The sequence below is a fragment of the Cyanobium sp. Cruz-8D1 genome (genome assembly GCF_024345975.1).
Classification (GTDB): Bacteria; Cyanobacteriota; Cyanobacteriia; order PCC-6307; family Cyanobiaceae; genus Cyanobium.
This window is the reverse complement of record NZ_JAGQCD010000016.1, coordinates 1-53829: the sequence shown is the minus strand read 5'-3', so window position 1 is coordinate 53829 and position 53829 is coordinate 1. Positions and strand designations below refer to the sequence as shown.

The 53829-nt window shown below is 68.9% G+C and carries 57 protein-coding genes, 1 tRNA gene and 1 pseudogene (1 of these 59 only partly in view); 31 read left to right on the top strand and 28 right to left on the bottom strand.

All coding sequences use genetic code 11. The features are described 5' to 3' along the window. The 3 genes in view from rfbC to ribH are tightly spaced (each overlapping or abutting the next) and all read right to left on the bottom strand, a layout consistent with a single transcriptional unit that may run on beyond the window. A protein-coding gene (gene rfbC / locus KBZ33_RS11280) for a dTDP-4-dehydrorhamnose 3,5-epimerase (protein ID WP_254953065.1) crosses the window boundary here: on the bottom strand, positions 1–472 show its 5' portion. Its footprint begins 128 nt before the window's first position; 472 of the gene's 600 nt are visible here — the first part of the coding sequence; the start codon lies at positions 470–472; its stop codon lies off the left edge, out of view. Further along, entirely contained in the window at positions 469–1377 is a 909-nt protein-coding gene (gene rfbA, locus KBZ33_RS11275) for a glucose-1-phosphate thymidylyltransferase RfbA (protein ID WP_254953066.1), read from the bottom strand. The genes rfbC and rfbA overlap by 4 nt, the downstream gene beginning before the upstream one ends. Further along, positions 1374–1862: a 6,7-dimethyl-8-ribityllumazine synthase gene (ribH, locus tag KBZ33_RS11270; RefSeq protein ID WP_254953067.1), complete on the bottom strand. Its 489-nt coding sequence runs from the start codon at positions 1860–1862 to the stop codon at positions 1374–1376. Before ribH ends, rfbA begins: the two co-directional genes overlap by 4 nt. A 120-nt stretch (positions 1863–1982) precedes the next feature. Between ribH and mutS the strand changes: the two genes are divergently transcribed. After that, positions 1983–4718 carry a DNA mismatch repair protein MutS gene (mutS, locus tag KBZ33_RS11265; RefSeq protein WP_254953068.1) on the top strand — a complete coding sequence of 912 codons (2736 nt, stop codon included), beginning with the start codon at positions 1983–1985 and terminating at the stop codon, positions 4716–4718. Here mutS and KBZ33_RS11260 read toward each other — a convergent pair. Then, entirely contained in the window at positions 4694–5386 is a 693-nt protein-coding gene (locus KBZ33_RS11260) for a precorrin-8X methylmutase (RefSeq protein ID WP_254953137.1), read from the bottom strand. The genes mutS and KBZ33_RS11260 overlap by 25 nt on opposite strands. A gap of 149 nt (positions 5387–5535) precedes the next feature. Here KBZ33_RS11260 and KBZ33_RS11255 point away from each other — a divergent pair, with 149 nt between their 5' ends. The 6 genes and pseudogenes from KBZ33_RS11255 (at position 5536) to mscL (ending at position 11880) form a co-directional block, all read left to right on the top strand. Then, complete coding sequence (locus KBZ33_RS11255) at positions 5536–6225, top strand: type II toxin-antitoxin system prevent-host-death family antitoxin (protein WP_254953139.1); 690 nt, start codon at positions 5536–5538, stop codon at positions 6223–6225. Then, entirely contained in the window at positions 6225–7223 is a 999-nt protein-coding gene (holA, locus tag KBZ33_RS11250) for a DNA polymerase III subunit delta (RefSeq protein ID WP_254953069.1), read from the top strand. The genes KBZ33_RS11255 and holA overlap by 1 nt, the downstream gene beginning before the upstream one ends. A 28-nt stretch (positions 7224–7251) precedes the next feature. Further along, positions 7252–9087, top strand: coding sequence for an aspartate kinase (locus KBZ33_RS11245; protein ID WP_254953070.1), 1836 nt, complete (start codon positions 7252–7254; stop codon positions 9085–9087). Between the two features lie 26 nt (positions 9088–9113). After that, the gene (locus KBZ33_RS11240; protein ID WP_255011774.1) at positions 9114–10925 is read left to right on the top strand and encodes an MBL fold metallo-hydrolase; all 1812 of its coding nucleotides are present in this window, start codon (positions 9114–9116) and stop codon (positions 10923–10925) included. A gap of 175 nt (positions 10926–11100) precedes the next feature. Then, a pseudogene (locus KBZ33_RS11235) lies at positions 11101–11424 on the top strand (PQQ-dependent sugar dehydrogenase); the annotation flags it as partial. Between the two features lie 54 nt (positions 11425–11478). Further along, complete coding sequence (mscL, locus tag KBZ33_RS11230; protein WP_396108394.1) at positions 11479–11880, top strand: large conductance mechanosensitive channel protein MscL; 402 nt, start codon at positions 11479–11481, stop codon at positions 11878–11880. Here mscL and uvrB read toward each other — a convergent pair. From uvrB to KBZ33_RS11215, 3 genes are read right to left on the bottom strand one after another with little or no spacing between them, the layout of a single operon-like run. Continuing rightward, the gene (gene uvrB / locus KBZ33_RS11225) at positions 11877–13886 is read right to left on the bottom strand and encodes an excinuclease ABC subunit UvrB (RefSeq protein ID WP_254953073.1); all 2010 of its coding nucleotides are present in this window, start codon (positions 13884–13886) and stop codon (positions 11877–11879) included. The two genes, mscL and uvrB, sit on opposite strands and share 4 nt — an antisense overlap. A gap of 51 nt (positions 13887–13937) precedes the next feature. Then, positions 13938–14360: a phage holin family protein gene (locus KBZ33_RS11220; RefSeq protein ID WP_254953075.1), complete on the bottom strand. Its 423-nt coding sequence runs from the start codon at positions 14358–14360 to the stop codon at positions 13938–13940. A gap of 30 nt (positions 14361–14390) precedes the next feature. Further along, a complete protein-coding gene (locus KBZ33_RS11215; RefSeq protein ID WP_254953076.1) occupies positions 14391–15158 on the bottom strand; it encodes a DUF561 domain-containing protein in 768 nt (255 codons plus the stop codon). Positions 15159–15181: 23 nt separating this feature from the next. Here KBZ33_RS11215 and tilS point away from each other — a divergent pair, with 23 nt between their 5' ends. Further along, on the top strand, positions 15182–16213 hold the full coding sequence (tilS, locus tag KBZ33_RS11210) for a tRNA lysidine(34) synthetase TilS (protein ID WP_254953078.1): 1032 nt from the start codon (positions 15182–15184) through the stop codon (positions 16211–16213). Next, positions 16206–16862 carry a hypothetical protein gene (locus KBZ33_RS11205; RefSeq protein ID WP_254953080.1) on the top strand — a complete coding sequence of 219 codons (657 nt, stop codon included), beginning with the start codon at positions 16206–16208 and terminating at the stop codon, positions 16860–16862. Before tilS ends, KBZ33_RS11205 begins: the two co-directional genes overlap by 8 nt. A 31-nt stretch (positions 16863–16893) precedes the next feature. Here KBZ33_RS11205 and KBZ33_RS11200 read toward each other — a convergent pair whose 3' ends face one another. The 3 genes from KBZ33_RS11200 to KBZ33_RS11190 all read right to left on the bottom strand — a co-directional run bounded on the left by KBZ33_RS11200 (position 16894) and on the right by KBZ33_RS11190 (position 20995). Then, positions 16894–18912: a ribonuclease J gene (locus KBZ33_RS11200; RefSeq protein WP_254953081.1), complete on the bottom strand. Its 2019-nt coding sequence runs from the start codon at positions 18910–18912 to the stop codon at positions 16894–16896. A gap of 74 nt (positions 18913–18986) precedes the next feature. Next, the gene (gene dapA / locus KBZ33_RS11195) at positions 18987–19916 is read right to left on the bottom strand and encodes a 4-hydroxy-tetrahydrodipicolinate synthase (RefSeq protein WP_254953083.1); all 930 of its coding nucleotides are present in this window, start codon (positions 19914–19916) and stop codon (positions 18987–18989) included. Then, a complete protein-coding gene (locus tag KBZ33_RS11190) occupies positions 19913–20995 on the bottom strand; it encodes an aspartate-semialdehyde dehydrogenase (protein WP_254953086.1) in 1083 nt (360 codons plus the stop codon). Before KBZ33_RS11190 ends, dapA begins: the two co-directional genes overlap by 4 nt. A 205-nt stretch (positions 20996–21200) precedes the next feature. Between KBZ33_RS11190 and tig the strand changes: the two genes are divergently transcribed. The 5 genes from tig (at position 21201) to KBZ33_RS11165 (ending at position 27561) form a co-directional block, all read left to right on the top strand. After that, entirely contained in the window at positions 21201–22691 is a 1491-nt protein-coding gene (gene tig, locus KBZ33_RS11185) for a trigger factor (RefSeq protein WP_254953087.1), read from the top strand. Positions 22692–22847: 156 nt separating this feature from the next. Next, positions 22848–23474, top strand: coding sequence for an ATP-dependent Clp endopeptidase proteolytic subunit ClpP (clpP, locus tag KBZ33_RS11180; RefSeq protein WP_254953143.1), 627 nt, complete (start codon positions 22848–22850; stop codon positions 23472–23474). Positions 23475–23536: 62 nt separating this feature from the next. Continuing rightward, the gene (gene clpX, locus KBZ33_RS11175; protein ID WP_254953089.1) at positions 23537–24910 is read left to right on the top strand and encodes an ATP-dependent protease ATP-binding subunit ClpX; all 1374 of its coding nucleotides are present in this window, start codon (positions 23537–23539) and stop codon (positions 24908–24910) included. A gap of 86 nt (positions 24911–24996) precedes the next feature. Further along, the gene (locus KBZ33_RS11170; RefSeq protein ID WP_254953090.1) at positions 24997–25731 is read left to right on the top strand and encodes a lecithin retinol acyltransferase family protein; all 735 of its coding nucleotides are present in this window, start codon (positions 24997–24999) and stop codon (positions 25729–25731) included. 27 nt (positions 25732–25758) lie between these two features. After that, complete coding sequence (locus KBZ33_RS11165) at positions 25759–27561, top strand: DNA polymerase III subunit gamma/tau (protein WP_254953091.1); 1803 nt, start codon at positions 25759–25761, stop codon at positions 27559–27561. Positions 27562–27602: 41 nt separating this feature from the next. Here KBZ33_RS11165 and KBZ33_RS11160 read toward each other — a convergent pair whose 3' ends face one another. From KBZ33_RS11160 to KBZ33_RS11150, 3 genes are read right to left on the bottom strand one after another with little or no spacing between them, the layout of a single operon-like run. Then, positions 27603–28637, bottom strand: coding sequence for a glycosyltransferase family A protein (locus KBZ33_RS11160; protein ID WP_254953092.1), 1035 nt, complete (start codon positions 28635–28637; stop codon positions 27603–27605). After that, positions 28603–30006 carry a glycosyltransferase family 2 protein gene (locus KBZ33_RS11155; protein WP_254953093.1) on the bottom strand — a complete coding sequence of 468 codons (1404 nt, stop codon included), beginning with the start codon at positions 30004–30006 and terminating at the stop codon, positions 28603–28605. Before KBZ33_RS11155 ends, KBZ33_RS11160 begins: the two co-directional genes overlap by 35 nt. Positions 30007–30031: 25 nt before the next feature. Beyond that, a complete protein-coding gene (locus KBZ33_RS11150) occupies positions 30032–31636 on the bottom strand; it encodes a SpoIID/LytB domain-containing protein (protein ID WP_254953144.1) in 1605 nt (534 codons plus the stop codon). 70 nt (positions 31637–31706) lie between these two features. On the opposite strand from KBZ33_RS11150, the gene rpmI reads away from it, so the two are divergent. The 3 genes from rpmI (at position 31707) to KBZ33_RS11135 (ending at position 32912) form a co-directional block, all read left to right on the top strand. Continuing rightward, on the top strand, positions 31707–31907 hold the full coding sequence (gene rpmI / locus KBZ33_RS11145; RefSeq protein ID WP_015109851.1) for a 50S ribosomal protein L35: 201 nt from the start codon (positions 31707–31709) through the stop codon (positions 31905–31907). Between the two features lie 62 nt (positions 31908–31969). After that, positions 31970–32317 carry a 50S ribosomal protein L20 gene (gene rplT / locus KBZ33_RS11140; RefSeq protein ID WP_254953094.1) on the top strand — a complete coding sequence of 116 codons (348 nt, stop codon included), beginning with the start codon at positions 31970–31972 and terminating at the stop codon, positions 32315–32317. Between the two features lie 37 nt (positions 32318–32354). Continuing rightward, a complete protein-coding gene (locus KBZ33_RS11135; protein WP_254953095.1) occupies positions 32355–32912 on the top strand; it encodes a tetratricopeptide repeat protein in 558 nt (185 codons plus the stop codon). Between the two features lie 33 nt (positions 32913–32945). Here KBZ33_RS11135 and KBZ33_RS11130 read toward each other — a convergent pair whose 3' ends face one another. After that, positions 32946–33518, bottom strand: a complete 573-nt coding sequence (locus tag KBZ33_RS11130) for a hypothetical protein (protein WP_254953096.1) — start codon at positions 33516–33518, stop codon at positions 32946–32948. Between the two features lie 75 nt (positions 33519–33593). On the opposite strand from KBZ33_RS11130, the gene KBZ33_RS11125 reads away from it, so the two are divergent. The 4 genes from KBZ33_RS11125 to KBZ33_RS11110 all read left to right on the top strand — a co-directional run bounded on the left by KBZ33_RS11125 (position 33594) and on the right by KBZ33_RS11110 (position 37023). Then, positions 33594–34406: a thiazole synthase gene (locus tag KBZ33_RS11125; protein ID WP_396108391.1), complete on the top strand. Its 813-nt coding sequence runs from the start codon at positions 33594–33596 to the stop codon at positions 34404–34406. 58 nt (positions 34407–34464) lie between these two features. Continuing rightward, positions 34465–34629: a photosystem II assembly protein Psb34 gene (gene psb34, locus KBZ33_RS11120; RefSeq protein WP_254953099.1), complete on the top strand. Its 165-nt coding sequence runs from the start codon at positions 34465–34467 to the stop codon at positions 34627–34629. A 68-nt stretch (positions 34630–34697) separates the two neighbouring features. Then, positions 34698–35894, top strand: coding sequence for an NAD-dependent epimerase/dehydratase family protein (locus tag KBZ33_RS11115; protein ID WP_254953101.1), 1197 nt, complete (start codon positions 34698–34700; stop codon positions 35892–35894). A gap of 10 nt (positions 35895–35904) precedes the next feature. Continuing rightward, positions 35905–37023 carry a glycosyltransferase family 1 protein gene (locus tag KBZ33_RS11110; protein WP_254953102.1) on the top strand — a complete coding sequence of 373 codons (1119 nt, stop codon included), beginning with the start codon at positions 35905–35907 and terminating at the stop codon, positions 37021–37023. On the opposite strand, the gene mrdA is transcribed toward KBZ33_RS11110, so the two are convergent. The 5 genes from mrdA to cbiD all read right to left on the bottom strand — a co-directional run bounded on the left by mrdA (position 37010) and on the right by cbiD (position 42759). Beyond that, positions 37010–38791, bottom strand: coding sequence for a penicillin-binding protein 2 (mrdA, locus tag KBZ33_RS11105; RefSeq protein WP_254953103.1), 1782 nt, complete (start codon positions 38789–38791; stop codon positions 37010–37012). The genes KBZ33_RS11110 and mrdA overlap by 14 nt on opposite strands. Beyond that, positions 38791–39201 carry a hypothetical protein gene (locus KBZ33_RS11100; protein WP_254953105.1) on the bottom strand — a complete coding sequence of 137 codons (411 nt, stop codon included), beginning with the start codon at positions 39199–39201 and terminating at the stop codon, positions 38791–38793. Before KBZ33_RS11100 ends, mrdA begins: the two co-directional genes overlap by 1 nt. A 52-nt stretch (positions 39202–39253) precedes the next feature. Continuing rightward, entirely contained in the window at positions 39254–39895 is a 642-nt protein-coding gene (locus KBZ33_RS11095) for a hypothetical protein (RefSeq protein WP_254953106.1), read from the bottom strand. Positions 39896–39958: 63 nt separating this feature from the next. Then, a complete protein-coding gene (gene guaA / locus KBZ33_RS11090; protein WP_254953107.1) occupies positions 39959–41578 on the bottom strand; it encodes a glutamine-hydrolyzing GMP synthase in 1620 nt (539 codons plus the stop codon). Positions 41579–41625: 47 nt separating this feature from the next. Further along, positions 41626–42759: a cobalt-precorrin-5B (C(1))-methyltransferase CbiD gene (cbiD, locus tag KBZ33_RS11085; protein WP_254953151.1), complete on the bottom strand. Its 1134-nt coding sequence runs from the start codon at positions 42757–42759 to the stop codon at positions 41626–41628. 80 nt (positions 42760–42839) lie between these two features. Here cbiD and KBZ33_RS11080 point away from each other — a divergent pair, with 80 nt between their 5' ends. The 6 genes from KBZ33_RS11080 to KBZ33_RS11055 all read left to right on the top strand — a co-directional run bounded on the left by KBZ33_RS11080 (position 42840) and on the right by KBZ33_RS11055 (position 46991). Continuing rightward, entirely contained in the window at positions 42840–43991 is a 1152-nt protein-coding gene (locus KBZ33_RS11080) for an alanine--glyoxylate aminotransferase family protein (RefSeq protein WP_254953108.1), read from the top strand. Positions 43992–44059: 68 nt separating this feature from the next. Next, positions 44060–44527 carry a hypothetical protein gene (locus KBZ33_RS11075; protein ID WP_254953109.1) on the top strand — a complete coding sequence of 156 codons (468 nt, stop codon included), beginning with the start codon at positions 44060–44062 and terminating at the stop codon, positions 44525–44527. 62 nt (positions 44528–44589) lie between these two features. Next, positions 44590–44661, top strand: a tRNA-Gly gene (locus KBZ33_RS11070). Between the two features lie 564 nt (positions 44662–45225). After that, a complete protein-coding gene (locus KBZ33_RS11065) occupies positions 45226–46032 on the top strand; it encodes a hypothetical protein (RefSeq protein WP_254953111.1) in 807 nt (268 codons plus the stop codon). A gap of 163 nt (positions 46033–46195) precedes the next feature. Continuing rightward, on the top strand, positions 46196–46417 hold the full coding sequence (locus KBZ33_RS11060) for a hypothetical protein (RefSeq protein WP_254953112.1): 222 nt from the start codon (positions 46196–46198) through the stop codon (positions 46415–46417). Next, a complete protein-coding gene (locus KBZ33_RS11055; RefSeq protein ID WP_254953113.1) occupies positions 46395–46991 on the top strand; it encodes a hypothetical protein in 597 nt (198 codons plus the stop codon). Before KBZ33_RS11060 ends, KBZ33_RS11055 begins: the two co-directional genes overlap by 23 nt. A gap of 27 nt (positions 46992–47018) precedes the next feature. Here KBZ33_RS11055 and KBZ33_RS11050 read toward each other — a convergent pair whose 3' ends face one another. From KBZ33_RS11050 to KBZ33_RS11030, 5 genes are read right to left on the bottom strand one after another with little or no spacing between them, the layout of a single operon-like run. Continuing rightward, the gene (locus tag KBZ33_RS11050; RefSeq protein ID WP_254953114.1) at positions 47019–47255 is read right to left on the bottom strand and encodes a helix-turn-helix domain-containing protein; all 237 of its coding nucleotides are present in this window, start codon (positions 47253–47255) and stop codon (positions 47019–47021) included. Next, positions 47255–48061, bottom strand: a complete 807-nt coding sequence (locus KBZ33_RS11045; RefSeq protein ID WP_255011773.1) for a KilA-N domain-containing protein — start codon at positions 48059–48061, stop codon at positions 47255–47257. Before KBZ33_RS11045 ends, KBZ33_RS11050 begins: the two co-directional genes overlap by 1 nt. After that, complete coding sequence (locus tag KBZ33_RS11040; protein ID WP_254953116.1) at positions 48058–48339, bottom strand: hypothetical protein; 282 nt, start codon at positions 48337–48339, stop codon at positions 48058–48060. The genes KBZ33_RS11045 and KBZ33_RS11040 overlap by 4 nt, the downstream gene beginning before the upstream one ends. Next, on the bottom strand, positions 48339–48932 hold the full coding sequence (locus KBZ33_RS11035) for a hypothetical protein (RefSeq protein WP_254953118.1): 594 nt from the start codon (positions 48930–48932) through the stop codon (positions 48339–48341). The genes KBZ33_RS11040 and KBZ33_RS11035 overlap by 1 nt, the downstream gene beginning before the upstream one ends. Next, positions 48925–49161, bottom strand: a complete 237-nt coding sequence (locus KBZ33_RS11030) for a hypothetical protein (protein WP_254953119.1) — start codon at positions 49159–49161, stop codon at positions 48925–48927. Before KBZ33_RS11030 ends, KBZ33_RS11035 begins: the two co-directional genes overlap by 8 nt. A 32-nt stretch (positions 49162–49193) precedes the next feature. On the opposite strand from KBZ33_RS11030, the gene KBZ33_RS11025 reads away from it, so the two are divergent. Further along, on the top strand, positions 49194–49892 hold the full coding sequence (locus KBZ33_RS11025) for a hypothetical protein (RefSeq protein WP_254953120.1): 699 nt from the start codon (positions 49194–49196) through the stop codon (positions 49890–49892). Between the two features lie 110 nt (positions 49893–50002). On the opposite strand, the gene KBZ33_RS11020 is transcribed toward KBZ33_RS11025, so the two are convergent. Genes KBZ33_RS11020 through KBZ33_RS11010 form a run of 3 tightly spaced genes read right to left on the bottom strand, consistent with a single transcriptional unit; the run spans position 50003 to position 51295 of the window. Beyond that, positions 50003–50698: an XRE family transcriptional regulator gene (locus KBZ33_RS11020; RefSeq protein WP_254953122.1), complete on the bottom strand. Its 696-nt coding sequence runs from the start codon at positions 50696–50698 to the stop codon at positions 50003–50005. 43 nt (positions 50699–50741) lie between these two features. Beyond that, positions 50742–50921: a hypothetical protein gene (locus KBZ33_RS11015; protein ID WP_254953123.1), complete on the bottom strand. Its 180-nt coding sequence runs from the start codon at positions 50919–50921 to the stop codon at positions 50742–50744. After that, positions 50918–51295, bottom strand: coding sequence for a VRR-NUC domain-containing protein (locus tag KBZ33_RS11010; RefSeq protein ID WP_254953125.1), 378 nt, complete (start codon positions 51293–51295; stop codon positions 50918–50920). The genes KBZ33_RS11015 and KBZ33_RS11010 overlap by 4 nt, the downstream gene beginning before the upstream one ends. Positions 51296–51355: 60 nt before the next feature. Here KBZ33_RS11010 and KBZ33_RS11005 point away from each other — a divergent pair, with 60 nt between their 5' ends. Next, a complete protein-coding gene (locus KBZ33_RS11005) occupies positions 51356–51592 on the top strand; it encodes a type II toxin-antitoxin system Phd/YefM family antitoxin (protein WP_254953127.1) in 237 nt (78 codons plus the stop codon). After that, complete coding sequence (locus KBZ33_RS11000) at positions 51592–52038, top strand: type II toxin-antitoxin system VapC family toxin (RefSeq protein ID WP_254953129.1); 447 nt, start codon at positions 51592–51594, stop codon at positions 52036–52038. The genes KBZ33_RS11005 and KBZ33_RS11000 overlap by 1 nt, the downstream gene beginning before the upstream one ends. Here the strand turns inward: KBZ33_RS11000 and KBZ33_RS10995 are convergent. Continuing rightward, a complete protein-coding gene (locus KBZ33_RS10995) occupies positions 52035–53465 on the bottom strand; it encodes a DEAD/DEAH box helicase (protein ID WP_254953131.1) in 1431 nt (476 codons plus the stop codon). The two genes, KBZ33_RS11000 and KBZ33_RS10995, sit on opposite strands and share 4 nt — an antisense overlap. 106 nt (positions 53466–53571) lie before the next feature. Here KBZ33_RS10995 and KBZ33_RS10990 point away from each other — a divergent pair, with 106 nt between their 5' ends. After that, positions 53572–53772 carry a hypothetical protein gene (locus tag KBZ33_RS10990; protein ID WP_254953133.1) on the top strand — a complete coding sequence of 67 codons (201 nt, stop codon included), beginning with the start codon at positions 53572–53574 and terminating at the stop codon, positions 53770–53772. Positions 53773–53829: the final 57 nt, after the last annotated feature.

The window sequence follows — 53829 nt, the reverse complement described above, 5'->3', positions numbered from 1 at the left end:
CGATCGCCGGGTCGTTCCAGGCCAGGGAGCGCTCGCACTCCCGGCTCCAGTAGCCGGCGGTCTTGTACTGCACCTCGGCCACCGGGCTCAGGGTCAGGAAGCCATGGGCGAAGCCCACCGGCACCCACAGCTGGTGCTGGTTCTCGGCGCTGAGCCGTTCGCCCACCCACTTCCCCAGGGTGGGGGAGTCCTGGCGCAGGTCGACGGCCACATCGAACACCTCCCCGAGCGTGCAGCGCACGAGCTTGCCCTGGGGGTGCGGCGCCCGCTGGAAATGCAGGCCCCGCAGCACCCCCTGCACGGAGCGGGAGTGGTTGTCCTGCACGAACTCGGGGGCGTCGGCGTCCTCCCCCCCGAGGGCATCGGCGAAGCGGCGCCGGTTCCAGCTCTCGCTGAACCAGCCCCTCTCATCGGCGTAGACGGCCGGGGTGAGCAGCAGGGGGCCTTCGATGGCCAGGAACTGCACGTTCATCGTTGGGGCTCCAGGGCCAGGTGGTCGCTGGCGGCCTCCTGCAGCAGACGCAGCAGGTAGTCGCCGTAGCCGGATTTCTTCAGGGGCAGGGCCAGCCGCTCCAGCTGGCCGTGGTCGATCCAGCCCAGACGCCAGGCCACCTCCTCGGGGCAGCCCACCTTGAGGCCCTGACGTTTCTCCAGGGTGCGGATGTAGCTGGCCGCCTCGTGCAGGGAGTCGGGGGTGCCCGTGTCCAGCCAGGCCATGCCGCGGCCCATCAGCTCCACCCGCAGCAGGCCCTCATCGAGGTAGAGCTGGTTGAGGTCGGTGATCTCGAGCTCCCCCCGTGGCGAAGGACGCACCTGGCGGGCCCGCTCCACCACCGTGTGGTCGTAGAAGTACAGGCCCGTCACGGCGTAGCGGCTACGCGGCTGGGCCGGCTTCTCTTCGATGCTCAGCACCCGGCCGTCGCCGCTGAACTCCACCACCCCGTAGCGCTCCGGGTCACTCACCGGATAGGCGAACACCGTCGCCCCCGGCCGCTCGCCGTTGGCTCCCTGCAGCTGGGGGATCAGGTCGTGGCCATGGAACAGGTTGTCGCCCAGCACCAGGGCCGCCGGGGCTCCGTCGAGGAAATCGGCGCCGATCAGGAACGCCTGGGCCAGGCCATCGGGGCTGGGCTGCACCGCATAGCGGATCTCCATGCCCCAGGCCGACCCGTCCCCCAGCAGCCGCTCGAAGGCGGCCCGGTCGGTGGGGGTGGTGATCACCAGCACCTCGCGGATCCCCGCCAACATCAGGGTGCTGAGCGGGTAGTAGATCATCGGCTTGTCGTACACCGGCACCAGCTGCTTGCTGACGGCGGTGGTGAGGGGGGCCAGGCGCGTGCCGCTACCCCCCGCCAGGATGAGTCCCTTGCGGTTCATGGCTGTTGCTTGGCTAGCGCCGCCATCAGGCTGCCCATCTCCAGGGCCTGGAGGCCGTAGCTCCAGCCCAGGTTGCTTTTGATGCCGGCCCGCTCCAGGGCCTGCTGCAGGGTGTCGGTGGTGAGCACCCCGAAGATCACCGGCACGCCGGTGTCGCGGGCCACGGCGGCCACCCCCTTGCTCACCTCGGCCACGACCACATCGAAGTGGGGGGTGTCGCCGCGGATCACCGCCCCCAGGGTGATCACCACCTGGTAGCGGCCGCTGGCGGCCAGCCGCTGGGCCACCAGGGGAATCTCGAAGCTGCCCGGCACCCAGGCCACGTCGAGCTGGCTGCTCTCGGGGCCCACATCAATGCCGTGGCGGGAAAGGGAATCAAGGCAGCCGCTCAGCAGCTTGCCGGTCACCAGATCGTTGAAGCGGGCGATCACCAGGCCGATCCGCAGACCGGCGACATCGGTGAAGCGACCTTCGAAAACCGTCAAGGGATCAGACCACGCAGAAGCTCACGACCCAGTTGAGCAGCATCCGGGCCTCCTCCGCCAGCCTCGTGAGGGTCTCCCCGGCAGGCCCCCTACGATCGGGGCGCTCCAGGCGGCGGGCCCATGGCCAGGGAAGTGCAGCAGCAGCTCCCGCTCAGCGACGACGCCAGCCTGCAGGGCGACTTGTTTGGGGGTGACGTGGCGCCGGCGCCGGAGCCCGAAGTCGGCTTTGATGAGCAGACGCTGCTTGCCGATGCCAGCGCCAGGCCGCGTGCGCGGCGGCGGCGGCCAGTGGCTCCAGAGCCGGAGCCGGCCAAGAGCGAGAGCCCGGAGCCCGACGACGACCTGCCCCGCTGGCACCACCATTCCCTGGTGGATCCGGCGGCGCTCACCCCGGTGCTGCGGCACTACGTGGAGCTGAAGGCGGCCCATCCGGACCGGGTACTGCTCTATCGCCTCGGCGACTTCTTCGAGTTCTTCTTCGAGGACGCGATCCTGCTCTCGCGTCTGCTGGAGCTCACCCTCACCGGCAAGGACGCCGGCAAGGCCCTGGGCCGGGTGCCGATGGCGGGCATCCCCCACCACGCCGCCGAGCGCTACTGCGCCGACCTGGTGCGCCGCGGCCTCAGCGTCGCCCTCTGCGACCAGCTGGAGGCCACCCCCGCCAAGGGGGCCCTGCTGCGCCGCGGCATCACCCGGGTGCTGACCCCCGGCACGGTGCTGGAGGAGGGGATGCTGGCGGCCCGCCGCAACAACTGGCTCTGCGCCGTGGTGCTCGACGGCGACGGCAGCCACGCCGGTCGCTGGGGCCTGGCCGTCGCCGATGTCAGCACCGGCGAATTCCGGCTGACCGAACGGGACGGCAGCGGCAGCCTGCACCAGGAGCTGCTGCAGCTGGAGCCCGCCGAGGTGGTCTGGCCCGGCCAGGGGGACACCCCCGCCTGGTGCCCCGAGGGCCTGCGGCTCACCCCCCTGGCCCGCACGCCCTTCGAAACCACCGAAGCCGCCGCCCTGCTGCGCCGCCGTTTCCGGCTGGCCAGCCTTGATGGCCTGGGGCTGGGGGAAGCCCCCCTGGCGCTGCGGGCCGCCGGGGGCCTGCTGGCCTACCTGGACACCACCCAGGCCGAACCCGCGGCCATCCCGCTGGAAAGGCCCCGGCTCTGGCACGCCGGCGACCAGCTGGTGCTCGACGCCCAGACCCGCCGCAACCTGGAACTCACCCGCACCCAGCTAGGCGGCTCCCTGCAGGGCTCCCTGCTCTGGGCCCTCGACCGCACCACCACCGCCATGGGCGGCCGCTGCCTGCGGCGCTGGATCGAGGCCCCCCTGGTGGACCGCGCCGCGATCCTGGAGCGCCAGGAGGCGGTGAGCGAGCTGGTGGAGCAGCGGCCCCTGCGGCTGGCTCTGCGCCGGCTGCTGCGGCCCATGGGGGATCTGGAGCGCCTGGCGGGTCGGGCCGGCGCCGGCAGTGCCTCCGCCCGCGACCTGGTGGCCCTCGCCGATGGCCTCGAGCGCCTGCCCCGCCTGGCGGCCCTGGTGGCCTCCTGCCGCAGCGCCCCCCTGGTGGTCCTCAAGGGTCCCTGGCCCGAGCTGGCCGCCCTGGCCGAACAGGTGCGTCACCACCTGGTGGAGACGCCGCCCCTGTCGCTGAGCGAGGGCGGGCTGCTCCACGACGGGGTCGATCCGGTGCTCGACGGCCTGCGCAACCAGCTCGACGACCAGGAGGCCTGGCTCTCCCGGCAGGAGGCGATCGAGCGCCGGGCCAGCGGCAACCCCAACCTGCGCCTCCAGTACCACCGCAGCTTCGGCTACTTCCTGGCGGTGAGCCGGGCCCGGGCCGCCGCTGTTCCGGACCATTGGATCCGCCGCCAGACCCTGGCCAACGAGGAACGCTTCGTCACCCCCGAGCTCAAGGGCCGCGAAGGCCGGATCCTGCAGCTGCGGGCCCGCACCTGCCAGCGGGAGTACGACCTGTTCTGCGAGCTGCGCCGCAGCGTGGGGGAAGCGGCAGGGCCCGTGCGGGCGGCCGCCCGGCGGGTGGCGGAACTCGATGCCCTGGCCTCCCTGGCGGAGGTGGCGGCCACCTCTGGCTACTGCCGGCCCGAGCTCAGCGAGGGGCGCGAGCTGGTGATCGAGGCGGGGCGCCATCCGGTGGTGGAGCAGCTGCTGGTCGACGCGTCCTTCACCCCCAACGACCTGCAGCTGGGGTCTCCGGAGGCTGACGGAGCACCGGCACCAGATCTGATCGTGCTCACCGGGCCGAATGCCAGTGGCAAGAGCTGCTATCTGCGCCAGAGCGGCCTGCTTCAGCTGATGGCCCAGATCGGCAGCTGGATCCCGGCGCGCTCCGCCCGCCTCGGCATCGCCGACCGCATCTTCACCCGGGTGGGGGCCGTCGACGACCTGGCCAGCGGCCAGTCCACCTTCATGGTGGAGATGGCCGAAACGGCCAACATCCTTCACCACGCCAGCCCCCGCTCCCTGGTGCTGCTCGACGAGATCGGCCGGGGCACGGCCACCTTCGATGGCCTCTCGATCGCCTGGGCCGTCGCCGAGCACCTGGCCGACGGCATCGGCGCCCGCACCATCTTCGCCACCCATTACCACGAGCTCAACGAGCTCGCCGAGCTGCTGCCCAACGTCGGCAATGCCCAGGTGCTGGTGGAGGAAACCGGCAACGACCTGGTCTTCCTGCACCGGGTCTGCCGGGGCGGCGCCAGCCGCAGCTACGGCATTGAGGCCGCACGCCTGGCGGGCGTTCCTGCCTCGGTGGTGCTGCGGGCCCGCCAGGTGCTGGGCCGGATCGAGGCCAACAGCCACGTGGCGGTGGGCCTTCATGGGGGATCCAGGGCCGCCTGATCCTCGACTGCCTGATCCTGAGCCGCCTGATCCAGCCAGGCCCGGCGCAACAAGGCATTGGCGGCGGCACCCACCAATCCGGCGCCGCCCTTGCTGCCCTCCAGCCTGATCTGCACCAGATCGCTGGCCGCCAGGTGGCGCTTGCTCTCGGCCACCCCCACGAACCCCACCGGCATGCCGATCACCAGGGCCGGGGCGGCGATGGTTCCGGCCTCGACCAGCTCCAACAGCCGCTCCAGGGCCGTGGGGGCGCTGCCCACCAGCACCACCGCCCCCGGGTGCTCCAGCAGCGCCCGCTCCATGCCCGCCGCCGCCCGGGTGCCACCGGCGGGAGCGGCGGCCGGCGCCCAGGCCAGCACCGAATGGACCGGGTTGGCGAAGGTGCGCCGGGCCATGGGCGCCACGGCCGCCGCGGCCATCGCCGTGTCGGTGAGGATCGGCGCGCCGGCCGCCAGGGCTTTGAGGCCGGAGGCGCAGGCCCCCGGGCCAAGGCGCAGATCCGGCGCCAGGGCCAGATCGCCGCTGCTGTGCACCAGGCGTTCCAGCAGCTCCCGCTCCACCCCCTCCAGGCCGGTGGGCCCCAGCCAGGCGCGGATGCGCCGCACGCTCTCCCGAAAGATCGGGTGATCGAGGCAAGCCTCAGATCTGTTGATCGCCTGGCTGTCCATCGCCTGCGGCGCTCCGAGCTGCCCCGCCGGCGCGGTGATGGCCACCGGGGCGGAAAGGGCGAGGCTACGGGATGCACCCTGGCCGTGCTCCGGGTGAGCGGGGGCCTCTGCCGAGCCAGATCAAAACCTGTACATTGTGTACAGAATAAATTTTCGCCTGCGCACCCCAGGACACCCTCGGCGTCCTGGAGGCCAGGAAGCGCTTTCCGGAGCTGCTCGATCGGGCCCATGGGGGCGAGGAGACGCTGATCTCGCGCCACGGTCACCCTGTGGCGGCCCTGGTGCCGCTCTGGCGGCGCCATCGTCCCCAGCGGCAGGCCTTGATCGCCCTCAGGGGCAGCGGCCGCGCCTGCTGGCCGGATCCGCTCCCGCCGAGCCAACCCTGGCCGGTCCAGCCCCTGGAGAGCAGCACCGGCCAGTCCCTCGGCTCGGCTGTGGCCGTCGACGCCACGGTGCTGATTCCCTACCTGCGCGGCGACGCCTCCAGCCGCCACTCGGAGCCCCTGATCGCCGCGATCGCGGCCGGGCGCTGGCGCGGCGTGCTCAGCATGGCCACCTTGATGACGCTGATGGAAGGGCCCCTGCGCCTGGGGGACGAAGCCCTGGCGGCCCGCTACGAAGCGGTGTTCAGCGACCCGACGGCCTGGACCCTGGTGAGTCTCACGCCCCAGGTCGCCCTGGCGGCGGCGCGCCTGCAACGGCCAGGCCTCCACGCCGCGGTGGCACCCGACGTGGCCCTGGAGCTGGCCTCGGCCCTGCAGGGGGGCGCCACGGCGATGATCAGCCGGGACCCCCGCCTGCTCGCCGCCCTGCCCCTGCCGGCGCCACCCCTGCCCTGATGCCGATTCACCTCTACTGGGGCGACGATGAAGCCGCCCGCCAGCGGGCCCTGGCGGCCCAGATCGAGGCCCTGGTGGATCCGGCCTGGGCCACGATCAACCTCAGCCGCCTCGATGGCGGCGATCCCGGCCAGGCGGCCCAAGCCCTGGAGGAGGCCCGAACGGCCCCCTTCGGCGCCGGGGCCCGGGTGGTGGTGCTGCAGCGCAGTCCCTTCTGCCAGGCCTGTCCGGCGGAGCTGGCCGCCCAGCTGGAGGCCGCCCTCGAGCTCATCCCCGCCGATGGCCACCTGTTCCTGGTGAGCGAGGGCAAGCCCGACGCCCGGCTGCGCACCACCAAGCGACTGCGGGCCGTGGCGGAGGAGCGGTCCTTCACCCTGCCGCCGATCTGGGACGGGGCCGGCCAGATCGAGCGGGTGGAGAGCGCCGCCCGGGAGCGGGGCCTGGCCCTGGCCCCGGCGGCGGCCGAAGCCCTGGCCGAAGCGATCGGCAGCGACGGTCTGCGGCTGGCCAGTGAGCTGGAGAAGCTGGCGCTGCACACCGGCAGCGCCGCGGGCCCCATCACAGCCGAGGCGGTGGCCGCCCTGATCGGCGGCCAGGTCACCAGCAGCCTGGCCGTGGGGGATGCCCTGCTGGCCCAGCGCCCCGCCGAGGCGATCGCCCTTGTGGAAGCGCTGCTGGAGGCCAACGAACCGGCCCTGCGCATCGTGGCGGCCCTGGCCAGTCAGATCCGGGGCTGGCTCTGGGTGTGCCTGCTGGAGCGCAGCGGCGAGCAGGACGTGGCCGTGATCGCCAAAGCCGCGGGGATCGGCAATCCCAAGCGGATCTACGTGATGCGCAAACAGATCCGCGGCCGCAGCCCCGAGCAGCTGCTGGCCCTGCTGCGCCGCCTGCTCGACGTGGAGGCCGCCCTCAAGCGCGGCGCCGACCCCGGCGATGCCTTCCGGGACGGCTTCCTGCTGGCCGCCCTGGCCCAGCCCGGCAACGCCCCGCGTCGATAATCGAGCCCGACGCGCCGGCGACGAGCCCATGGGCCTGCTGATACAGAAGTTCGGGGGGACGTCGGTGGCTGACACCGAGCGGATCCGGGCGGTGGCCCGCCGCATCGCCGCCAGCCGCGAGGAGGGCCACGAACTGGTGATCGTGGTCTCGGCCATGGGCCACACCACCGACCAGCTCACCGGCATGGCCGCCAGCCTCTGCAGCGACCCGCCGCGGCGGGAGATGGACATGCTGCTGGCCACGGGTGAGCAGGTGTCGATCGCCCTGCTGTCGATGGCCCTGCACACCGAAGGCGTCCCCGCCGTCTCGATGACTGGCACCCAGGCGGGGATCATCACCGAATCAGCCCATGGCCGGGCCCGCATCCTCGAGGTGCGCACCGAACGGCTGCGCCGCCTGTTGGAGGACGGCTACGTGGTGGTGGTGGCCGGCTTCCAGGGCACCAGCAGCGGCCACGCCGGCACCCCGGAGATCACCACCCTGGGCCGGGGCGGCTCCGACACCTCGGCGGTGGCACTGGCGGCCGCCCTCGGCGCCGACGGCTGCGAGATCTACACCGACGTGCCCGGGGTGCTGACCACCGATCCCCGCAAGGTGAGCGATGCCCAGCTGATGGCCAGTGTCAGCTGCGACGAGATGCTGGAACTGGCCAGCCTCGGGGCCGCGGTGCTCCACCCCCGGGCCGTGGAGATCGCCCGCAACTACGGGGTGCCCCTGACGGTGCGCTCCAGCTGGAGCCAGGCCCCCGGCACCCGCCTCACCAGTGGTCCGGCCCGCCCGATCGGTAGCGAAGGGCTGGAGCTGGGCCGGCCCGTGGATGGCGCCGAACTCGAGACAGACCAGGCGGTGCTGGCCCTCTCCCATGTGCCCGACAGGCCGGGAGTGGCCGCCACCCTGTTCGAGGCCCTCGGCGCCGCCGGGCTGAACGTGGACCTGATCGTGCAGGCCACCCACGAGGGCACCAGCAACGACATCGCCTTCACCCTGGCGGCGTCGGAAATGGAACCGGCCCGGCGGGTCTGCCAGGAGGTGCTGGCCGCCATGGGGGCCGATGGCGCCCGGCTCACGGCCGAAGCCGGCATGGCCAAGCTGAGCATCGCCGGCGCCGGGATCCTGGGCCGGCCGGGGGTGGCAGCCCGCCTGTTCGACACCATGGCCCGCCTCGGCATCAACCTGCGCCTGATCGCCACCAGCGAGGTGAAGGTGAGCTGCGTGGTGGAGGGCCCGCTGGGGGCCCGGGCCCTGCGGGCCGCCGGGGAGGCGTTCGAGCTGGCCGACCAGCAGCTGCGCCACGATCCACCCCCCTGCCACCTGGGCGATCCGGCGGTGCGGGGGGTGGCCCTCGACCGCGACCAGGTGCAGGTGTCGGTGCGCCGGGTGTCCGATCGGCCGGGGGCCGCCGCGGCCATCTGCCGGGCCCTGGCCGATGCGGGCATCAGTCTGGACGCCATCGTGCAGTCGGAGCGCACCCACGGCGGCCCCGAGGACCGGCGCCGGGACATGAGCTTCACCCTGCGCCGCGACGACCGGCCGGGGGCCGAGCGGGCCCTGGCCCCGGTCCTGCGGCAGTGGGACGGCGCCTGCTTCGAGGAGGGCCCGGCCATCGCCAGGGTCAGCGCCGTGGGTGCCGGGATGGCCTGCACCGCCGGCACAGCGGCACGGATGTTCCGTTCCCTGGCCGAGGCGGGCATCAACATCTCCCTGATCGCCACCAGCGAGATCCGCACCAGTTGCGTGGTGGCGGAGGCCGATGGGGTGCGGGCCCTGCAGGCGGTGCACCAGGCCTTCGGCCTCGGCGGCACCACCCGCCACGCCGCCGAGGGAACGGAAGCACCCGCAACTGAAAGCACCTGCCCTTCCTAGGGTTGAGCCGGCACCAGGGTGGCGGCATGTTGGTCCGGTTCTGGGGAACCCGCGGTTCGATCGCCAAACCCGGCCCCGACACCTTCCGTTTCGGCGGCAACACCTCCTGTGTGGAGGTCCGCTCCGACGCCGGCACCCTGCTGGTGATCGACTGCGGCACCGGCGCCCACGACCTCGGCCAGGCCCTGATGCAGGAGCGCCCCGACGGCATGGAGGGGTCGCTGCTGATCAGCCACACCCACTGGGACCACATCCAGGGCTTTCCCTTCTTCGCCCCCTTTTTCGCCCCCGGCCACTCCTGGGACGTCTACGGACCCAGCGGCCTCTCGGGCAGCCTGCGCAGCGTGCTCTCCGGCCAGATGCAGCACGCCTACTTCCCGGTCACCCTCGACCAGTTCGCGGCCACGATCCGCTACCACGACCTGAGCGAAGGCACCTTCCGCCTCGGGGACGTGACGGTGACGACCCATCACCTCAACCATCCCGCCCTCACCCTGGCCTACCGGCTCCAGGCCGATGGGGCCACGGTCGTCTACTGCTGCGACCACGAACCCCACACCGCCGAGCTGGCCAGCGGCCTCGGCCCGGTGTCCGGCCAGGACCTGCACTACGCGGAGTTCATCGAGGGGGCCGACCTGGTGATCCACGACGCCCAATACACGGCCCTGGAGTTCCCGGCCAAGCTCGGCTGGGGCCACAGCTCGGTGGAATATGCCGTGCGGATCTGCGAGCAGGCTGGGGTGGCCCGGCTGGCGCTCACCCACCACGATCCCCTGCGCAACGATGCGGCCATCGACCTGATCCTGGCCCGGGTGCGTGCCGATCTGGCCGATCGGGGTTCCCCCCTGGAGGTGATGGCGGCCTCGGAGGGACTGGTGCTGCGCACCTCCCCCACCCCGGGCGCCGGCGCCAACCCGGAGGCTGGCGGGGGCGCAAGCCAGGTGGAGACGCCCAGCGGCCCTCCGGCCCTGGTGTGGGTGGCGGACAGGGATCTGGAGGCCGCCCTCACCACGGCCCTGCGCCTGGAGGACCTGCCCTGCCGGGTGGCCCGCACGGAAGCGGAGCTGATGCAGGCCTTCGAGCGCCAGGGGGCCTCGCTGCTGCTGTTGGAGCCGGCACCAGCAGCAGAAGGCCCCGGTCTGCTCCGCCGCCTGCGGGAGTCCCTGGGCTCGGCGGTGGCCGACACCCCCATCCTGATGCTGGCCGCCGAGGAGGACCTGGGCCGGCGGGACGATCCCCTGGTCAACGAGTGGCTGGTGCGGCCCATCTCCGAGAGCTTCCTGCGCGCCAGGCTTCGGGCCTGGAGCCTGGGCAGCCCCTGCCGCTGGCAGCGGGCCCGGCCACCGGGCGACGAGCGGCGGCGCCTGCGACGCCTGGGGGAACTGGGCCTGCTGGACACGGAGCGGGAGGAACGCTTCGACCGTCTGACCCGGATCGCCGCCGCCGCCTTTGATGTGCCCATCGCCCTGATCAGCCTGATCGATGCGGAGCGGCAATGGTTCAAGTCGTGCCACGGTCTGGCCACCGGCCAGACCTCCCGTGATCTGGCCTTCTGCGCCCATGCGGTCGCCCAGAAGTCGGATCTGCTGGTGGCGGACACCTGGCTCGATGACCGCTTCGCGGACAATCCGCTGGTGCTGCGGGAGCCGCGCATCCGCTTCTACGCGGGCTCGCCCCTGATCCTCGACGATGGGACCTGCCTGGGCACCCTCTGCCTGATCGACACCCGGCCGCGCCAGCTCAGCAGCACCGAGCTGGCCCTGCTCCACGACCTGCGCGACCTGGTTCTGCTGGAGATCTCCCCCACACCATGGCCCGTCGCCGTTCCCCGATCCTGAACGGGCTGGCGGCCGGGCCGATTGCGTCTGGTGCGGGGCGGTGTGCTGCAGGCCGAACCGATCCGTGGTGTGCCCGAGGTGCTGGCCGCCGGCCAGGGGGGCCTGCTGGACGTGGCCTCAGCGAGCTGCAGGTGCTGTTCGCGGTGCCGCAGCGCAAAGCCGGCAGCCCCGCCAGGGGCACCGCAACATCCAGGGGCTGGCCATCGATCGCCAGGGCGGCCGGATCTGGGCCAGCGAACACGGCGCCAAAGGCGGCGACGCGCTCAACCGGATCGAAGCCGGGGAGAACAACGGCTGGCCGACGGTGACCCACAGTCGTGAGTCCTTCGGCCCCGCCATCGCCCCCTCCGGCCTGGCCGTCTACAACGGTGATCGCTACCCGGGCTGGCGGGGTGATCTCTTCGCCGGCGCCAGGGTGAGGGACGTGCGCCAGGGACCGGACGGTTCCCTGTCTGCGCTCACCGATGGCGCCGGCGATGGCCAACTGCTTCGTCTCGAACCGATTGAACAGACTGGCCCACGGCCATGGGGTAGGAAAGGTCAGTCTTCACGAATGATTCCCATGGCCCGGCGCGGCGCGTCATCCTTCCTGAGCGACTTCAAGGATTTCATCAACAAGGGCAATGTGGTCGATCTGGCGGTGGCCGTGGTGATCGGCTCCGCTTTCGCCAAGGTGGTCGATGCCATCGTCAGTCTGGTGATGACCAACGCACTGGAGCCGGCCCTGAAGGCCGCGCGGGTCGATTCGATCAGCGCCTGGCCCGCCGGCACGGTGGTCGTGGCCCTGATCAACTTCCTGGTGATCGCCTTTGTGGTGTTCCTGATCGTGCGGGCGATCGAAGGGATGCGTCGCCAGGAGGAGGCCAAGGCCCTCGATGCCGGGCCCGACCCCCAGGCCGAACTGGCCGCCGCCGCCAACCGCCTGGCCGAAGCGCTGGATCGGCGCGCGCTCTAGGCCGCTGGCCGACCCACCAGCTTGTGGCGCAGCTTCTTGATGCGATCGCGCAGGTTGGCGGCCTCCTCGAACTCCAGGCCCTTCGCCGCCGCCTTCATCTTCTCCTCCAGCTGGGTGATCAGCTCGGGCAGCGCATCGAGAGGCACCTGGTACGGCTCGGCCTGTTCGGTCGCCGCCTCAGGTTGGTCGTCGTTGAGTCGGCGTGACTGCTCAAGCGAGGTGAGGATCGCGTTGCCCGCCCGCTTGCCGGCCGGCGTGGGGGTGATGCCATGGCGTTCGTTGTAGGCATGCTGGATCACCCGACGCCGTTCGGTCTCGGAGATGGCCCTGGCCATCGAATCGGTGAGGTTGTCGGCATAGAGGAGCGCCACCCCATCGATGTGGCGCGCCGCCCGACCGATGGTCTGGATCAAGGAGCGTTCCGCCCGCAGGAAGCCCTCCTTGTCGGCGTCGAGGATCGCCACCAGGGACACCTCGGGCAAATCAAGGCCCTCCCGCAGCAGGTTCACCCCCACGAGCACGTCGTAGGCGCCATTGCGCAGGTCCTGGATGATCTCGATCCGTTCGATCGAATGGATCTCCGAGTGCAGATAACGCACCCGCACCCCGTTCTCAGCCAGGTAATCGGTGAGGTCCTCCGCCATCCGCTTGGTGAGGGTGGTGACCAGCACCCGCTCCTGGCGATCGGCCCGCACCCGGATCTCCCCGAGCAGGTCATCGATCTGGCCCTCGGAGGGGCGCACCTCCACGATCGGATCGAGCACGCCGGTGGGGCGGATCACCTGCTGTACCACCTGCTCCTTGCTCTGGGCCAGCTCCCAGGCGCCGGGGGTGGCCGACACGAAGATGGTCTGCCGCGCCTTGGTCCAGAACTCGTCCCCCTTGAGGGGCCGGTTGTCGGCGGCGCTGGGCAGGCGGAAGCCATGCTCGATCAGCACCTGCTTGCGGCTCTGATCGCCGTTGTACATGGCCTGTAGCTGGGAGCAGGTCACGTGGCTCTCATCCACCACCAGCAGCCAGTCGTCGGGGAAATAGTCGATCAGGCATTCGGGCGGGGTACCGGCCTCCCGGCCCGACAGGTGACGGGCGTAGTTCTCGACCCCGTTGCAGTAGCCCACCTGCTCCAGCATCTCCAGGTCGTAGGTGGTGCGCTGCTCCAGGCGCTGGGCCTCCAGCAGCCGCCCCTGGCCGTTGAGCAGATCCAGGCGTTCGCGCAGCTCAGAGCGGATCGCCTGGATCGCACCCTTCAGCCGCTCCTTCGGCGTCACGAAGTGCTTGGCCGGGTAGATGTTGATCGCCTCCAGGCTCTGGAGGATTTCGCCGGTGGTGGGATCCACATAGCGGATTGCCTCCACCTCATCGCCGAACAGCTCGATCCGCACCAGCCGGTCTTCATAGGCGGGTCCGATCTCCAGCACATCGCCCCGCACCCGGAAGCGGCCGCGGCTGATCTCAATGTCGTTGCGGGAGTACTGGTTGTTGACCAGGTCCCGGAGCGAATGGCGCAGATCGAGCTTGTCGCCCACCTCGAACTTGACGGCGGCCTTGAGGTACTCCGAGGGGATGCCGAGGCCGTAGATGCAGCTGATCGAGGCCACCACGATCACATCGCGCCGCTCGAACAGCGACCGGGTGGCCGAGTGCCGCAGCATGTCGATCTCCTCGTTGATCGAGGCGGTCTTGGCGATGTAGGTGTCCGAGGTGGGGACGTAGGCCTCGGGCTGGTAGTAGTCGTAATAGGAGATGAAATATTCAACGGCATTGTTGGGGAAGAATTCCCGCAACTCGTTGCAAAGCTGGGCCGCCAGGGTTTTGTTGTGGGCCAGCACCAGGGTGGGACGCCCCGTGCGGGCGATCACGTTGGCGATCGAGAAGGTCTTGCCGGTGCCGGTGGCCCCCAACAGGGTCTGGAAGCGCTCGCCTCCATCAACGCCCTTCACCATCGCTTCGATGGCGGTGGGTTGGTCACCCTTGGGGACGTAGGGGGCGTGAAGCTGGAAAAGCATCAGGCCATTCTGGCGTTCACCCCCGGGGAACGGCTCGGCGGGGATAACCGATCAACCCACCCCGGAGACCGCGGCCATCGCCCTGGTGAGCGGCACGTCCAGACCCATCCAGCCCAGCACCACGCTGCTCAGGACGCTGTAGGCCAACGCCCCGAGGATGGCGCTGATCAGACCGTTGTGCAGGCGGAACCCCTTGATCAGCCAGGCGGCCAGGCTGAACAGGATGATCGTGATCAGCCAGTTGAACAGGAACGACACCGGGCTGATCAGCCCCCCGAAGGAAGAGACGAACCAGATCGGCCCCAGCAGCAGCTTCAGGGGGACGACCAGCAGGGTGCCCAGCAGGGCGATGATGATGGCCGACAGCAGGGCGGCGCTGAAACTCGCCAGCTCCACCCCCACGGGCAGTCGCGCCACCAGCAGCAGAATCAGGGCCCGGATCGGCCATTGCAGGAGCCAGGTCAACGAGCCCATGGGAAGCGGTGCCGCAACCCTTTCAGCTTACTAAGGCCGTTCGCTTTGAACCACCGCCGCCATCGGCATCGCTTCCCGCAGGGCACGCACCACCGCCACCATGGCGAGTTGGTCGTCGAGGCGATTGACGGCGGAGCCCACACCGACGCCGGCGGCTCCGGCGGCCAGGGCCATCGGCACCGTGACGGCCGACAGACCGGAGGCACACAGCACCGGCACGGCCACCGCCCGGCTGATGGCATGGGCGGCCGCCAGGGTGGGGGCTGCCTTTTCGATCAGCCCCAGGGCGCCGGCACTCAGGGGACGGGCGCTGGTTCCCCCCTCGGTCTGGATCAGATCGGCGCCCGCAGCCACCAGTTCCACCGCCAGCCGTTCCTGCGCATCGAGGGGAAGGGTGTGGGGCACGGTGACCGAGAGCACGGTTTCGGGCAGCAGCTCGCGGCTGCGGCGGGTCAGCGCCAGCACCTCGTCAGCACCGAAGACGCGGCCCTGGGGATAGAAGCTGTCGTAGTTGCCGATTTCCACCATGGCCGCGCCGGCGTCCACGGCTGGCGGGAACAGGGCCGGATCCACCGCCGAAACACAGATCGGCAGCTGGGGTGCCAGCTCGCGGGCCAGGCGCACCAGGCCCGGCTCACAGGCCAGATCCACCAGGTCGGCGCCACCGGCGGCGGCGGCCCTGACCACCTGCTGCACCCGGGCCGCCTCAAAGTTGTCCAGCCCGGCGATCACCTTCAGCGCGCGCCCCTGGCGGATCGCCTGCTGCAGGGCGGTGGGCAGGCTGGAGAGACGGGACATTGGCGAGCGAACGGAAGCGTGACGTGATTCTCCCACCCGACCCAAGCCAGCCGCGGCGGCCCTGGGGACGCGACCAGGCGCGCCTGCACCGCCATCTGCTGCGGCGCCCCTCCCTGCTGCCGGCGGGGGAGCGCCTGCTGCTGGCCGTGTCGGGGGGGCAGGACTCCATGGCCCTGACCACCCTCCTGCTCGACCTGCAGCCTCTGCATGGCTGGCGGCTGCAGCTGTGGCACGGGGATCACGGCTGGCGCCCCGACGCCGCGCGCCAGGCCAATGAACTGCTACAGTGGGCCCGCAGCCAGGGCCTGGAGCTGGTTGTTGATCGGGCCGATCCAGTCCCGGGCAGCGAAGCGGCAGCCCGGGACTGGCGCTACGGCTGCCTGGCCAAGGCGGCGCAGCGCTGGCCCTGCAGCCATGTGGTCACAGGTCACACCGCCAGCGACCGGGCCGAAACGGTGCTGCTCAACCTGGCCCGCGGCAGCCACCTGCGCGGCCTCGCCAGCCTCGGGGCCAGTCGCCGCCTCGGGCCGGAGGCCGGCGCCTTGCAGCTGGCCCGCCCCCTGCTGGTGTTTGATCGCGCCGACACCGGCCGTCTCTGCCGGGAGCGCCGCCTGCCCGTCTGGGAGGACAGCAGCAACGCGGATCGGCGCTTCGCCCGCAACCGGCTGCGCGCCGAGGTGATGCCGGTGCTGGAAGCCCTCCACCCCGGAGCCAGCCGGCGGATCAGCGCCCAGGCGGAACGGCTGGAGCAGCAGGTCGAGGCGGAGGCAGAACTGCTGGAGCTGGCCCTGGGGGCCCTGGAGGCCGAAGCGACTCCCGGGCAGCTGCCACGCCGGCGGCTGGCCAGCCTGGCCCCAGCCAGCCAGCGCCGGCTGCTGCAGCACTGGCTGCACCGGCACCTGGGGAACGCCCCGGGCGCCACCAGCCTCGACAGGCTGGTCAGCCGGCTGGCCCGGGGAGGGGATCCGGGCTGTCTGGATCTGCCTGGAGGATGGCAACTGCACTGGGATCGCAGCACACTGTGGGTCCGCACCCATGACGTGCTCCATGGCTGAGACCACCGCCAACGAAGCCGCCCAGCGCTACGCGGTGATCGAGCAGGCCTACGCGAAGGAGAACTGGGCCGTGGTGCTGCAGGAGGGGGAGGGACTGCTGCTGCAGCTGCGGCAGTCGGACAACCCCCAGCTGGTGGGACTGCAGATGCGGCTGCAGCTGCTGCTGGGGCACACCCAGCTCTACGGCTGTACCGACAAGAGCGCAGCTGCCGGGTACTACAAAGCCGTGGCGGCCCAGAGCAGCGAAGCCGCCCTCACCAGGATCGCCGCGCAGGGACTGAACCAGTGCGGCATCGAAGAACCGCGCGCCGAGCCAGCCCCGACTGAGGCCCCCACCAGCGGTGTCCCAGGCCCGGCGGCCCCCTGGCTCACGGCCGCAACAACGCTATCCGTACCAGCCCCCATCGAGGCTGTCGAGACCCAGCCCCTCCTGGAACCTGCGGCTGCGACGCCAGCCGCCCCCTGGAGCGAGCCCTCGCTGATTCCAGAGTTGGTGGAAGAGCCCGAACTTATCGAGCTGCACCAAGCCGATCCATCCCTGGCCGAGGACGTGGAACTGGACTGGAAGGAACCGGTCCCAGCCGCCACGGCGGCGGACATCGCCGATGAGGACCTGCTCAGGGGCTTGATGCTGGTCCAGATCGGCTGAGGCCGAGGCCCCAGCCGAGGCGATCGGCGGATCAGCCGGCAGGGGCTGCGGAGCGGCGGCGGCGGACGCGACCGGTGGGTTCCGGCTCCTCAGGAGGGGCCTTGGTAACAACAACCGCGGCGGCGGCTGGCGCCGGGGCCGCCATGGTGGCCGCCGGCGCCGCAGCAGCGGCCGTCACCAGCTGGCGCTGGGGCACGGCGGCAGGAGCCTGGCGCGCGCCCCCCTCCCGACGGCCGCCGCGGGGCGCCGGACGGGTGTCGGGCTCGGCATCGGCCCGGCCCTTGTAGGCCGGCGTGCCGGCAGGGGCGGGCTGCACCAGGCAGATGATCAGCGGGTCCACCTGCAGTTCGCGGCGCAGGCGGCGCTGCAGGCCCACCTCCACCTCCCGTTGCACGCCCACCCAATCCACATCCGGAGCCTTGCCACCGGTGTTGCGGGCGAGCTGGTTCCAGCGGTTCTCCAGCACCCAGGTGATCTCCCTTTCGGCCCAGACCGAGAGCTTGCGGGCATCGGCGGCGGTGACCACACCGCGCAGATTGACCCGGGGCGGCGCCGCCATCACGCCGTCGGTGGTGATCACCGCCAGCAGGGTGATCACACCGTCCTCGGCCAGCTGCTGGCGTTCCTTGAGCACCCGGGCATCAACGATGCCGTTTCGGGAGGCGTCGAGCAGTTCGATGCCGGCCTTGACCGGTTCGCCCTTGTGGATGGTGTCGGGGGTGAGCTCCACCACGTCACCGTTGTCGATGATCAGGATGTGGTCAGCCGGCACCCCCATCGACTGGGCCGTCTTGGAATGGCAGACGAGCATGCGGTGCTCACCATGCACGGGCACGAAGAATTTCGGCTTGGCCAGCGCCAGCATCAGCTTGTGGTCTTCCTGGCAGCCGTGGCCGGAGACATGGATGCCCTCGCCTTTGCCGTAGACGACCTTGGCGCCCATCATCATGAGGCGGTCGATGGTGTTCACCACCGAGATGGTGTTACCGGGGATCGGGCTGGCCGAAAAGATGATCGTGTCAGTGGACTTCACCTGCACCTGGGGGTGCTCGCCGCGGGAGATGCGGCTGAGGGCCGCCAGCGGTTCGCCCTGGCTGCCGGTCATCAGCAACAGGGTTTCGCGGTCGGGCAGGTCACGGATCTGCTTGATGGGCACGAACAGTTCATCGGGGGCACGCATGTAGCCGAGCTCCCGGGCCTTGGCGATCACGTTGAGCATCGAGCGGCCCAGCAGACCCACCTTGCGCCCGTTCTTCATCGCAAGCTCCAGGATCATCGAAACGCGATGAATCGAGCTGGCGAAAGTGGTGATGATGACCCGGCCTTCCGCCTGGCTGATGTGGCGATCCAAGTTGGGGAACACGGACCGCTCCGGCGGTGTGAAGCCAGGGATCTCGGCGTTGGTGGAATCGCTGAACAGGCACAGCACACCCTGCTCGCCGTAATGGGCCAAGCGCTGGATATCGAAGGTCTCGCCGTCGACAGGGGTGTGGTCGAACTTGAAGTCACCGGTGAAGATGATCACACCGGCGGGCGTGGTGATGGCCAGCGTGAAGCTGTCGGCCATCGAGTGGGTGTTGCGGATGAACTCCACCTTGAAGTGCTGGCCGACGTGCACCACATCCCGCGGGCCCACCGTCTGGATCGTGGTGCGGTCGGTGACGCCCGCCTCCTCCATCTTCCCCTGCAGCATCGACATCGCCAGCCGGGGGCCGTAGATGATGGGGATGTTGAAGTTCTTGAGATGGTGGGGAATGCCGCCGATGTGATCTTCGTGGCCATGGGTGACCACCATGCCGCGGATGCGCTTCTGGTTCTCGCGCAGATAGCTGGTGTCGGGCATCACCACGTTGACACCATGCATGCCATCGCTGGGGAAAGCGAGGCCGGCATCGACGAGCATCAGCTCATCGCCGTATTCGAAGACGCAGGTGTTCTTGCCGATCTCATGCAGGCCGCCCAGGGGAATGACGCGCAGACCCTCGTGCTTGGGCTTGGTTCCGTTGCCGTTGCCGGAGCGGATAATGGGATTGACGTTTGGATTGGACATGTAAGGAAGGAACTGGGGTAGTGGAAAGGAACGGGAAGCGGGAGCGGATGTGACTCTGGAAATCAGCCTTGGCGTCAGGTAGGACGCAGGGCGGCCAGGATCGAGGAAAGGCGCTGTCGCACGTCGGTATCGGCGGAAAGAAGGGGAAGTCGGGGGGCACCCACCGGCCAGCCGCTGATCTCAAGGGCGGCTTTGACGGGGATGGGGTTGGTGGTGCAGAAGAGGGCCCGGCACAGGGGCAGCAACTGCTGGTGCGCGTCGAGGGCGGCGGCAACGTCGCCGCTCAGGTGGGCCAGGAGCATGGCCCGGATCCTGGGGCCGACCAGGTGGCTGGCCACGCTCACCACACCCACGGCGCCCACGGCCAGCATCGGCAGGGTGAGGGCGTCATCACCGCTGTAGATCGCCAGGCGATCGCCGCAGAGCTCCCGCAGCCGGCTGACCTCCTCGGTGCTGCCGCTGGCGGCCTTGAAAGCCACCACATTGGCCTGATCCAGCAGGCGGGCGGTGGTGTCCGGCGCCAGGCTGCAGCCGGTGCGGCCGGGGATGTTGTAGAGCATCAGCGGCAACTCCGGTGCGGCCTGGGCCACGGCCCGGAAATGGGCTTCCAGGCCCTCCTGGGGAGGCTTGTTGTAATAGGGCACCACCACCAGGGCGCCATCAGCACCGAGGGCGGCCGCCTCGCCGGTGGCTTCCACTGCCTCGGCGGTGCAGTTGCTGCCGCTGCCCGCCAGCAGGCTGGCGCGGCTCCCCACCGCCCCCTTCACGGCGGCGAACAGCTCATGCTGCTCCTGCCAGCTGAGGGTGGGAGATTCCCCTGTGGTGCCGCACAGCACCAGCCCATCGGATCCATGGCCGACCAGGTGATCCGCCAGCCGTGCCGCCAGGTCGAGATCGACGGCACCGTCCTGCCGGAACGGGGTCACCATGGCGGTGAGCACCCGGCCGAAGGGGGCCTCGGGCGACGGGGCTGTGCTCGGCGCCTGCAGGGTGGCCGTACTCAAGCGCCACCTCCCGAGCCCGCCGCTGCCACAGGGGGTTGACGCAGCAGTTCGGCGATCTGGATGGCATTGAGGGCCGCGCCCTTGCGGATCTGGTCGCCGCAGAGCCACAGCTCCAGGGCCCGGGGATCGCTGAGGTCCTGGCGGATGCGGCCCACGGCCACCGCGTCCCGGCCGGTGACGTCGGTGGGCATGGGGAAGCGGTTGGTCTCGAAGTTCTCGATCAGCTCCACGCCGGGGGCGGCCGCCAGCAGGGCGCGGGCCTCGTCCACGGGAAAGGGCTCCTCAAATTCAATGTTGACGGCTTCGGAATGGGCCCGCAGGACCGGCACCCGCACGCAGGTCGCCGTCAGACGCAGCTGCGGCAGTCCCATGATCTTGCGGGTTTCGTGGAGCATCTTGAGCTCCTCCTCGCAGTAGCCGCTGGGCTCCAGGGGCGAGTTGTGCAGGAAGAGGTTGAAGGCCAGCGAATGGGGCAGCACGGCGCTCACCGGCTCGCCGCCATCGAGCACGGTGCGGCTCAGCTGGCGCAGTTCCTCCATGGCCCGGGCGCCGGCCCCGCTGGCCGACTGGTAGGTGCTGAGCACCACCCGGCGAATCGGGCGCCGGGCCGCCAGCGGCGCCAGGGCCAGGGTCAGCAGGATCGTGGTGCAGTTGGGATTGGCGATGATCCCGCTGTGGGCGAAGGCGGCCTGGGGATTCACCTCCGGCACCACCAGGGGCACGGCCGGATCCATGCGGAAGGCGCTGGAGTTGTCGATCACCACGGCGCCGGCCGCCACCGCGACCGGGGCCCACTGCCTGGAGACCGAACCACCGGCCGAGGCCAACACCAGATCGACGCCCTCAAAGGCCCCGGGGCCGACCGGCTGCACCCGGATCCGCTCGCCCTGCCAGTCCAGTTCCTGACCGGCGGAGCGGGGGGACGCCAGCGGCACCAGTTCGGCCACCGGAAAGCCGCGTTCCTGCAGCAGGGCCAGGAGTTCCTGGCCCACGGCACCCGTGGCGCCGAGGATGGCGATGCGCAACGGCCTTGAAGGCAGCTGGCGCGGAGGGGAGGTCAGGGTCGCTGAGACGGTCAACGGGGAGAAAGGAACAGGTGGCTGGACAGGGGTCAGAAAAGAGACTGCGGAAACGGGACCCTGAAACAAAACCGCCGACCTGGGGCCGGAAAGAAGTGTTCAGTTGGGGATATGGGCGCGCCGTTGCGTCAATTGCACAATACGTGGCAGGGGCCCAAAACGGTCAGTTTCTAGGATGGGGTGCTGCCCCGAGCGAACCCGTTTCATGAGTCCTGCCGCCAGCACCGAAACCAACCTCCGGGTGACCACCTCCCCGCGTCCCGGAAGCCGCCTGGCCGTGGAGGTCGCCGTGCCCGCGGGGCGCAGCCAGAAGAGCTACGACGCTGCCCTGGAGAAACTGAGCCGCAGCGTGAAACTGCCTGGTTTCCGCAAGGGACGGGTACCGCGGCCAGTGCTGCTGCAGCAGATCGGACCGCTGCGGATCCGCGCCACCGCGCTGGAAGACCTGGTGGAGGCGGTTGTGCGGGAAGCGATGCAGCAGGAGGCCATTGAGGCCATCGGCCGGCCCGAACTCAACGAAGCCTTCGAACTGGTCCTGCAGCGCTTCACCCCGGGCGAGGAGCTCACCATCACCCTGGAGATGGACGTGGAGCCCATTCCCAGCTTGCGCAGCACGAAGGGCTTCACCGCGGAAGCCGAACCGGTGCCCTTCGACCCCGCCCGTGTCGACGAGCTGATCGAACAGTCGCGCCGCCAGCTGGCCACCCTGGTGCCGGTGGAGGACCGGGCCGCTGCCGGCGCTGACGTGGCCCAGATCGCCTTCAGCGGCACTTTCGTCGACAACGGCGAGGCCATCGAAGGTGGCAGCAGCGAGGGGATGGAAGTGGAGCTGGAGGAGGGACGCATGATCCCCGGTTTCGTGGCCGGCATCGTCGGCATGGCCGTCGGGGACAGCCGCGACGTGACCTGCCGCTTCCCCGACAGCTACCCCCAGGAGCAGGCGGCAGGCCGCGACGCCCTGTTCGCGATCACCCTGCTGGAACTCAAGACCCGGGAGCTCCCCGCCCTCGACGATGCCTTCGCCCAGCAGGCCAGCGACAAGCCGACCCTGGCCGAACTCCGCGCCGACCTGGAGCAGCGCCTGCGGGAGGACGCCGAACGCCGCCATCGGACCAACCGCCATGAAGCCCTGCTCACAGTGCTGGTGGAGCAGCTGGAGGTGGAGCTGCCCGAGACCCTCATCCAGCAGGAGGTGCGCAACCTGATCGAGCAGACGGCCGGTCAGATCTCCCAGCAGGGCATGGATGTCAAAAAGCTGTTCACCCCCGATCTGGTGCGCAGCCTGATGGACACCTCCCGGCCTGAGGCCGAGCAGCGGCTGCGGCGCACCCTGGCGCTCAAGGCGCTGGCCGCCGCCGAGAAGATCGAGGTGGCCGCCGCCGACCTGGAGGCCAAGCTGATCGAGATCCGCCAGGGCCTGAGCGACAGCGCCTCGATCGACCAGGAGCGGCTGCGGCTGGCCGTGGCCGAGGACCTGCTGAAGGAGAAGTTGCTGGAGTGGCTGGAGGCCAACAGCACGATCACCGACAAAGCCCCGGCGGCCGAAGAGGCGTCGGAAGCAGCCGGCGCGGAGGAGCCCGCCACCGAGGAGCCCCCCAAAGCGGCGAAGACGGCGACGAAGGGGGTGGCAAAACCGAAGCAGGGAGCCGCCGGTGCCGGGGGCAGCAAGGCTCAAGAGGAAGGCGCCCAGCCATAGATTGAGGCCACTCCCCCCGTCCGCCAGCGAATCCGCGTGATCGACGCCCCCTCGCCCCTGATCCCCGACTGGCTGCCTGCCGCCCTGGCCGGCCCGTCGGGGACACGGCCCCATCCCGTGAGCAACCTCTGGCAGGGACCCCTGCCATGGAACGGCATGGCGACGCCTGGCCCCACAGCCGCTCCGGGGATTCTGCCCACGGTGGTGGAGCAGTCCGGCCGCGGCGACCGGGCCTTCGACATCTATTCGCGGCTTCTCCGCGAGCGCATCATCTTTCTCGGCACCGGCATCGATGACCAGGTGGCCGATTCCCTGGTGGCCCAGCTGCTGTTCCTCGAAGCCGAGGATCCCGAGAAGGACATTCAGATCTACATCAACTCACCGGGCGGTTCGGTGACCTCCGGCCTGGCCATCTACGACACCATGCAGCAGGTGGCGCCGGATGTGGTGACCATCTGTTATGGCCTGGCCGCCAGCATGGGGGCCTTCCTGCTCACCGGCGGGGCCCCTGGCAAACGCATGGCCCTGCCCAATGCCCGGATCATGATCCACCAGCCCCTCGGGGGCGCCCAGGGCCAGGCCGTCGACATCGAGATCCAGGCCCGCGAGATCCTGTTCCTGAAGGACACGCTCAACGGGCTGATGGCCGAGCACACCGGTCAGCCGCTCGACAAGATCGCTGAAGATACCGACCGGGACTACTTCCTTTCCCCAGCGGAGGCGGTTGAATACGGACTCATCGACCGGGTGGTCGATGACGCCCCAGCCCCTGCCGTCCCCTAGGGCGTCGCCCCTCCACCGCCTCCTCCTGGGCGGCCAACGCCGCTCCCGCCGCCTCCTCGCCGATGGCCAAGTTCGACGCCCATCTGAAGTGCTCCTTCTGCGGCAAGTCCCAGGAACAGGTGCGCAAACTGATCGCCGGGCCTGGCGTCTACATCTGCGATGAGTGCATTGATCTCTGCAACGAGATCCTCGATGAGGAACTCGTCGAGCACCACGGCCATGGCCCCCCGGGCCGGCCCGTGGCCGATGGCAGCCGCAAGGCCCCGGCGAAGAAATCGGCCAAGCCCGCCCCCACTCTCGCCACCATCCCCAGGCCCCAGGAGATCAAGACCTTCCTCGACCAGCAGGTCGTGGGTCAGGAGGAGGCCAAAAAGGTGCTCGCCGTAGCCGTCTACAACCACTACAAGCGCCTGGCCTGGCAGGGGGACGGCAAGGGCGAGACGGACCAGACCGCCACCCGCCTGCACAAATCGAACATCCTGCTGATCGGGCCCACCGGCTGCGGCAAAACCCTCCTGGCCCAGTCCCTGGCGGAGATGCTCGATGTGCCCTTCGCCGTGGCCGATGCCACCACCCTGACCGAAGCGGGCTACGTGGGCGAGGACGTCGAGAACATCCTGTTGCGCCTGCTCCAGAAGGCGGATCTGGATGTCGAACAGGCCCAGCGGGGCATCATCTACATCGACGAGATCGACAAGATCGCCCGCAAGAGCGAAAACCCCTCGATCACCCGCGACGTGTCCGGTGAGGGGGTGCAGCAGGCCCTGCTCAAGATGCTGGAGGGCACCGTCGCCAACGTGCCCCCCCAGGGGGGGCGCAAGCACCCCTACCAGGACTGCATCCAGATCGACACCAGCCAGGTGCTGTTCATCTGTGGCGGCGCCTTTGTGGGACTGGACGACCTGGTCCAGAAGCGGATGGGCCGCAACGCGATCGGCTTCCTGCCCACCGATGGCCGCAGCCGCGTGCGCACCGGCAAGGACAAGCAGTCCAGCGACGTGATGCGCCACCTCGAACCGGAGGATCTGGTGCGCTACGGCCTGATTCCGGAGTTCATCGGCCGCTTGCCGGTGAGCGCGGTGCTCGAACCCCTCGACACCAGCGCCCTGGAGGCGATCCTCACCGAACCGCGGGACGCCCTGGTCAAACAGTTTCAGACCCTGCTCAGTATGGACAACGTGCGGCTCGAGTTCGAGCAGGGCGCTGTCGAGGCCATCGCCGCCGAAGCCCATCGTCGCAAGACCGGCGCCCGGGCCCTGCGGGGCATCGTCGAGGAATTGATGCTCGACGTCATGTACGACCTGCCCTCCCGCCGCGATGTGCAGACCTTCACCATCACCCGCGAGCTGGTGGAGCAACGCAGCAAGGCCAAGGTGCTGCCGATCAGTGCCGCCGCCGACCTCGACGGCCACCGGGGCGAACAGGCGACGGCCTGAGGACACCGAGCGGCCATCCGTACCCGGGCCCAACCCATGGGGCCACCGCGGCAGCGCGAAGCTGAAGAGTCCGTCGTTGCCGCGCCTTGGCCGCCGCCGATCACCTGCAGGCCCCTCGCCAGCACGGCCTGTTCTTGCACCACGGCATTGACCTGGGGGACGGCACCGTGGCGCATTACCTGGAGGGCCGGGAGATCCTGCGCAGTCCTTTGCAGGATTTCAGCCGCGGTGAACCCATCACCGCCGTGACCTATCCCGAAGGGGAGTGTTCGCCGGTGGGGGTCACCCTGCGCCGGGCCATGGGCCGCATCGGCGAGCAGCGCTACAACCTGCTGTTCAACAACTGCGAGCACTTCGCCCACTGGTGCAAGACCGGCCGGCACCGCAGCGCCCAGGTGGAGGACTGGTTGCACACCGGCAGCCTCGGGGCCCTGGCCCTGGGCCAGTTCGTGCCGGCCGCCGTGCTCACCGGGGCCCGGGTGCTGCTGCGCCAGGGCCAGTCCCTCGCTGAGACCCTGGCCACAGGGCTGGACCCCGAGCAACTGGCCCGGGGCCGGGAACTGGCCAGGCTCAGCCTGGAGCAGCTCGATGGCCTGCGGCTGTGGCTGCAGGCACGCCTGGAGGAGGAGCTGGCCCGGGCCGAGCGGCGCTGGGGCGAAGGCACCGGGGCGATCTCGACGGGCTCCGAGGGCTTTGAGCAACTGCGCCTGGCCGGGCAGCGCCTGGCCGACCAGCTGGCGGCGGTGGAGGAGATGGAAGAGCGGCTGCAGCGCCTGCTGGAGCCCGCGGGCCCTGATCCAGCCGACGGCGGCCCGCCTTAGGCTCCTGATCCGGTCAGGGCAGGGTGCATGGTCCAGGCCTACGAGCCCCTTCATCACAAGTACCGGCCCCAGCGTTTCGACCAGCTGGTGGGCCAGAAGGCTGTCGCCGACACCCTCAGCCAGGCCCTGCTCCAGAACCGCATCGCCCCGGCCTATCTATTCAGTGGCCCGCGGGGCACCGGCAAGACCTCGAGCGCCCGGATCCTGGCCCGTTCGCTCAACTGCCTGGCCAGCCCAGCCCCAACGCCGCAGCCCTGCGGACGCTGCCAGCTGTGCACCGACATCGCCGCCGGCAATGCCCTTGATGTGATCGAGATCGATGCCGCCTCCAACACCGGCGTCGACAACATCCGCGAGCTGATCGAACGCTCTCGCTTCGCTCCGGTGCAGGCCCGCTGGAAGGTCTACGTGGTGGACGAGTGCCACATGCTCTCCACCGCCGCCTTCAACGCCCTGCTCAAGACCCTGGAGGAACCGCCGCCGCGGGTGGTTTTCGTGCTCGCCACCACCGATCCCCAGCGGGTGCTGCCCACCATTCTGAGCCGCTGCCAGCGCTTCGATTTCCGTCGTATCCCCCTGGAGGCCCTGGAGGGTCACCTGCACTGGATCGCCGCCGAAGAGTCCATCGGCATCACCCCGGAGGCCCTGCACCTGGTGGCCCAGCGCTCCCAGGGGGGTCTGCGGGACGCTGAAAGCCTGCTCGACCAGCTGAGCCTGCTGCCGGCGCCGATCGCCGCCGCCGCGGTCTGGGACCTGCTGGGGGCGGTGCCGGATCAGGAGCTGCTGCGGCTGGCCATCGCCATGGCCGCAGCCGATCCCCTGCAGGTGGTGGAGGGCTGCCGCGAACTGCTGGATCGGGGGCGGGAACCTGCCGCCGTGCTCCAGGGCCTGGTCAGCCTGCTGCGCGACCTGCTGCTGGCGGGGGTGGCGCCGGACCGGCTGGAGCTCACCAGCGTGTCCCCGGAGCTGCGAGCGAAGCTGCCCGAGGTGGCGCGCCGGATCGGCAAGGCACGCCTGCTCGGGTGGCAGTCGCAGCTCAAGGGCAGCGAGCAGCAACTGCGCCACAGTGTTCAGCCGCGCCTGTGGCTGGAGGTGCTGCTGCTGGGGTTGCTGGCCGAGCCGGCCACCGTGGCCGCCGCACCAGCCGGCACGGGTCAGGCCTGCGCTGAGGTGCCGCGGCCTGTCCGCACCGTCGACCCCGTGCCAGCGACCTCAGCGATCGCCACCGCACCGATGGCTGCAGTGGACGTGGCGGCCCCCGAGCCGGAGCAGACCACGACCCAGAACCTGCCGGAACTGTGGCAACAGATTCTGGCCAGCCTGGAACTGCCTTCCACACGGATGCTCCTGTCCCAGCAGGCCCAGCTGCTGCGGCTTGACGAGCGTCGGGCGGTGGTGCGCGTGGCCGGCACCTGGATGGCCATGGTTCAGAGCCGCCTGCCCCTGCTGGAGAAAGCGGTGGCCAGTGCCCTGGGGAGCCCGCGGCAGCTGTCGCTGGAGGCCGGGGGGTCAGAAGGAACGCCACAGCCACTGCCGACGGTTCCAGTCCCCATGGACCGGCAAAAGCCCCCACCCTCCGATCAGAGGGGAGGCGAGCAGCCCGAGGGGAGCCTGCCCGGCCCTCGCCTTGAGACTGGCGGACTTCCAGCCGTCTCCATCACTCCCCGGGAGCAGGCCAGTGATCCTGTCTCCAAGGAAATCAAGCGAGACGTGACCAGGGCCGGACCGCCCTCTGGTGTCCATCCCCGCTCACCTTTGCACGAGAAGGCCCGCACCCTTGCAGACTTTTTCGGCGGTGAAGTGATTGAAGACTTCGAAGATGTCCCCTGATCCATGGACGTACGAATAGGGTCTCAAGTGGTGTGGAGAGGCTAGCGCCGAACCCGGAATTGGCGAAACACTTTTGCGCCTCCAAGGAGGATCCAGACGAGGAGGTTTTTGCGGATCTTCGGAGACTTTCCTGCCGCTCCGATCGGATCCCACAAGTACTCCACCATCAGCAGTCGAATCGTCTCAAAAAGAGAGCATAGAACGCGACAGGAATGGAGCGCCGATTCCGAACGGGTCAGTAAGACAATCTTGTACTCAAGCAATGCATAGAGATGCGGGAGCTTGCCCTTTTCTATCGACGCCGTCGAAGCACTACCGTGGACACGGTAGCCGACAAGTGGCTTGTCAAGATAAAGAAAAAGACCCTTCGCCGCAAGCAACGACCAACACAACCAGTCCTCATACTGAGCCAACTGAACATAGGCGAAGGGGATTTCCTTGAGCGATGAAGAGCGAACAAGGACCGAAGAGTTGCAGATGTTGTTTCTAATCAAGTAGTCATCCAGGGAGCGAAATTTATAGGGCCGGGCGGGATTTCGAGAGAAGCAAGACTCAAAGAATGCACTTCTACTCGCATCTCCCATAACGTAAACTCCTGTATGGCAGAGCACGACTCCAGGTCGATCATTCAATAGCTTGACCTGGACGTCAATCTTGTCCGGCGTAAAGACATCGTCGGCGTCAAGAAATGCCAGGTATCGCCCTTTGGAAGCACAGAGTCCAAGATACCTGGATGAGCTCACTCCCAAGTTGATTCGCCCTGGGTGAGAAAGAATTACCAGGGAAGGGAACTCGGCCTCACGCAGTCGAACCAGCTCTTCCCATGATCCATCCGTTGAGCCGTCATCAACAACAACCACCTCAACTGATAAGTCATGCGAGCACTGGACAGATCTGATCGCCTCTCCAACAAAGTCCTTTGCGTTAAAGTATGGAATGACGACGGAAACATCAACACCTGACATCAGAACCCTCTTGATGAATGTCGCCCCGACAGGAAAGCCATTCGATCTCAAGGTAAAAGGCGCCTCACCACTCTGCTCAACCAGCCTCGGAAACAAGCTCCGTCTGGCCATCAGGATCTTCGGATGCTCCCTCAAGCGGGTTGGGCTCCGCTTGCTCAGCGCCAAGGTGAAGCGTCTTCACCCAAACAAGGCGCTTGGGCAGCAGGGCCATCTTCAGCGTCACCCAGGGGATCACCACGAACCAGTGGACCAGGTAGAGGATGCCCAGGCCCGCGCTGAAGGGGTTCATCGCCGGCAGGGGCGGCCCCTCCGACGGCCTCCGGCAGCCCGTGGCGATCGCCAGGCCCGAGAGGGCCAGGGCCACGATCGAAAACGGCCACATGGTGGGGGCCGTGCGGGTGAGCACGGTGGCGAGCAGATCGGCACTGGCCACCACCGGCAGCACGTACTGGAGCAGAAAGAAGCAGGTGAGATCGAGCTTCTGGCTGAAACCAAGCCGGTTGGAGACCAGGCCGGGGCCGTAGTCGAAGAAGCGCTGCAGCCCGCCCTCGGCCCAGCGCTGGCGCTGGCGCCACAGGGCCGGCAGCGTCAGCACCGCCTCCTCCTGCACCGGGGGATCCCACAGCACGCCGATCGGCAGGCCCTCGAGCAGGAAGCGGAAGCTGAGGTCGAGGTCGTCGGTCACGGTGTCCTCGTTGAAGCCACCGACTTTCAGCAGCGCCTCCCGGGAGAGCAACTGGCCATTGCCCCGCAGTTCGGCCACCCCGCCGTTGGCCAGACGCCCCTCCTGAATCATGGCGTCGAAGGCCATCTCCATCGCCTGGGCGCTGGTGAGCAGGTTGGTCTGGGCATTGGCCACCGCCTTGCGCAGCTGCACCGCCGCCCAGCCACCGGCCTCGGCCCAGGGAACCAGGCGCTCAAGCACATCAGACTGCAGATCGGCATCGGCGTCGAGCACCAGCATCCAGCGGCCAGACAATTGCTGGAGCACCAGATTCAGGGCCCCTGACTTGCCGCCCCCCGCCTCCCTGGAGCGGCGCAACACCCGCAGGAAGGGGTGGCGCCCCTGGAGCTCGGCCAGCAGTTCAGGGGTGCGGTCGTCACTGCCGTCATCCACCACCCAGAGGGTCAGCTGGCCCTCGGGCCAGCGCAGGGCGGCGATGCGCTCCACCAGGCGGGCGATCACCGCCTGCTCGTCGCGCGCGGCCACCACCACGTCGACGGCTGACGGCGGCGCGGCCGACCCAACGGCAGAAAAAGAGAGGTCCGGCTGGGGCGTGTCGTTGCTGCCACGCCGGAAGGCCTGAAGCAGAACGGTGCGCAGGCTGTAGCCCCCCAGAAGGGTGGCCAGGGTGATCGCCGGCACCAGGCTGCGGCCGGGGGGCAGCCAGTGGGGGGCGATGCCGACCAGGCCACAGCAGGCGAGGAACAGGGCCGCCTTGGCACGGCGGCGATCGCTGTCACTGCCGCCGGCAGCCATGGTGGTCCTCATCCAGGTTGTGACTCTAAGGGGAATCGGCGCCGGCACCGAGGGGCTGCAACGTGGTGCCGGGGTAATAGTGCGCCAGGATCCGGCGCGTGCTCCAGCCGCGGCCGGCCAGATCGATCGCTCCCGCCTGGGAGAGACCGGCCCCATGGCCGAAGCCCCCGCCGACCAGCTGCCAGACCCCCGCTCCCGCCGGCTGCAGGGTGAACAGGGTGCTGGGCAAGGTGCGCAGGGTGCGGCGGATGGCATCCAGCCGCAACACGGTGCGGCCCTCCGTTCCCTGCACCTCCAGGGCCAGCACCCGGCCGCTGGGGCCGCGGGCCAGCACCTTCAGGGCCGTGGGCCGCCCCACCCCCCGCTCCGGCCCCAGGGCGGCGGCGATCTGGGCGGCCGTGAGCTGCCGCTGCCAGCGGAACACGGGATGGTCGGCCCCCCAGGCCGCCTGCCCGTCCCGCAGCAGCACCGGCAGGGCCGCCGCGGCCAGGGGCACGGGGAACCGGGCCTGGAAGGAGGCGGGCCCGTCGGGGAAGGCGTTCAGGTACGGGACCGGCGCACCGCTCCAGGCCTCCTGGAAGGCGGCGCTGACGCCTCCGTTGCTGGCGTGGTAAACGGCGTGGATGGGCCCATCGGCGCCGATCAGCACGGCCAGCCGGGTGGCGGCGATGGCCTGGCGTACGGCGGCGCCGGCGTGGCGGGGATCGCTGTACACCTGGCACTGGGTGTCGGCGCAGAGGTGGTAGCCGTCCACCACGAAGCGGTGCTGGTTGCGCACCGCCCAGGTGCGCGCCAGCACGGCCTGGGCCTCAAGGGCCGCCGCCGGCACCCCGGCACCGATCTCGTGGGGAACCACGCCCTCCAGATAGCGCTCCAGGGGCACCTGCTCCACCAGGCTCCAGCCTCCGTGCGCATCGGCCAGCAGCTGGAAAGGGCCGGTGTAGGCCCCCTGCTTCCAGAGCAGGCCCCCGGGGGCCTCGATCCTGATCGGGCCAACCAGGGGCACCACCCCCTGGGCCCGGCGCAGCTCCAACCCGACCCGCTCGGCGACCGTCCGCTCGAAGCCGGTCAGCCGCACGCCGTCGGGAAGCGAGGCGGGCTCGGGTGCCCCGGCCGGAGCCCACACCTCCCAGTCGCGGGGCCTGGCGATCGCGGCCTCCACCCCCGCGGCGCGCCAGAGCCCGGCCGCCTGCTCGGCGCTCTCGAAGCTGGCGAACGGTCCCAGCACGCGGCGCCGCAGTGGCGTGGGCTGGGCCAGGCCCTCGCGGCGCCAGTGCAGCACCAGCTCGGGGGACTGGAAGCGCTGCCCAGTGGCATCGATCAGGGTGAGCAAGCCGCTGTTACTGCGTAGCCGCAGGGGTTGGGCCGCCTTGGCCTCAGCCGGCACCGGACCCAGCCGTGCCGCCAGGGCCACCCACAGCACCGGGTTCGCCGCCGTCAACGGGGCCGGCCGGGCCACCGGCCAGTGCATCGGGGCGGAGGGCTCAGGGGCAGGCGCGTCCGGAGCGGTGGCGCCCGCGGTGGGGAGAGGTGGCGGGGCGAGCGGCCCCTGGTCGGCCCGGCAGCCGGCCGGGAACAGGAGCACCATCACCAGCAGCAGCCTGGGCAGAACAGGGGGACGCAGCGACATCGGCACGGCAGGGGTTGGAGGGGGGTACACCCGCGTCGTAGTGTGCTTCTTTGTGCCTGCGCCTACCGAGATGCCGAAGCTCAAGACCCGCAAAGCGGCCGCGAAGCGGTTCAAGGCCACCGGCACCGGCAAGTTCATGCGCCGGCGTGCCTTCCTCAACCACCTGCTCGACCACAAGAGCCCCAAGCGCAAGCGCTATCTGGGGACCATGGCTGTGGTTGACGATCGCGACCACGACAACGTGGCCCGGATGCTGCCCTACGCCGGCTGAGTCCGGTTGAGCTCCTTCAGGAGCTTCTGCTTTCCTGTTTTTCCACCCAGAGATCACCTCCCATGGCCCGCGTCAAGAGGGGCAACGTCGCCCGCAAACGCCGCAACAAGATCCTTCGCCTCGCCCGCGGCTTCCAGGGGGGCAACGGCAGCCTGTTCCGCACCGCCAACCAGCGGGTCATGAAGGCCCTCTGCAACGCCTACCGCGACCGTCGCCGCCGCAAGCGTGATTTCCGCCGGCTCTGGATCGCCCGGATCAACGCTGCGGCCCGCATGAACGGCCTCAGCTACAGCAAGCTGATCGGCGGCCTCAAGCGTGCCGACGTGCGCCTCAACCGCAAGATGCTGGCCCAGCTGGCCGTTGCTGATCCCTCCAGCTTCACCGCCGTGGCCACCGCGGCAGGCCACTGACGCCGTCCTCCCAGCTGCGACCACCCGGCCGGCCCCGATGAACGACCTGCTGCCCCAGGCCTACCTGCTGGGCCTGATCGCCTTGCTGGGCATCGCCGCCGTTGTGGTCGGGCGCCAGATCCTGCGGGTGCGGCGCGACGAGCTCGCCATGGCCCGGCTGGGGGGCAACGACAAGGCCAGCAGCCCCCCCAGGGATGCCACCACCCTCTATGAGCTGGCGTCGGTTCAGCTGCGCAAACGTCTGTACAGCGAGGCGCAGGTCAACCTCAAGCAGGCCCTGAAGCTGGCCGACGCCGAGAAGGCCCCCGCTGAGGCCCGGGCCCTGATGGAGAACGCCCTCGGTTTCACCTTGGCGGCCCAGACCAAGTACGCCGCGGCTGTCCGTCACTACCGGGCCGCGCTGCGGGCCAAGGCCGACTACCCGGTAGCGATCAACAATCTGGCTTTCGCCCTGGAGAAACAGGCCAAACCGGACGAAGCCCGCAGCCTCTACGAACAGGTGCTGCAGCTGGAGGCCTCCAACAAAACGGCCCGCAAGCGTCTCTCGATCCTGGAACGCCGCAGTGGCCAGGAGCCCGGCGGCAAGGCTTCCTGACGCCCTCCTGGCCATTTCACCGAGGGGCGCGCCTCACCAGAGGCCGCGCACCGGTGCAGGCTGACCCGACGGAGTGGTGGTGGCCGTTGTTTCCGGAATCAATTGCAGGCGCCCACCAGGGGTTGTGAGGCGCGGCGCCCGCCAGCCGCTCAGGGACAGACCCTGCACGCTCTGAAAGGCGCCACCGGGCTCCAGGGCGCCGCCGAGGGGATCCCCCAGCAGCAGCAGGTCGAGCTGGTCTGACTTGGCGTTGAGGTTCCCCTGCACGGGCGACTCGACCCCACCGATGGCCATCGCACCGCGCAGGTCGACCATCTGACCCATCGGTGTGGCCCCATCGATCCGCAGCTGGACAGGCACGGCCGGACCGCCGCTGAAGGACTGGTAGCGGCCGGTCCAGCGACGGGGCATCTGCTCAGCGATCAGGCGGGCCCGGGCGATCGGATCGAAGGTCTCGACCTCACCACCACGGTCACCGCCCTCCTGGTCGATCGCCTGCATCGAGGGCGGGGTGAAGGGCACGAACCCATCGGCGGCCAGGGGGCTGGCGGCAAGCACCGGGCTGACGGCAAGCAGCAGGGGCACAGCGGCCAGGGGCACCGGCATGGGATGGGTCTCGGAGGCAAAGGGCAGACTAATCGGGATGCGCCCATCCGCCGCCCGTCTCCGACCTTGACCGCCATCTCCCCCTCCCCCTCCCACGACGAGTTGGTGATCGCCGGCCGCCGCTTCCGCAGCCGTCTGATGACCGGCACCGGCAAGTACCCGAGCCTGGAGGCGATGCAGGCCAGCCTGGAGGCCAGCGGCTGCGAGATCGTCACGGTGGCGGTCCGAAGGGTCCAGAGCGGGGCCCCGGGCCACGGCGGCCTGATGGAAGCGATCGACTGGAGCCGGATCTGGATGTTGCCCAACACGGCCGGTTGCGCCACCGCCGAGGAGGCGGTGCGGGTGGCCCGGCTGGGCCGGGAGCTGGCGCGGCTGGCGGGCCAGGAGGACAACAACTTCGTCAAGTTGGAGGTGATCCCCGATTCCCGCCATCTGCTCCCCGATCCCTTCGGCACCCTTGAGGCCGCTGAACAGCTGGTCAAGGAGGGCTTCGTGGTGCTGCCCTACATCAACGCCGATCCCCTGCTGGCCAAGCGGCTGGAGGAGGCCGGCTGCGCCACGGTGATGCCGCTGGGCTCGCCGATCGGCTCGGGCCAGGGCATCCGCAACGCCGCCAACATTGCCCTGATCATCGAAAACGCCAGCGTCCCGGTGGTGGTGGATGCGGGCCTCGGGGTGCCCAGCGAAGCCGCCCAGGCGATGGAGATGGGCGCCGATGCCCTGCTGATCAACAGCGCCATCGCCCTGGCGGGGGATCCCCCGGCGATGGCGAGGGCCATGGCCCTGGCCACCGAAGCCGGTCGCACCGCCCTGCTGGCGGGCCGGCTGCCGCAGCGGGTCGACGCCAGGGCCAGTTCCCCACTGGAAGGGCGTGTGACGATCCATTGACGATCGGAGCGATCAAGGCAGCCCTCCATAGGGTTTGCCGCAACCCGATCCCCCAGCCATGCAGGTCACCGAAGAAGACGGCGGCAAGCTGAATGCCTTTGCCAAGGAGCCCCGCATGGTGCTCCAGGAGCAGGGAGAGCCCAACGGCGCCAACAGGATGCTGCTGATCGGCGGCCTCGTGCTGGTGACCGTGATGGTGGCGGTGGCCGCCGGCATCAGCTGAGGCTGGAGGGGCCTCTGAGGCCTGTAGTAGCTTGCCCGTCTGAGCAATTGCTCGTTCAGGAGTCTGGGGTGAAGGTTCTCGTTCTCGGCGGCGACGGCTTCTGTGGTTGGCCCTGTGCCGTGAACCTGGCCGAAGCCGGACATGACGTCGTCATCGTCGACAACCTCAGTCGACGAAAGATCGACATTGATCTGGGCGTCGAGTCGCTGACGCCGATCGCGACCATCCAGGACCGCCTGCGGGCCTGGGACCAGGTGGGTGGCCGCACGATGCGCTTTGTGCATCTCGACATCGCCGCGGAGTACGACCGGCTGCTGGCGCTGCTGCGCAGCGAGCGCCCCTCGGCCATCGTCCACTTCGCCGAGCAGCGGGCCGCCCCCTACTCGATGAAGAGCAGCGCCACCAAGCGCTACACCGTTGACAACAACGTCAACGGCACCCACAACCTGCTGGCGGCCATCGTCGACAGCGGCCTTGACGTCCACATCGTGCACCTCGGCACCATGGGCGTCTACGGCTACGGGTCCCACCGCGGTGCCACGATCCCAGAGGGCTACCTCACCGTGGAGGTGCCCCAGCCCGACGGCACCTGCTTCACCGAGAAGATCCTGCACCCCACGGATCCGGGCAGCATCTATCACATGACGAAGACCCTGGATCAGCTGCTGTTTTTCTACTACAACAAGAACGACGCGATCCGGGTGACCGACCTGCATCAGGGCATCGTCTGGGGCACCAACACCGACCTCACCGAGCGGGATCCGCGGCTCACCAACCGCTTCGACTACGACGGCGACTACGGCACCGTGCTGAACCGCTTCCTGATGCAGGCCGCGATCGGCTATCCCCTCACCGTCCATGGCACCGGCGGCCAGACGCGGGCCTTCATCCACATCCGCGATTCGGTGCGCTGCGTCCAGCTGGCCCTGGAGCACCCCCCCGAGCCCGGCGAGAAGGTGAAGATCTTCAACCAGATGACCGAGAGCCACCAGGTGGGCGAACTGGCCCGCAAGGTGGCCGCCCTCACCGACGCCGAGATCAACTACCTGCCCAACCCCCGCAAGGAGGCGATCGAGAACGATCTGATCGTCGACAACCGCTGCTTCATTGAGCTGGGCCTCAAGCCCACCACCCTCGATGACGGCCTCCTGGTTGAGGTGGTGGACGTGGCCCGCCGCTGGGCCGACCGCTGCGACCGCTCCAAGATCCCCTGCCTGTCAGCCTGGACCCAGCGCCAAGCCGAAGCGATCAAGGCCTTCGCCTGATCACCCGCCTGTGAAGATCGCCTTTTTCACCGAAACCTTCCTGCCGAAGGTCGATGGCATCGTCACGCGGCTCACCAAGACAGTGCAGCAGCTGGTGGCGGCCGGCGATGAGGTGCTGATCTTCTGCCCCGAAGGGGCCCCCGAGTCGTACATGGGGGCCCGGGTGGTGGGGGTACCGGCGATGCCCCTGCCGCTTTATCCCGAACTGAAGCTGGCCCTGCCGCGGCCGGCGGTCTCCGAGGCCCTGGATCGCTTCGCTCCCGATCTGGTCCACGTGGTGAACCCCGCCGTGCTCGGCCTGGGGGGCATCTGGCTGGCCCGCAGCCGTGGTCTGCCGCTGGTGGCCAGTTACCACACCCACCTGCCCAAGTACCTGGAGCATTACGGCATGGGGATGCTGGAGCCCCTGCTTTGGGAACTGCTCAAGGCCGCCCACAACCAGGCCCAGCTCAATCTCTGCACCTCCACCGCCATGGTGGAGGAGCTGGCCTCCAGGGGCATCCAGCACACGGCCCTGTGGCAGCGCGGCGTCGACACCGACCTGTTCCGCCCCGAACTGGCCTCCGCCGCCATGCGCCAGCGGCTCCACGGCAGCCACGACGACACCGGCCATCTGCTGCTCTACATCGGCCGGCTCTCGGCGGAAAAGCAGATCGACCGGATCCGGCCGGTGCTGGACGCCATGCCCCAGACCCGCCTGGCCCTGGTGGGAGACGGTCCCCACCGCCAGCAGCTGGAGCGCCATTTCGAAGGCACCGCCACCACCTTCGTGGGCTATCTGGCCGGTGAGGAGCTGGCCTCGGCCTATGCCAGTGGCGATGCCTTCCTGTTCCCGTCGAGCACCGAAACCCTCGGCCTGGTGCTGCTGGAGGCCATGGCCGCCGGTTGCCCGGTGGTGGGGGCCAACCGGGGCGGCATCCCCGACATCGTCAGTGACGGCGTCAACGGCTGCCTGTACGACCCCGATCAGCCCGCCAGCCTGCCGACGGCCGTCGAACGACTGCTCGGGGACCCGGCGGCCCGCCGCCAGCTGCGCCTGGCCGCCCGCGAGGAGGCCGAACGCTGGGGCTGGCCCAGCGCCACGGCCCAGCTTCAGGGCTACTACCGCCAGGTGCTCATCCCGGCTTGAGCGGCGCCGGCGGCTTCACCCCCCGGAACCAGACGCTCATCAGGGCCTTCACCATCGGTGCCGCCACCGTGCCGCCGTAACCACCGGAGTTCTCGCCGAAGGCCACGATCACCAGGGTGGGCTTGCCGGTGGCCGGGGCATAGCCACCGAACCAGGCGTGGTCGGGGCGGGGTGGATCCTCGGCGGTACCGGTCTTGCCGGCCACGGGCGGCAGGCTGGGGTCGTTGAGGATGGTGGCCGTGCCGGTGGTGACCGCCTGGCGCAGGCCGTCATGCAGCACCCGCAGGGTGGCCGGCTTCAGCCCCAGCCATTGGCGGGGATACTCGCGTTCCACCAGGTGGGGGGTCACCAGCCAGCCGCCGTTGGCCACCGCCGCGTAGAGCCGGGCCATCTGCAGCGGGGTGACGGTCACCGCGCCCTGGCCGATCGAAGAGGTGATCGTGTCGACCGGCGTCCAGGGTTCGCCGAGCACCTCCTTCTTCCAGGCCCGGTCCCCCAGCAGCCCGGGGGATTCCTCGGCGGCCAGCTCGCTGCCGGTGCGGCTGCCGAAGCCCAGGCGGCGGGCCGCCTTGAACATCTCTTCGGGGCCGACCATCAGCCCCACCTTGTAAAAAAAGCTGTTGCTGCTCACCCCAAGGGCGAAGGGGAAGCCGATGCTGCCGAAGGAGCCGTGGTCGGCATAACATTGGCCGTAGTAGCAGAAGGAGCCCACCGTCGGCACGGTGGATGTTTCATTGAGCTTGCCAGACTCGATGCCGGCGATCGTGGTGATGACCTTGAAGGTGCTGGCCGGCGGGAAGCCCTGGAAGGCCCGGTTCAGCATCGGCGCCTCCGGCCGGTTGAGGCTGTTCCACTGGGCCGTGGTGGGGCCGTCAGAAAAGATGTTGGGATTGAAGTTGGGCCGGCTGGCCATGGCCCGCACGGCACCGGTCTGGGGATCCATCGCCACGATCGCCCCCTTGCGCACCCCGTCGAGGGCCTTCTCCGCCGCCCGCTGCAGGTCGAGATCGAGAGTGAGGCGCAGATCCTTGCCGGCCTTGGCGGGCTTGTCCCCCAAGACGCGCTGCACCTGGCCCTCGGCATTGACCTCCAGCTGCTGGCCGCCCCACTCACCACGCAGGTGGGTTTCGTAGATCTTCTCCAGCCCGCTGCGGCCGATGCGATCGCTGATGCGGTAGCCGTGATCCCTGAGGGCGGCGTACTCCTCCTCGGTGATGCTGCTGGTGTAGCCCATCACATGGGCCCCCAGGCTGCCGTCGGGATAGGCCCGCAGCACGTCTTCGGACACCTCCGCCCCCTGCAGGGATCCGGCCTGCTCCCGGAAGCGCAGCACCTGCACCGGTGTCAGCGCGAGGGCCAGGGGGATCCGGAAGCCTTCGGCGTTGGCGCCGCTCTTGCGCTGGGCCTCGAGCCGGTCGGCGGGCAGAGCCAGCAGGGTGGCGAGCCGGTCGCGCAGCTCGGGCCAGCGGCGGTCGTCGACCTGAAGGGGCTGGAGGTAGAGGTTGTAGGTGAGGCGATTGGTGGCCAGCACCCGGCCCTTGCGGTCCAGCAGCCTCCCCCGCACGGGGTTGCGCGGCAACAGGCGGATCCGGTTCTCATCGGCCATGGCCCGGTTCTCGGCCCCATGCAGCAGCTGGAGCCAGGCGAGCCGGCCGAGGATGGCCGCCAGGATCAGCAGCATCACGGTGAACAGGAGGGCGGCCTGATGGCCTGTCCCGGTGTGGCGGGTGGTGGAGGGGCCGACCCCGCCGCCGGCAGCGCGCACCATCAGGCGAGCCGGCTCTGGAGCAGGGCCAACCGCGCCTCGATGCGCCCCAGGGCCGCCAGCAGTTCGGCCGGGTCCGCCGGGGTAGGCGTTGGTGGGGTCGCCCAGGAGGCCGGGCCCGCCTCGGGCCCGCTCACGACCTGAGCGTCCTCGGCGTCAACATCGCGCACCTCCACCTTCATCACCGGGTTGCCCAGGCCGGGTTGGAAGCGATCGAGATTCTCCCGCACCTCGCTGGCCGCCGGTTCGCCCTCCTGGCGCAACTGGCCGAGGGGATCGGCAGTGGTGCCGTCGAAGGCAGCGAGCACCTCGGCCGCACCCCCCTTGCGGGCCCGCTCCACCACCGCCAGCCCCACCGGCAGCACGTCCTGCATCAGGGCGAGACGCAGGGCATCAAGAGGATCGGCAGCCATGTCGTCGCCAACGGGACGGGGCTTTCCAGTCTGACGTGCGGAACGGCCCGCTTCAGGGGGCCGGACGCTGCACCCCGGGAGCGACGATCACCTGGCCGCAGAAGCGGGTGCTGCCGAGCCACCAGCCTGCGGCGACGGCCAACACCAGCAGGACGCTGAAGGGCAGCAGGGCCTGGCGGGTGCCCTCCAGGGAAAGCCACTCCATCCAGCCGCGCAACAGGCGGTCACGGTCGAAGCGGCGCCGCTCCCGCAGGCTTTCCTTACCGCGCCGCTCGAGGGCCCGGGCCACCCAGCGCTCGAAGGCCTTTTTCTTGGTGACCGCCATCTTGCGTTCCACCTCCAGCAGGTGGCCGGCGCTGAGGTCGGGGTTGAAGGTGCTGATCAGCTCCAGGCTCTTGAGAAACATCTCCACCGCCCCTTCCTTCACTGCCAGGTCGGCCGGATCGAGACCCTCCCAGTCGAGTTCGGGATAGAAGCGCAGGCGGTTGCTGCGGATCTGCTCCTCCGGCAGCTGGCCCGGCTCCCGCAGCCAGCGGTCGGTGTTGGCATCGAAACGACGCCAGTAGAGGAAGGGATTGAGGAAGATGGTCTTGCCGGCCAGCAGGATGCTGTCCTGCTGTAGGCGGCGGTGCAGCTGGGGGTCGTGCTCAGCCCCGGCAGGGCTGCCAGCGACGACGGGGGAGACGGAAGGCACGGAGCAAAGGCCGGGAGCCGACGTTATCGAAGTTGGCGCCCGGGGGCCAGCCTGGGGACCCGCCTACTCCCACTCGATCGTGCCGGGGGGCTTGCTGGTGATGTCGAGCACCACCCGGTTCACGCCCCGCACCTCGTTGACGATCCGGTTGGAGATCAGCTCCAGCAGGTCGTAGGGCAGCCGCGACCAGTCGGCGGTCATGCCGTCCTCGGAGGAGACGCAGCGCAGCACGATCGGATAGGCGTAGGTGCGCTTGTCGCCCATCACCCCGACGCTGCGCACCGGCAGCAGCACGGCGAAGGCCTGCCAGATTTCGTCGTAGAGGCCGGCGTCGCGCACCTCCTCGCGCACGATCAGGTCGGCATCCCGCAGGATGTCGAGCTTGTCGTCGCTGACCTCCCCCAGGATGCGGATCGCCAGGCCGGGGCCCGGGAACGGGTGGCGTCCGACGATCTCCTGGGGCAGGCCCAGGCTGCGTCCCACCTTGCGCACCTCATCCTTGAACAGGCGGCGCAGCGGCTCGACCAGCTTGAACTGCAGATCCTTGGGCAGGCCGCCCACGTTGTGGTGGCTCTTGATCTTCACGGCCACCCGCTCGCCGGTCTTGGGGTCCAGGTTGGTGCCGGCCGATTCGATCACGTCCGGATAGAGGGTGCCCTGGGCCAGATAGTCGAAGGGGCCGAGGCGGCGGCTTTCCTCTTCAAACACCCGGATGAACTCGGTGCCAATGATCTTGCGCTTCTCCTCGGGGTCGGTGATGCCGGCGAGTTTGGAGATGAAGCGCTCACGGGCGTTGATGTATTCCACGTTGATGTGGAACTGGTGATCGAAGAAGTCCATCAGGAACTCCGGCTCACCTTTGCGCATGAAGCCCTGGTCGATGAACATGCAGGTGAGGCGATCACCGATCGCCTGGTGCAGCAGGAAGGCCAGGGTGGAGGAATCGACCCCGCCCGAGAGGGCCAGCAGCACCCGCTTCTCGCCCACCTGGGCACGCACCTCGCCGATGGCCTCGTCGATGAAGGCGGCCGTGGTCCAGTCGGGGGTGCAGCCGCAGATGTGATAAACAAAATTGCGGATCATCACCATGCCGCCGGTGGAGTGCACCACCTCGGGGTGGAACTGCACCCCGTACAGGCGGCGGTCGTGGTCGGCGACCGCGGCCTCGGGGGTGTTGTCGGTGTGGGCCAGCCGCACGAACCCCTCCGGCAGGGCCTCCACCGAATCGCCGTGGCTCATCCACATCGTCGAGCCACTGGCGACATTGGTGAGCAGATCGACCGGGTCGTCGACGTGGAGCGGCGCCTTGCCGTATTCGGCCCGGCCGGCCGCCACCACCGATCCGCCCAGCTGCTGAACCATCAGCTGCATGCCATAGCAAACACCCAGCACCGGGATGCCCAGCCCCCACAGGGCGGGGTCGCAGGAGGGGGCCCCCTCCTCGTAGACGGAACTGGGACCGCCGCTGAGGATGATCCCCTTCGGGGCCAGGGCCTTCAGCTCAGCGGCGGTGGTGGCGTAGCCCATCACCAGGGAGAACACCTCCGTTTCCCGCACCCGGCGGGCGATCAGCTCGGAGTACTGGGAACCGAAATCCAGGATGACGATGGCCGGGGGACGGCTGGAACCGCTGGTATGGTCCCGTTCCGAACCCGATGGAGCGGTCTGCGGCGTTTCGGACATCGGCTCGAAGGCGGGCAGGGCCAGGGCCCGGTATCGGTGGGTGCACCCTAGGTCGCGCCCCTGAAACGCTCCATCAGCGCCGCCCCCACCGGACCGCAGACCCTCACCTGGCGAGCGCGATCGAACAGGGCTGCTCCCACGGCAACCGGCGGGGCGCCATGGCTGGCCAGGTAGGCCTGGCAGCGGCTTTCGATGGCGGCGGCGATGCGCGCCCGCAGGCGCCCGGCCAGGTCCGGATCGGCCTGCTCCAGCCCAGCCAGGGCAGCCTCCACCGTGGCGGCCCCATGCAGGGCTTCGAGGGTGGATCCAGTGGCCCCCTCCAGGGCAGCCAGGGCGGTGAGCACCTCGGCGCGGCCATCGGCGAGGTGGTGATGGGTGTGGAAGATGCCGCCGGCCAGCTTGATCAGCTTGCCCTGGTAGCCGAACAGCAGCAGCCGTTCCACCCCCGCTTCAGCCGCTGCCACCAGCACCGGCCCGAGCCAGTTGCCCGCCTTGAGCAGCAGCTGCGGCGGCAGTCCCAGCCGCGGAGCCAGATCGAGGCCGTTCTCGCCGATCACCAGCACCAGGTCAACGCCGGCCCCCGGGGCGGCGACCCGGCCGGCCAGCTCGGCCAGGGTGCGGGCGAGCTGGTCCGGGTCGGCGCCCGCCTGCACCTCCGCCTGGGTGCCGATCAGGGCCAGTCCCTCCACCACGCCGAAGGCCGCATTGCTGGTGCGCTCCGCCAGGCGGCGGCCTTCGGGAAGCACCAGGGTGAGCCCCAGACGGCGGCCAGCCGGCACCAGGGGCCGCAGGTTGGCCTCCAGCAGCTGCTGGGCATAGGTGGACAGGCAGGCCTCCCCGGTCGCCGCGTGGACCCCCACCCCCTCACCGGGCTCCAGCCCCAGCCAGGGCCCGTCGCCCGGGAGCCAGCGGGCCAGTACCCACACCACCAGGCCTCGGGTGAGGTCGAGGCCCTCGCCCGGGTCACAGCAGCTTTCCCCCAGGGCCAACCCCTCCCCCAACCGCGCGGCGGCCCGCACCGGAATTGGCACCATCCCTGGCGGTTGCAGGAGTTCCAGGGGCACCTCGGCGCTGAAAGGATCCCCCTGCAGGGCCCCGAGGGCGGCCCGCGCCGCGGCCGCCAGCCACACCGGCAGGGTGAAGCCCCGCTGGGGCACCGAGGGGGGGCGCAGGGAATCGATGGCCGGCGGGAACGCTGTTTTTTATGGTGGTCGATCGCCTCGCCTTCGCCGGGCCCGCGCTCCTTCGCTCCCCACCGCTCATGCAGGACAAGCTCACTCTGATGATCCCCGGCCCCACCCCGGTGCCGGAGACCGTCCTGCAGGCCATGGCCCGCCACCCGATCGGCCACCGCAGCGGCGATTTCCAGAAGATCGTGCGTCACACCACCGAGCAGCTGCAGTGGCTGCACCAGACCAAGGGCCACGTGCTGGTGCTCACCGGCAGCGGCACCGCGGCGATGGAGGCGGCGATCGTCAACACCCTCAGCCGCGGCGACAAGGTGCTCTGCGGCGACAACGGCAAGTTCGGCGAACGCTGGGTGAAGGTGGCCAAGGCCTACGGGCTGACCGTGGAGGTGATCCAGGCGGAATGGGGCCAGCCCCTCGATCCGGAAGCTTTCCGCGCCGCCCTCGAGGCCGACACCGCCAAGGAGATCCGGGGCGTGATCCTCACCCACTCGGAAACCTCCACCGGGGTGATCAACGACCTGCAGGCCATCGCCGGCCATGTGAAGGCCCACGGCACGGCGCTCACCATCGCTGATTGCGTCACCAGCCTGGGGGCCTGCGACGTGCCCATGGACGCCTGGGGCGTGGACGTGGTGGGCTCCGGCTCCCAGAAGGGCTACATGATGCCGCCGGGCCTGAGCTTCGTCGCCATGGGCGCGCGGGCCTGGACGGCCTACGAGCGCTCCGATCTGCCCAAGTTCTACCTGGATCTGGGCAAGTACCGCAAAGCTGCCGACGACGACAGCAATCCCTTCACCCCGGCGATCAACCTCTACTTCGCCCTGGAGGCGGCCCTGGGGATGATGCAGGAGGAGGGACTGGAGGCGATCTTCACCCGCCACGATCGCCATCGGCGCGCCACCCAGGCGGCGATGAAGGCGATCGGCCTGCCCCTTTACGCGGCCGAGGGCCATGGCAGCCCGGCAATCACGGCGGTGGCGCCGGAGGGCCTCGATGCCGAGCTTCTGCGCAAGCACGTCAAGGAGCGTTTCGACATCCTGCTGGCCGGCGGCCAGGACCACCTCAAGGGCAAGGTGTTCCGCATCGGCCACCTGGGCTTCGTCTGCGACCGCGACGTGCTCACGGCCGTGGCGGCCATCGAGGCCACCCTGCAGGCCCTGGGACTGGCCAAGGCAGCCACCGGCGCCGGCGTGGCGGCGGCTGCGGCGGAACTGGCCGGCTGAGCACCTCCACGGCGGGGTGGCGGGGTGGCGAGGGACGAATTAGGTTCATGGCGGACGCTTTTGATCCCATGACCCTTGCTGCCCTGCGACGCCTCCCCCTCGCCGCCGCCCTCTGCCTGGGCCTGGCAACCGCCGGTTGCCAGCGCGCCGACCTGTCCCAGCAGACCCAGAAGACCGAAGCGGCGATCTGCACCGAGCTGGCCACGGTGAACCAGGCCCTGGAGCAGGTGGCGGCCCTGACCCCCGCCTCCACCGTGGGTGAAGCGAAGGCGGCCCAGCAGACGCTGGAGCAGTCGATCGCAGCCCTGAAGACCTCGGAGAACCAGCTGCAGAAGCTGAGGGTGGAAGCCTTCAGCAAGGTGCTCGACGGCTTCCGTGGGGAGGTGGCCGCAGCCTCCGCCAACAAGACACAGACGCTTGAACAGGCTGCCAATGAGCTGAAGCCCAAGGCCCTGGCGGTGATCGCCGCCCGCAAGGCCCTCTCCGCGGCCGTGCAGTGCGAGGAGCCGGCGGCGGCGGCCCCCAGCAAGCCCTGACTGGCGAGGTGCTGGCCCTGGGCGCCTTCTGGACGCCCAGGGCCTTGCTAGAGTGATTGAATGCGGGTGTAATTCAGTGGTAGAATGTCAGCTTCCCAAGCTGAACGTCGCCGGTTCGAGTCCGGTCACCCGCTTCTAGTCCAGGACTGAGAAATCCCCCAAAAAGCCAGTCTGGCACTGGCTTTAGGGATTCCAGCGGCTGACCGCACCTGACAGGCCGTGCCAGGCTGTAGGGCCGACCTTCTCACAGACCTTCTCACATGGCTGAGGCAGCCCCCTGGGAGATCGCCATCCGCGTCGAGACCGCTCATGCCTTGTCCCGCAAGGGATGTCCAAGGGGCTGGGCGCTCACGGAGCACCGCGGCTTCGCCAGACTGAACATCACGGCCAAAGCGGGCGGCGGCAAGCGGCGTCAGATACAACTACCGATCCCCTGGCACTTCGATCACGCCAAGAAGATTGGCGAGGCCGTTTGCAGGATCTACGACGATTTCAGCAGCGGAATAGAGCCAGAACAGGCAGCGAAGAAGATCGCGTTTACCACATCAGAGCAATCAGATGACGGATCTACTACTGCTCATAGGGCAATTCCTGAACAGCAGATAGACTGGAAAGCCCTGATCGAGCGCTATCGCGAGTACAAAATCCGCAGCGGCGAAATCAAGGAGTCAACCTGGACCAGGGTGCATCGGCACCACATGAAGCTGGTACTGGAAGCCTTCGCCACCCGACAGCCACCCCGAAGCGCCACCCAGCTGCTGGATCGCCTCACCCTGCACTGGGCAGACAAGCCCGGTGGGCGGACCAGGCAGATTCAGATGCAGGCCACCTCGGCGCTGCTCCGCTGGGCGGTGGCCCAGGGCCAACTCCCAGCAACCCAATGGGAGCCACCAACCGACCTGAGCCCTTTCGTGGGGCGGTCACGCTCCGCCAAAGCAGTCACCACCCCCCTGGAGGTAAGCCACATCCTGGCGTTGGTGCGGGCTTTGCCCGACCCGCGGTGGCGACTGGCCTTCCAGCTGATGGCCGCCTACGGATTGCGCCCCGAGGAGCTCCAGCACCTGCAGCTGCGCGATGGGCGCCTGTGGTGCACCTATGAAAAGGTGGCTTCCCGCGGCAAGACCAAACCTCGCGCCCTGCGGCTGCTGCCCTGTGATGACTGGGCAGCCGACTGGAAGCTGGCCGAGCACTTCCGCCCTGGCGATCTCCCGCCGATGCGTTCCGGCTTCTGCGGCAACGACATCAGGCAGTACCTGCACCGACGCCCCCTCTGGAACAAGCTCCGGCAGGAGTACGAGTCCAAGGGCGAGAAGCTCGTGCCTTACTCCTGCCGCCATGGCTACGCCCACCGCGCCCACGTGATCTGCGACCTGCCGCCCAAGGTGGTGGCCGCGGCGATGGGCCACAGCGTGCAGACCCACCTGGCTGCCTACAGCCGCTGGTGCGGGGATGACGTGGTGGATGACGCCTTCGCCAAGGCGGAGCAGCGCCTGCTCGCCTCCTGAAGCCGGCCGGTCAGAAACCCGTGACCGCTGGCAGAGCCTGTTGCCCATGACAGGTCGCGCTGAGCGAGCCATCTTTGGGGCGGCTTCGTGGCGAATGGTTCGCCCCACACCGCAACACCACCCCACAGACCTACAGTTCAGGGCCCACGAGGCCAGTGCTTCCATGGCCCTGCTTACCCCCCACCAAAATCCAGCAGGCCAGGGCACGCCCGAAGCCTCCGCCCAACAGACGCGCCTGACGTCCGAGAACCTGGCTTGGGTGGATGAGAAGATCAAGGAGCCCGGCTGGGCCAAGCAATTCCTGATCTCTGCCGGTCTCCTCGATTCCAAGGGCCATTGGAATCCCTCGTATTGGCCTGAAGATGGCGAAGCCGGTTCGAAATAGCCTCGGCCCCCTTCTTCTGCATCACGGCTGCGATCGATCTCTTGCGGAGCTTGTGCTCGAAGGCAAGACCTCACCGATTCCAAGCGAGAACAAATACGACTGGCTGGGGCCAGGAATCTATTTCTGGGTCGACAGCCCCTCCCGCGCCATGACCTGGGCGAGAGAGAAACAACAAAAGAAGCCGGAAGAGATGGCTGAGCCCTCTGTTCTGGGAGCTTTCGCTTACCCAGGTCATTGCCTCAACCTGACGGACTATGGAGCGCTTGATGAACTACGGGTTGCCTACGAGAAAGTGAAGCTCGTGCTCGAAAGCGAGGGCGGAAAGCTGCCATCCAATGGTGCAAAGGAGAACGGCATCTACCTCTACCGGCCCCTCGATTGCCTCGTGATCAAGATGGTTCACAAGCTCAGGGAAGAGAGCGGCCTCGAAGCCTATGACAGTGTCTACGGCATCTTTGTTGAAGGCCAAGATCTCTTTCCAGGATCAGGCTTCAAGGCAAAGAGTCACGCTCAGATCGCCATTCGCAATCCTGAGTGCATTGCCGGCTACTTCCGAGTCCCTGATTTCACCTGAGCTGGTGTCCTCCGCCCCTTTGCAGCGTCAGAACCGCAGATGGCGCCGGCTCCAGCCAGTGATCGTGGCCTCCACGTTTTCCAGGTGCCACTGCAGCGGCCCCCGGCCCTGGGTGCAGCCCCAGCGGCGGTAGTGCTTGCCCGGGGTGAGCACCCCCCGCAGCCGCAGCTGGCGGAGGGTTTCGCGGCTCATCCCCAGGGCAGCGCAGGCTTCTGCCGTTGTGACCCAGACCCGCTGGCGGGTGGGCGTTGTGGCGGTGTCCATCAGGCTCCCCCCAGCTGGGCGCGGATGCGCTGGAGGGTCTTGATCAACCAGGAGCGGCGATAGCTCTTGACCTGGCGCGGTGCCCCATCCACAAACTGTTGGCGGCAAGGAGGTTCTTCGCCGAACTCCTCGCGGTAAGCCCTGGCCACGAGCTTGCCGGCTGCGCAGAACTGCTTGCGCGGCAGCGCTTGCTGGAACACCTCCAACCAGGCATCTCCCAAGGTGAGCTCCTCGTCAGTCGGCGCACCGGGCAGCAACCCAGCACTGGCGGTCAGCACGTTGCTGCGGACGATGTCCTTGAACAGGAGCTGATCCCGCTGATCCAGCCCGCCCAGCCGCTCGAACAAGCCAATGCTTCGCTCCACCAGGGCGATCACCTCGGCCTCCCTAAGCCGAGGTGCGGGTGTTTCCACAGGAGCCGGGTGAGCCTGCTGGACGCTGTCCAGGAACCAGCCGTCCATCCACACCGCAAACGGCGCGCTGATCCAGCGAGCCAGGTCGACCGCGACCTGGGGATGGACCCAGGTGCCGCCGCCGCCGGCACCGCCTGATCGGGACTCAACGAGGGCGTGGACGGAAATTCCGGCCACGCTTTCCAAGGCATCCAGATACAGCTGGCACCGGTCGGACTCGCGATAGTCCTTCCACCGCTTGCCATTGGCTTTGCACATGGCCGTCGCATTGACGTAGCCATCGGTGGTGCGCCGAGAGATCGGCGTGCCGTTCCAGGAACGGGAAACCAGAGCGGGGTGATCCATCGAGGCGAGAGGACTGACAGGAAAGGAGCCGGTGGTTGTGGTGTTCATCGGTCTGACAGCGGTTTGGCTGAACTCCCACCGGCATCGGCGACGGCGGAGCGAAAGGCGGTGTTGGTGCTGATCACGGGCCGCGGCGGCACGGGCCCGGCGATCACGAGCAGCAGGGTGCTGAGCTGAAAGAGGAGCCCCAGCAGCACCAGGCCACGCAACCCAACGAGGCTGCTGGCTGTGACCGCGACGGTGGTGGGCCGGCGTGTGCGGCAGAAGGCCGGCAGCTGGGGGCGGCGCCCACCGCCCCGGCTGCTGGTGACGTACGGCGAGCCCATCAGAAGGGGGCCTCGTCGTCGTCATCGACGGCCCAACCGCTCGCGGTTCCGTCATCGGAGCCACGACCCGTGGTGTACCCATCCAGCTCGTCGAATCCATCGGTGGGGTCGACCTGCTCGTAGGGCACGAAGTCCACGACCTGGACGGCACGGGGTTGGAAGGTCATGCCGCAGCCGTTTTCGCCATCCCAGTCGTAGATGTCGAAGGCAACGATCACCTTCGAGCCGTTGCCGATGGCAGCCCCATCCCAGGGCTGCTTCTTGGCATCAACAATGCGGGGCCCCTCGGAGAGGGAGCCGTCGCGCCGCTGGAACTGCGGCACCTTGAAGCGCACCACCGTGATCTCGCTGGGCTTCTCCTTGTCGGGCTTCCAGGGGAAGCCCTTCTCGGCACGACGCTTGCGGCTGCCGTGCAGGGCGATGAACTGGTCCTCCATCGCCAGCAGGAAGGACTGGGCCTTCTCATCGCTGTTTGGCAGCAGCAGATCGGCGGTCCAGGCCTTGGGTTTGCTCTTGTCGAGCTGGTGTCTTGGGGTGATCAGGTGGGCCCAGCGCACTTCGGCGAGGGGCGTGCGGAAGATGTCCTTAGCCATGGGATGAATCGGGGTGAACGGTGGAATTGGGCTGTTGATCGAAAGGGGGAAGGGGCGGCAGGCCAAAGCGCTCGCGCAGCAGGTGATGCACCGCTCCGCTGGCCGAGAGGTTGTGGCGCTCCATCACCTCGCGGACTCGCAGGTAGACGTCGGTGCGCACCTGGGTCTGGATGAAATGGCGGCCGGCCTGGGAGCGGGGCTGCTCGCCGTAGCGACGAAGGCCTTTCATGGCGCCACCGGCGCCGCGGCGCCACCCCGGCCTTGTTCTTCGCACTCCTCAAGGAAGTGATCGATGAAGGCGGCGTGCTGGTGCTGGGTGATCCGGTCGCCAATCGAGCGGGCATTGCGCGGCACCTGGAAGTGCTCGCGGAAGGCCTTGGTCAGCGCCTGGCGAGCGGCCTGCGGCAGGGCGAGGATTCGCTGGTGGGTGGCCTCGATCTCCTGGGGCGTGAGCGGCTCCAGAGCGACATCGCCGTCAACCACTGGAGCCGTGTCTTCCTCTTTGCTGGACCCAGGCCCAGCCGCTGTATCGGGAGTCCCGACGACTACGAGGCTCTTTGCCCCTGCTATCTCAGCCTCTACAGGCCGAGCCTGCTTGGCCAAGGGAATGCCCAGCAGCATGGCCAGCATCCAGCCGGCGGCCTGCAGCAAGTCGTCGACCTCGTCGGCCCACTCCTCGCTGGTGACCTCTGCGCCGCCGGCGTGCATCACGATGACGCGCAACTTGTGGCGGCCGCGGACGTCGACCAGCTGGGCGCTGAAGGCAATGCCAGAAGCGAAAGCTGGCTTGGCTGCTTCGACCACGGCAGCCAGATCAAGGGATGGAACGGCCTGCACCTGCTCCTGAAAGGAGGCCAGGGCGGCGGTGAGCGCGCGCTCGGCGCCGCCTTTTTCGCCGAGCAGCTCGAGAGCGTCGGGTGGCACGCCTGCGCGTGCGGGGGATTGCGTCATGGCAACTGAGAGCCGGGCTTGTGCCCGCTGGCCTGAGCTTAGCGGCTAGCTGACGCTAGGCGCAACCCTGACCCGGCTCGGGTTCGTCCTGGTCGCCATGTCAGGGGTGCTTGGCGGGCCTAAATGATTGGATTTTCTTCGTCCCAGAGGATGATCCACTTTTCGGGCATGAAGTACTCCCCCTCCAGCCACAGCTGGGAGAGCTCTGCCGGGCTGTAGTCATCCACAGCCAACACCTCGCGGAATCGCTTCTGGTGCTCCGATGGAACGCTGGCCTCCAACAGCTCCAGAGCCTCGGTGACATCAAAACCGCGCTCTTTGATGACTCGGCGCACGTGCTGCCGCCACTTCTGACAGAGCTCCTCCGCTCGCTTGGCAGTCAGTGTCGGTGCCGGAGCGGTTTGATAGGTGCTCGGCACCGGCACATAGCCGATGTAGCAGCTCCAGAAGTCCACGGCATCCCAGAGCTTGTCGTCATCGCCGCGCAGGGGCTCCGCATTCTTCAGCTGGTCCTTCAACCGCTGGGACTTGACCGGTCCCCAGTCCTTCTCCGCCAGGCGACGGTTGAGCTCCTCGAGCTGGAAGAAGGCCTTCTGGCGCAGCTCACCGGCCTTGCCCTGCTCGATCACCGAGAGGTTGCCGTAGGAGATCACCTCAAACTCGGCTTCCGCACCCCACTCGCAGGCGGTGTACTGGGTCCAGCCATTGCGGCGGCGCCAGTTGAGCAGCATCTTCCCGAAGGCTCGGCGGGACTCGTCCTGCCAGTCCAGAACGGCCTGATAGGTGCGCTTGACGGGCTTCTTTGCTTGTGCCATAGCCCGATCCTAAGCGCTGCTTGGCACTGCTAGCCATAGCTTGTTACAGCTTGGCAGGCTGGTCTCGGTCGTTTCCTGGCTCGGCCAAGAGCTGTTTGACCTGCTGGCCGGTGAGCACCCGGCCCGTCTGGGCCTGGAAGCGCAGGGCCAGCGTGTAGGGGTGGAGGCCTGGATGGCGGCGGGCCAGGGCCTGCAGCTGCCGCCGCAACTCCGGCCGCTTCATGCGCCTGGCCCTCCCGCGGGACCGAGGTCCAGAACAGCCTGGGCCTGCTCGATTGACCGGCAGACGGCTGCCACCCCGCCGAGCTGCTGCACGAGCTGCAGAAAGGCCCGCTGTTCAGAACTGACGACCCCGCTGGCGGTCTTGACCTCCAGGGCAACGAACTGGGCAACCCGCTGGCCGACCATCTCTGGCGTGATCTCCAGTGAGCGCAGGCCGATCAGGTCGCTGCTGCCCTTGCACAGCCCAAAGCGCACGAAGCGCCCCTGCTGGTCGACCAGGGCGCCGGTGTTGTTCCGCCAGAGCCGCACCGGCCCGCGGCCGCAGGCCAGGCGGATGCGCTGCTGGATCTCGTGTTCGCTGGGGGAGGAGGCCATGCCTCCTGTTGCCGGGCTGCAAGCTCGGCCTAGAGTTGGTCATCCAGATGGTCAACGGCCATGGTGCAGGTGACGGTGGCGGAAGCCAAGACCCAGCTCTCCAGCCTTCTGGATGCGGTGGAGGCTGGCCAGGCGGTGGTGATCACCCGGCGCGGCAAGGCCATCGCCGAGCTGGTGCCACGCTGCAGCGTGCGTGATCTGCTGCCCCAGCTCGCAGCCCTGCGTGACTCGTTGCCCGAGCAGCCGACCAGCGGCGTGGAGACCATGCGCGCGTTGCGGGATGAGCCCGGCGCCTGATGCTCTACATCGACACCTGTGTGCTGCTGGCGGTACTGACGCCGGAAGTGCATTCGTCCACGGCGGCGGCATTTCTGGCTAAGGCCAGTGCCCCGCTGGCGATCAGCTCCTGGAGTGTCACCGAGCTCCATTCCGCCCTCGGCCTGAAGGTGCGGACCAAGGCCCTGAGCCAGTCACAAGCCGAAGCGGTGCTGCAGGGTTTTGAACGCAGCCTGGCGCCGGGCCTGCTGGTGCTGGAACTGGAGCCGCAGGACTTCCGCAATGCCAACGCCTGCCTGCGCGGCTGGAGCACGACCCTGCGAGCGGCCGATGCCCTGCACCTGGCCATTGCCAGCGGCCGTGGCGCCACCCTCTGCAGCCTGGATGCTCCGTTTGTGGCCGCGGCCCAACAGCTGGGTCTGGAAGCTGAACTCCTTGGAGTAGACGGCAAGCCAGTCATTCATTAAGCGCTGCGCTGGCGGGCAGCCCAGACGTGCCTGGCCCAGCCCGGCTTGTAGCCACGTTCCTGCTCCCTCTGCAGCAGGTCCTCGAAGGTGCGGCAGCCGGCTGCCGGGTGCGTGCGGCGGGGCCTCTGCTGCTGATTGGGTTTGGGCCGGTGGCGGGCGGCCCCCGTGATTTCAACCAGTTCGCCCTCCAGCTGCTGGAGCCCGCGGCGCTGCTCATCGCGCTCGTCGGCGAGGAACAGGTGGCCGCAGTCGGGGCACACCTGTGCGGCGCTGGGACAGCTGCAGAAGCAGAGCGGGCATTCCTTGATCGGAATCGAGACCCCTTCCCGCCGGCGCCGGCCGGCCAGGTTCCACTCCCTCTCATCGGTGGGCAGGCCGTGGCGATGGGCGTTGCCGACGTGATCGAGGATCACCGCCTCGTTCTTCCCAAGTGCGGGACGCAGGGCCCGGCCGACCATCTGCAGGTAGAGCGAGAGGCTGGCGGTAGGGCGCATCAAGATCGCGCCGCCGACTGAGGGGATGTCGGTGCCCTCGGAAATGATCATGCAGCTGCTGAGCACCTCAACCTCGCCGGTGCCGAGCCCGGCAATCAGGCGTTTGCGCTCCTCGGCCGGCGTACCACCGCTCACCGCCGCGGCCCGGATTCCCGCAGCGCGGAAGGCGCCGGCCATCTGTTCGGCATGCTCGATCGTGCAGCAAAAGCAGATGGCGGTGCCCGGGTGAAGCCGGCGGCGGTAGTGCGACACCGCATCGCCAATGGCGGCACGGTCCCCGTAGGCGCGTGCCGCCTGCTCCAGATCGAACTCGCCCATGCGGCGGCGGAGTTCGGGGCCCTGCCCCTTGCTGTTGCGGGCTCCTGGCCAGGAGAAGACCTTGGGCCGGGCCAGCCAGCCCTGCTCCACCAGCCAGGCCGCTGAGGGCCCCAGCACCAGGGCCTCGAAATAGCCGCCGGCTTCCACGCCCAGCCCCTTGCCATCGAGGCGTTCGGGGGTGGCAGTTTTTCCGATCAGGTAGGCGCTCGGCCAAGCCTCGATGATCCGGCCCCAGACGTTGCCGGCGACCAGGTGGTGGGCCTCGTCCTGAATGATCAGATCCGGCGGTGGCAGCTGCTCCAGCCGCCGGGCCACGGTCTGCACCGAGCCCACGGCGACCTGGCGGCCCTGCAGCCGTTGGCCGGGCGCGATCACATCCGGCTCCAGCCCCCAGGCCCGCACTGTGCCCGTGAGCTGTTCGATCAGCTCAGCCCGGTGGGCGAGCACCAGCACCCGCCGGCCCTTGCCGGCCGCGCCGCGGACGATGGCGCCGATGGTCTGACCCTTGCCTGCGCCGGTGGGCATGACGGCACAGACCCGGCGGTGGACCTTGAGAGCTGCGCGGAGATTGGCCAGCAGCTGCTGCTGGTAGTCACGCAGAACGATTAGAGCCATTGGGATCACAGGCAGTCAGGACAGGCGCTAGCCATGCTCCTTAACAGGCTCAGCCTAACGAGGGCTGGCCTGGGCCACTAAGCTGCAGTTCGCGAGCACAACGCCGATGTCTGACTACGCAATGCCGTTGAGCATTTCGATCACCCACGAGCAGCTGGCCTGGCTGGATGCCCGCAGGCGCCACGGCTCCCTCAGCCGCTCAGCTGCCCTGCGCCAGGTGCTGGATAGCTTCATCCGCAGCGAGGCGCTCGCTTCCTCAGACCGCGGATCCGCTCCACGCGACGTGGTCCTCAGCCAGGGCTGGTGAGCGATCCGTCATGGCCTCTGATGCCATTGCTGCGGCCAACGGCCGCTGGCCGGAGAT

Coding starts and splice junctions, on each gene's coding strand:
- KBZ33_RS11155 (WP_254953093.1), bottom strand. CDS start 30,006: ATGGCTGCCGGCGGCAGTGACAGCGATCGCCGCCGTGCCAAGGCGGCC.
- KBZ33_RS11040 (WP_254953116.1), bottom strand. CDS start 48,339: ATGGGCTCGCCGTACGTCACCAGCAGCCGGGGCGGTGGGCGCCGCCCC.
- KBZ33_RS11075 (WP_254953109.1), top strand. CDS start 44,060: ATGACCCTTGCTGCCCTGCGACGCCTCCCCCTCGCCGCCGCCCTCTGC.
- KBZ33_RS11160 (WP_254953092.1), bottom strand. CDS start 28,637: ATGGCCAGACGGAGCTTGTTTCCGAGGCTGGTTGAGCAGAGTGGTGAG.
- KBZ33_RS11000 (WP_254953129.1), top strand. CDS start 51,592: ATGCTCTACATCGACACCTGTGTGCTGCTGGCGGTACTGACGCCGGAA.
- KBZ33_RS11150 (WP_254953144.1), bottom strand. CDS start 31,636: ATGTCGCTGCGTCCCCCTGTTCTGCCCAGGCTGCTGCTGGTGATGGTG.
- rpmI (WP_015109851.1), top strand. CDS start 31,707: ATGCCGAAGCTCAAGACCCGCAAAGCGGCCGCGAAGCGGTTCAAGGCC.
- guaA (WP_254953107.1), bottom strand. CDS start 41,578: ATGTCCGAAACGCCGCAGACCGCTCCATCGGGTTCGGAACGGGACCAT.
- mrdA (WP_254953103.1), bottom strand. CDS start 38,791: ATGGTGCGCGCTGCCGGCGGCGGGGTCGGCCCCTCCACCACCCGCCAC.
- KBZ33_RS11200 (WP_254953081.1), bottom strand. CDS start 18,912: ATGTCCAATCCAAACGTCAATCCCATTATCCGCTCCGGCAACGGCAAC.
- mutS (WP_254953068.1), top strand. CDS start 1,983: ATGGCCAGGGAAGTGCAGCAGCAGCTCCCGCTCAGCGACGACGCCAGC.
- KBZ33_RS10995 (WP_254953131.1), bottom strand. CDS start 53,465: ATGGCTCTAATCGTTCTGCGTGACTACCAGCAGCAGCTGCTGGCCAAT.
- KBZ33_RS10990 (WP_254953133.1), top strand. CDS start 53,572: ATGTCTGACTACGCAATGCCGTTGAGCATTTCGATCACCCACGAGCAG.
- KBZ33_RS11130 (WP_254953096.1), bottom strand. CDS start 33,518: ATGCCGGTGCCCCTGGCCGCTGTGCCCCTGCTGCTTGCCGTCAGCCCG.
- KBZ33_RS11100 (WP_254953105.1), bottom strand. CDS start 39,201: ATGGCTGCCGATCCTCTTGATGCCCTGCGTCTCGCCCTGATGCAGGAC.
- clpP (WP_254953143.1), top strand. CDS start 22,848: ATGGCGACGCCTGGCCCCACAGCCGCTCCGGGGATTCTGCCCACGGTG.
- KBZ33_RS11080 (WP_254953108.1), top strand. CDS start 42,840: ATGCAGGACAAGCTCACTCTGATGATCCCCGGCCCCACCCCGGTGCCG.
- KBZ33_RS11260 (WP_254953137.1), bottom strand. CDS start 5,386: ATGGACAGCCAGGCGATCAACAGATCTGAGGCTTGCCTCGATCACCCG.
- KBZ33_RS11245 (WP_254953070.1), top strand. CDS start 7,252: ATGGGCCTGCTGATACAGAAGTTCGGGGGGACGTCGGTGGCTGACACC.
- KBZ33_RS11220 (WP_254953075.1), bottom strand. CDS start 14,360: ATGGGCTCGTTGACCTGGCTCCTGCAATGGCCGATCCGGGCCCTGATT.
- KBZ33_RS11005 (WP_254953127.1), top strand. CDS start 51,356: ATGGTGCAGGTGACGGTGGCGGAAGCCAAGACCCAGCTCTCCAGCCTT.
- KBZ33_RS11060 (WP_254953112.1), top strand. CDS start 46,196: ATGGCCCTGCTTACCCCCCACCAAAATCCAGCAGGCCAGGGCACGCCC.
- tig (WP_254953087.1), top strand. CDS start 21,201: ATGAGTCCTGCCGCCAGCACCGAAACCAACCTCCGGGTGACCACCTCC.
- KBZ33_RS11050 (WP_254953114.1), bottom strand. CDS start 47,255: ATGGACACCGCCACAACGCCCACCCGCCAGCGGGTCTGGGTCACAACG.
- mscL (WP_396108394.1), top strand. CDS start 11,479: ATGATTCCCATGGCCCGGCGCGGCGCGTCATCCTTCCTGAGCGACTTC.
- rfbA (WP_254953066.1), bottom strand. CDS start 1,377: ATGAACCGCAAGGGACTCATCCTGGCGGGGGGTAGCGGCACGCGCCTG.
- KBZ33_RS11065 (WP_254953111.1), top strand. CDS start 45,226: ATGAAGCTGGTACTGGAAGCCTTCGCCACCCGACAGCCACCCCGAAGC.
- KBZ33_RS11215 (WP_254953076.1), bottom strand. CDS start 15,158: ATGTCCCGTCTCTCCAGCCTGCCCACCGCCCTGCAGCAGGCGATCCGC.
- KBZ33_RS11035 (WP_254953118.1), bottom strand. CDS start 48,932: ATGGCTAAGGACATCTTCCGCACGCCCCTCGCCGAAGTGCGCTGGGCC.
- KBZ33_RS11030 (WP_254953119.1), bottom strand. CDS start 49,161: ATGAAAGGCCTTCGTCGCTACGGCGAGCAGCCCCGCTCCCAGGCCGGC.
- clpX (WP_254953089.1), top strand. CDS start 23,537: ATGGCCAAGTTCGACGCCCATCTGAAGTGCTCCTTCTGCGGCAAGTCC.
- KBZ33_RS11055 (WP_254953113.1), top strand. CDS start 46,395: ATGGCGAAGCCGGTTCGAAATAGCCTCGGCCCCCTTCTTCTGCATCAC.
- KBZ33_RS11240 (WP_255011774.1), top strand. CDS start 9,114: ATGTTGGTCCGGTTCTGGGGAACCCGCGGTTCGATCGCCAAACCCGGC.
- KBZ33_RS11015 (WP_254953123.1), bottom strand. CDS start 50,921: ATGAAGCGGCCGGAGTTGCGGCGGCAGCTGCAGGCCCTGGCCCGCCGC.
- KBZ33_RS11010 (WP_254953125.1), bottom strand. CDS start 51,295: ATGGCCTCCTCCCCCAGCGAACACGAGATCCAGCAGCGCATCCGCCTG.
- holA (WP_254953069.1), top strand. CDS start 6,225: ATGCCGATTCACCTCTACTGGGGCGACGATGAAGCCGCCCGCCAGCGG.
- KBZ33_RS11045 (WP_255011773.1), bottom strand. CDS start 48,061: ATGAACACCACAACCACCGGCTCCTTTCCTGTCAGTCCTCTCGCCTCG.
- uvrB (WP_254953073.1), bottom strand. CDS start 13,886: ATGCTTTTCCAGCTTCACGCCCCCTACGTCCCCAAGGGTGACCAACCC.
- psb34 (WP_254953099.1), top strand. CDS start 34,465: ATGCAGGTCACCGAAGAAGACGGCGGCAAGCTGAATGCCTTTGCCAAG.
- KBZ33_RS11020 (WP_254953122.1), bottom strand. CDS start 50,698: ATGGCACAAGCAAAGAAGCCCGTCAAGCGCACCTATCAGGCCGTTCTG.
- KBZ33_RS11135 (WP_254953095.1), top strand. CDS start 32,355: ATGAACGACCTGCTGCCCCAGGCCTACCTGCTGGGCCTGATCGCCTTG.
- KBZ33_RS11165 (WP_254953091.1), top strand. CDS start 25,759: ATGGTCCAGGCCTACGAGCCCCTTCATCACAAGTACCGGCCCCAGCGT.
- rplT (WP_254953094.1), top strand. CDS start 31,970: ATGGCCCGCGTCAAGAGGGGCAACGTCGCCCGCAAACGCCGCAACAAG.
- KBZ33_RS11205 (WP_254953080.1), top strand. CDS start 16,206: ATGGCTGAGACCACCGCCAACGAAGCCGCCCAGCGCTACGCGGTGATC.